This is a genomic window from Bifidobacterium canis (genome assembly GCF_009727065.1).
Lineage (GTDB): Bacteria > Actinomycetota > Actinomycetes > Actinomycetales > Bifidobacteriaceae > Bifidobacterium > Bifidobacterium canis.
Genome location: NZ_WNLP01000007.1, coordinates 57,672 through 115,342 on the forward strand (window position 1 = coordinate 57,672; position 57,671 = coordinate 115,342).

Sequence of the window (57,671 nt, forward strand, 5' to 3'; positions counted from 1 at the left end):
GTGACCGGAATGCCAACCACGCCATACATGGTCTTGACACCGCTCTTCAGAAGCGCTTCAGCAAGATAATGAGGAGAATCGGTGAGATTCTGATTTGCGTTTGTAGCAGTTTCGTCAACCATTGCAAACAATCCTCTCTATTAGCTTTTAGCTTTAACAATCACCTTGATGATAGGACCGTTCACATGGGCTTTTTCGACGGGAACGCGCTCAGCGTATTCCTGACTTCACTTTTTGAGCGTACAGTGAAATTGTTATATACGTCTACAACAAATTTCTTACTTTTGCCTAACGTTGTCGTTTCCGACAGATCCGCTCCTTTTCGACCAATATATAGATCGGTCGAGGGGAGACGGCTAAGCGAACTGTATATACATGGGTCACTTGGAGTCGTGCTTGGACCTGGGAGTGTGCTTGGAGGCGAGGCTAGCGACCCACGGGTCGACGATCGTGCGGGTGCGACTCGTCGCATTCTTAAACGCATCAGTGGCGTCCATCACGAAGTCGAACAGATCGGGGTCATGATCGGCGGCGTTCGCCATCGCGCGCGCATGCTGCCTGAGCACGAACTTGCGCCAGCCGGAAGTGAGCAGCAAGTCGATGCTTGCGCCATACATGCCGGTCGGGTAGCCGAACATGAACGATACGGCAACGCCAAGCGCCAGGAACGGCGCCATGCCCCAGCCGAAAATCTCACAACCAAGCAAAAATGCGCTCACCGGGCAACGATTGAACGCCGCGAGGAAGCACAGCGCCCCCACTGCGACGCCAACGTTGGCGCCCATGCCGGTCATCGCGAAGCATGCTCCGCCGAGCAATCCGCCGATGCACAGCGACGGCATGATCTCGCCGCCTTTGAACCAGAATCCCAAGCAGATGAATGTGAGCAATCCTTTGATCGCGAAATCCCAGGAAACGGAAGGTGTCACCAAAATCTCGTTGAGCAAGTCGCCGCCCGAGCCGGTCATCTTCCACCAGCCGAACACACTCACCAAAGTGGCCATCAATAATCCGCCAGCAACCACCCACACGTAGTAATTGTGGAGCAATTGCATGGTGGCGTTCTGCACCAAACGAATGCAGAGCGCGAATATGCTTCCACCGACCGCGCAAACGATGCCGATGATCAAGCATGCGCCCACAGCGCGCCAGTTGAACTCGGGAACGGGAACGGTCACGATCACGTCGCCGATGCCGAAATGGTGGGCTATCGCGAACGCGGTGAAGCAGCCGACGAGCATCGAGAACGAATAGCGCAATCCTTTGAAGCGCATCAGCTCCAGCACGAGCATGCATGAGCCGAGTGGTGCGAAGAACAACGCGGAGAACGTGGCAGCCATGCCGACCGACGCCGCATACGAGTGCATCGTGCGCTCTTCTGCGTCGTGCGAATCGACGCGCAGAATATCGTGCAGCTTAAACGGTTTGGCAATCGTGGATCCCAAACTCGCGCCCATCTGCAAAGCACCGGCCTCTTTACCCACGGAGCCGCCCATCAGCATCGACATGCCGGTGGTCAGGAAGATGCCGGGCGCGAGCAGTGCGCGAATGGCGTGCCCGTGGCGCATTTGCGCGATAACCGACTCGGTGGTCTCCCCCAGCGGAATCTTCCACATCTTGTAAATGAGCAATTCGAGCAATCCGGCGACTGGCAGCAGCCAGATCAGCCATGTGTGTGCGAGAAAAATCTTGCGCATCGCACCAACGAACAGGCACAGCAGAATGGAAGCCGCCGCACCGACCACGCCGCAGACCAGCGCAAACAGCAAATGTTTGAAAATCTCCGGCCAGTCGAAACGGTGGGCTTTTGCCGGCTGCTCAGCGGGGTCGCTATGCGCAGCGAGCGCAGTGGGCTCAGCGTGCACGCCGTGCGTGGCGGATGTAGCGGGCGTGGTGTGAGCGTTAGACGTAGTGCGTTCAGCGCGATCAACGTGTTCGGTGGGTTCGGTGCGCTTGCGTTGCCTCTGCGCCTGCGAATCCGGCGATGTTGTGCTACTCATGCCTGCGCTCACTTCTTCCCACAACCAATCTTCGTCTGCATCTACCGGCATTCTACGCACGTTGACTTGCGTGGAAGAACGCTGCCAGCAAATTCAGCCCGCTGCGAGTGCGCAAGACTCACTTGGTGGAGTGGCGCGCGTGACGCGGACGACGCATCACCACCACGTAGGCTCCCGCCAGCAAACCTGCGGCGAGCAATGCCCAGATGATGTATGAGCCCGTTTCCGGCATACCCGGCGCATTCCACACGTAGTTGGTGAACACCGGAGGCTTCGCTGCATCAGCAGAGCCGCTGGCATCACCGTAGGTCACCGCGGACTTCAGCACACCAGTGCCGTCGTCAGTCACCGCAACCGTGACCGTCGCCAGATGCGAATCGTACGAGATTCCCGTCTTCTTGGTCTGCGCTTCCTTGATCTTGTAGGTGTGCGTGCCCGTCTTCGTGTAGTTGAGCTGTGGGAAGGTGATCGAACCGTCTGCCAAGTTGGACGCGGTTCCGACGCTGTTCCAATTGGTTCCGCTGCAATCGCCGTCAGCCGTCACTTCGCACATCGAGAACTCATACTCGCCCTTCTTCAACGTGGAGGGATCGGTGGTTCCCGCATGGAACAGCTGCTTCGTCGCTTGCACCATAGCGGTCGTTGGCGATGGCGCATACGTGTTCGTCGCCGTCACGTTCACCGTGTCGTTCGCGTTCAACGTGCCTTCCGATGGCGTGATTCCTTGCAAACTATAGCCCTGCGGAAGATTCTGCTCTTCGATGTGGTAGGTGGTTCCTGCATCGAGATTCTCGAAGGTCGCCGTCTGGTTTGCGTTCAACGACAGCGTTGCCACGTTGTTCGTGAAGGTAACGCTTTTCGCCGTACCGTTGATGAGCACTGTGTGGCTGCCGCTTATAGGCGTGCCGTCAGGAGATCCCAACGTCACCGCAAATGTGAACGCCGTGTTGCTCTTCGGATGCAGCCCGCTGTCGGTGCTCGACGCCGGCACTACCTTCTTCAGCGTCAGCGTCGCCGGCTTACTGGTGTTGCGGAACACCGTGCTGCCCGACAGCTGGCTGGTGGCATACAGTTTGCCGTCCGACGTTTCCTGCACATTGACGGTGACCGTACGCTCCGCTGTGTCGTATTTGACAGTCGTATTATTAGAATCTTCCACTTCCTTGATCAGATACGTGTGCGTGCCTTTATCTGCTTCGGCATAGTTGAGTTTGAATTCAATCGCCGCAGCGGTGTTCTTCACCGTCTGCACAATATTGCCCGTAGACGAGTCGACTAGATTGAATGTGAACTGTTGGCTCGGCACATTTCCGTCCATCAGTTTGGTGAGATGGAATACGATGCTCGTTTTCTTTGCACTCGGCTCGTATTGGTTCAAGAATGTGGTCGTTTGGACTTCACTTGGACTGATGCTGCCGTTTTCACCACTTTCGCTCACCTGAGTCCAACCTGGCAGAGTACCTGATCCCGGCGTGACGCTCGGGTCGCTCGACGAACCGACTGCTTCCCACTGCGCATACAGTGTGTATTTTATAGTATCGTCAGACTGCTGAGACGTTGGACGAGTGTACTGAGATCCCGCTGTCATCAAAGGATTACTCGTCGCGTTAACAGCGCCCGGCTGCGTCGTCCAGCCCGTGAACTTGTAGCCGAAATGAAAGAACATGCTGTAAGGCAGGGTGATGGTATTGGGGTCTGACGCGATTGCCGTCACCGGGTCTTGACTGCCCGAACCGCCGTTAGCGTTAAAGTTCACAGTGAATGGAACGATGTACGGCACATAGACCATACCCTGACTGTTATTCACAGCAAGCTTCGCCCAACTCGTCTGCTTCGTTGGCAGGGTTTTAGGCGTATCGATGAACGGTGACATCACACGCTGGAAGAAGCTGGCATTGGCTGTGACAAAAGCTGCGCCGCCCTTACTCCCAGCAGGTACACCGATTTTGTTCATCTTCAAGTTCGAAGAGCCCCAGAACATAAACTGGAAGCTTGTTACCTTACTGACATCCCAGTGAGCCATTGCAGACGTATCGGTGAGTTTCGTGCAGTTGTAAAACATTTCGGACATATTCGTCACCGAGGCGGTGTTCCAGTTTTGCAAACCCGAAATATTAGTGAGCTGTGAATCAACCTTGTACATCTCGAACATGTATGACATATCAGTCACTTTAGAGGTGTCCCAGTTACTCAAAGCATCTACATTGGTGATTTTCGGGCAAGAGTAGAACATCATGTGAATAGAAGTCACCTTTGATGTGTCCCACCTCTTCAATGGAGTCAAATCAGCAAGCGAAGCACAGCTACTGAACATACCCTCCATATTCGTAACATTGGCAGTATTCCAATTACTCAATGGAGTCAAATCAGTGATCGATGTGCCTGCAAATAAGCTCTCCATGTTCATGACTGCAGATGTGTCCCATTTCCCCAATCCTGAAATATCTGAAAGCTTACTGTTTGCGAAGGCGTTCGTCATATCAGTCACCGTGTGTGTGTCCCAGTTTGCCAAGGAATTCGCATTGGTGAGACCGCATTTTTGGAATGCCCAATACATGTTCTGCACCTTGCTAGTGTTCCAACTCCTTATGGGAGATAAGTCGCTCAATGATGTGCAACCTGAGAATATGCTTTGCATGCTGGTTAACTCAGAAGTATCCCAATGTGATAGACCACTGATATCCGTCAGATTCGAACAACCTGAAAATAGAGATTGCTGAGAACCCATAAGCTTAATGGTTCCTTGCGTCACTACTTTTTGATCTTGACATCGTTGCCATTCTTTAGCCACGGTGGAGTGTAATCCACAGCATCACCTATCGTGCCAACACTGCCGTTAAGCGGTTCAACATGCAAAGTGCCGTCTGCATCAATCTTCCACTCGACGCTCGTGCCAGTCTTAGTAGTCCAGGAAGTATAGCCAGCATCAAGCACTGCCACTGTGGTGGCTGTAGTGCTCGGCGTCTCCACGGCGGAGTGCACCTGCGGCGTGGTGTTCTCCACCACTTGACTCGTCTGCGGCTCGCCCGCATTTCCTGTGTTCACACTCGTGTAACGGGTCAACCATTGACTGGCAGACATTGGAATGCCTGGCATCATCACAGTCAAGCCCAAGAGCACGCTTACAATCGCTCTCAACATGATGATTCACCCTTTCTTTACTCGGAGACTTCGCTGACCATGTATGTGGTGCCGCCCGGCAGACCATCTATTTGCAGGTAGCCCATAGCCGGAACTGCGAATTTGACGATGCCGCCCTTCGAGTCCACCTTCGCTGTCTGAGTGCTTTCGGTGTAGCCGTTGGAGTGCAGATCTGTGGCAGTGGCGCTCGTCCACTTTGGCGTATAGACTTTGGCCGTTATCGTCGTAGGCAACGTGCCGCCTTGCGGAGGCATGAGCGCGATCTCCACAGGGAAGATCTGGTTGCGTTGCTTCACCGTGGCTGGGTCGTCTATGATCGTCTTTTCGATCTTCAGGCTGCCATTGCCAGCGACGTTCTTCCACACCATCGGCGTATCAAACGGGCTGGTGCCGGAGGCCACGCTGAAGTCTTGCTTGACGTTGAGCGTGCCATCGCCGTTGTCGGTTATCGTCGCCGTCACCTTCTGCACATGGCCGTCCCACACGACCTTCGTATCGCCATCATCCTTCTTTTCCGAGATGTAGTAGGTGTAGGTGGTAGGAGTGCTGGTGGCAGACACATCTTGTTCGGTGAACTTCACCGGTTTGAACACGGCTTCGGTTGCCGTCACGCTCTTGCTGGCGGTCTTGGCTGTGGTTGCCTCCATGCAATTCTTGGCATTGGCATCACCATATGGTGCATCCTTGCACAGTTCGAACGTGAACTGGCGCTGGCTCAGGTCTCCGCCGACGAACACCTTCGTGGCCTTGAGACTCATCTCGCCCTTCGCATGGTATTCGTTGTTGAACTGTGGAACCAGCGTGGTGCTGCCATCGACCTTCGCCGCGGAAGCCTTCGTTGCCGTTTCATCGGCGTCGGTCAGTGCAGCTCCCTGGGTGCCGTCCGCGTTCGCGTGATAGTAGGTAGGGGTTGCCGTGATCGTGCCGTCGCCCATATCTTTGACATCGACGTTGACGTAGAACACCGTCTTGTCGTAGGTATAGCCGCCGACGTGCAGATCGCGCTCGACAATCTTGTAGGTGTGGGGCTTGCCTACATCGACGTTCGTGTAGCCGATCTTCGAGAACTTCACACTGCCATCGGCATCGTTGTATGCGGCACGAACCACGTTGCCCGCGGTGTCTTGCACCTCGAACTGGAACTGGTTCATTCGCATCGCGTGCCCAGTCAAAGTCTTCTTGGCTTCCAACTGCACGGAGCCGACGGTCTTGTAGACGTTATCTACCGATGCGGCAGCCGTCTGCGTCTTGCTGGAGCGCACTGTGCCGGTCATGTTGGTAGAGGTGCCAACGGTGAAGCCGTCACTGCCGTCTTCAGTCCATTCGTAGTCGTACGACGATGCAACCTTGTGCACGGTGATCGTCTCGCCTTCATAGAGCGAGACCTTGCCGCCGTTGGCGATCGTGCCGGTGTCGGCCAGATCGGTGTCGAGATCGTTCTTGTTCGTTCTCGTCCAGCTGTAGGTTCCGGCGTCATATTGCCAGATCGCCGCGCCGTTGGAGTCTGTACCGACCTTCTTGCGCAGGGTCAGCATGAACGTGAACTTCTTGTTCTTCGACTCCTTGGTGGCGGTTGTGTCGGTGATGCTCTTCGTCAACGAAATGTCGCCATACGGGTAATACTCGTTCGTCACATTGATGGTGCTGGTGTCGTTGCCGTTCGCATCCGTGACCACTGCCGGGTCGCTTGTAGAAGGCACGTACCCTTCGGTGTAGTCCTCTTCAACCGTGTAGGTGTAGTCCTTGGTTTCATTGCCGTCCCTGTAGTGCTTCGGCAGTCCAGTGAACGAATACTTCCAGTTGCCGGAGGTGTCGGAGGTGACCAGTTGGCTTTGAATGCGCTTGCCATTCTGCTTCAGCCACAACTTGACCACGCTTGGGCGCTGTTGCGGGTTGTCGCCGCTCCACGTCTTCGAACCAGCTACATCAACCGTTGCAGGCGTGTGCTTGTTGATGGCCGCCACGTCCATTGTCCCGCCGTTCATCGTGATCGAAGGCGTGTAGGTGTAGCCGTTCGGCGTGTTGGTTTCAGCAACCGTGTACGTGTATGGAGCACCCTGGGCATCAGTGCGAGGCAGATACGAGAACGTGTGCGTCCAGTCGTTGCTGGCACTCAGTTCGACGGGATCACCATACGCCTTGCCGTTCTGCATCAACTGCACGGTAACGCTGCCGGTGCGCAGACCATCGCGGTTATTGTCGTCGTCCCACTGCTTCTTCACCACCACGTTATAAGGTTCAAGACCAACCTTCGTGTAGTCCTGATGAATGTAGTGGTTGACCGGATCGCCGGTAGACGCTTGCTCGGTGGACGACATGTAGACGTTGTTGTATGCGTGTGCCTTCTGGTCGATGGCGGTTTTCGCCGTATCTCCCTCCGGTGCCTTCATGCGCAGCGTGACCTGCAAGCCGTCGTTCGCCGCGAGCACGTAGTCGCTGCCATCCGCCTTCTTCGAGCAGTCGATGGCGATTGCCTTGACAGTGGATGGGTCAGCAGGCAACGTTGTGGTCCACACCGACGTATCGTGCAGATTCGGGATGCTGTTCGTTGAACCGTCAACCTTGTATTGGGTCAGGTCGACGTGCTTCAGCGCGTAATACACCACAGGCGCAATGCCCTTTGCCTGCAATGCGGCGGTGTCAACGCCGAGGAACGATCCATACCACTGCGCATCGCCGTGATCGGCTTTGTCGGCAGTGGGCTGGTACGCCTCGATGTCGTCGTAGAACACGATGTTCTTCGTCTCGCTGTCGTTGCCGTTCTCCATGCGCAAGCGGTACTTGTATGCGCCACCTGTCGGCACAGTGATGCTATTGGCATCAAGACCAGTGCCCCACTTGCCATCGGTATCGCTCGACACGTCCTTCTGCAAACCGGCGAGCGCATACGTGCGCGCATGCGTCACAGTGCTTGCCGCCGCATACACGGTCGGCTTCGCCGCATCCGCGTTGTCATCGAGATTCGTCATCAGGTCTTCAACGCCGGAAACCGCATCTGGCGTGTATTGGTTCTTGTATTTGCGGGCGCTCTGATCCGTGGAGTTGTAGGGCTTGTAGTCCTTACCTACGGCATCGGGCTCTGCGATCAACCCTGGCACTGTGCCCCACACCTTCGAATTCGAGGCATAGGCGATGTTGTTCGTGAGCGTGAGCGAAATGTCTTTGATCTCGTTCCACGTGTAAATGCCCTTGAAGGTGATGGAATGCTTGGTGCCGTATTTGCCCGTATACACACCCGAACCAACGCTTGAGCCGAACTTGACCGGCGTCGTGTTGTTGTTGACGCGCACGATCAGCATGGTTCTGCCAGAGCCACGCCAATTGTCGACAGTCGTGTAAGACGCCATGCCATCGGCGGTGATGCTCGACGGATCCACGCGGAAGCCGAGCGGCAGCAGGTCGTAATATGTGCCTGACACATCTTTGCCCAGCGTGCCGTTGTTCACCACCGTGTTGTAGTCGTCAGCGCTGATCTGGTTGCTGACCGAATACACGTTCGCCGTGTATTTGATCTGCACCTGGCGTGCAGCCTTGTCTGCATCCGTTTGTGCAAGCTGTTCGCCGTCCTTGGTCATCCACACGCTTTGTGCGGCGGAAGACAGGCGGTCGACGCCCGCGGAATCAGGGTCGCCGTTGGCATCGGTCACCGTCGATTTGCCGTTAATATCTTCACTGCCTTTGGCGTCTTGGTGATACACCTGTGCGGTCACCGGCTTGCCATCGGCATCCTTCTCCTGCTGGGTGACGTCTTCTGTGGCAGTGTTGCGCACATCAGTGTATTCAGACGTATCTGAATTACTCATCAGCTTCTTCACCGCAGACTGTATAGTGCTCGACGAGCCGTGCAATGCCAGCGTTGGAATCACACCGACGGTGATGCCCGCGGCTGCGGTGGAATAGGTCACCTTCCAATGCGTTATGTTCTGCGAAGTCGGGAATGTAATAATGTCACCATTCACAGTGGCATCATTGGCAGCGGTGATCGTCGGCGTACTCGAAAGGCCCTTGCCGTTCCACGTCACCTTGGCATATTCCACCCAGTTTCCGGTGTCAGTCTTGCCATAGAACGTTTCGTCAGGCTCCGCGATCGACGAGTCATACGCATATCCCCAATATGTGCCGTGCACATTGTTCACCTGCTGGTACGACTGCATATATGGAACCAGCACGCGCAGCTGCGTGAACTTGTAGTCGGCGCCGGTCAGTGCTGTGCCGCCCGCCGAACTCTGCTCGTTGAAATACACGCCGTCGTCGGTGTTCGTGAAGTCGAGCGCGCTCTTGCCGAACACGCTGGCATCATTGGTCGGGCAGGCGCCAGGAAGCCACTTCTTGCCGCTCTTCACCGCGGGATTGTGCGAACTGCACGTCCACGGATATGGGTAGTTCTCAGCGTTCACGCTGTAGGTCAGATTGACATCGTCGCCTTGCGCAAGCGTGTTCAGCGCGTACGGGTACAAGCCCACATGCTTGCTATCGTACGGATCCGTCATCTGCACCTTGGCTTCTTTGACCGGATCGTAGTCGTTGTAGACGCGCTTGCCGTTGTCGTAGTGGTAATCCGTGCGCCACAGCGACGCACCGGCGCCGGTGGAGTCAACGCCCCACTTGTGCACCCTGAAGTGCCCGACCGGCACATACCACGGGTAGGCACGGTACGTGTCTGTCGCACTGGCACTCACTGGGCTGCTCGTCGTAGCGCTGTCTGCCTGCGTCAGTGTGTAGCTGACGGTGTTCTTCAACTGCTTGGTGAGCAGCTGATTCTTATCAGATATTTGCCCTTCCTGTGGTTGGAATTCAGACTTTGGGTATGCCACATACACGTGATAATAAAAATTATTACCATCATTCACATAGGTGTATTTCGCACTGTCTTTTGTGTATGGCGTGCCGTCAGAGATCACACCGGTCGCGGTCATCGTGCCGTCTGAGTTGAACGTGGCGTTCGGCACATCAGTGCCAACCACAATGCCGTTCACATATTTCTCAGTACTGCCCGGCACTGTCTCGTCTTTCGAAGGAGTGTCGGTGATGCTGAGATTGAAGTATTGATTACCGGAAACGTAGGCATAGATGTACCAATCGACGTAGTAGTAGTCAGCTGCGCTCTTTCCGCTCGGGAAACGAGTAGTGAGCTTCTTCAGCCCCTCAGGCTCGCTCGTGTAGATGCCAGCGCTGCGCTTGGTGACTGACTTCACCGTCTCGCTCGTGTTCACCTTCGCGTTGATGGTATTACTCGTTTTCCTGAGCGTATTGCCCTTGCTCGTGGTCACGTTGAGAATCGCGCCGAAATCTGCCGACGTTTGCCCGGAAACCAGCTCGGAGGGAACCACGTTGTCGAAATACACGTCAAAATAACCCTGATAACCAGCGGGAAGCGTCTGCGTGTTCGACACTATGATCTTGTTATCCACACGCTTGTAGGTCATCACTGCATCTTGAGACGGATCCTCTGGCACCGACATGTCGATATTGCCTTCGTCTTTGCCGAAACGATCCTTAAAAATATTGAGTGGAATGGTGATCTGCAGATCGCCGGGATTGTAGCTGTTCTGACCAGACACGCTGAAACTCACGCGCGCGCCGAACGACATGGCAGTATTGCTTGTTGGCGTTTGCTCATTCGTCTGCTGATCGGTGTCGAGCCACTTCACCGTAAGCTTTTCAATGGTCGTGCCGTCGAGCGTCGACGCGGAATCAGAAGATCCACTCAAGTCGAGCTTGCCTACGTTCTTGTCGGTGCTGAGCACCGTGTTGAGCAGATTGCCGATAACTGGCACGCTGCTGTAACGCTGATTCGCCAGCTCCTTCGACTGCGTTGGCGTGTAGCTAGACACGACGCCGCTTTTCGACGTTGCCGCTTGCGTGAGCGCCTTCGCCTGCGCGCTTAGCTGGTCTTCCGTCACAACGTTGTTCTTCTGCGACGTGCTTGCGGAGGTCGTTGCAGAAGATGCAGTGGACTTCGCTTGCGCAGAGGTGGCTGTCAACGTTGAATCAGCCGCCTTCAACGGAGAGTCGACCGTCATCGGCAGCGTTGCGGCGAACGCGGTGGTTGGCAACAGCATCGCCAACGCCGCGATGACCGCAACAATGACTGCAAGAACTCGATTGAGCTTATGCATGGTGGACTTCTTTCTTCTCAACGTTCTCTGCGCGCTGCGCATGCTGTGGCTGCTGTGCCCGCTGCGCATGTTGTGCATGCTGTGCTGCTTGCGCTGCCTGCGCGCGACGGCGGCGCTTGACTACGTGAATAATGACGGCGAGAATGACTGCCAAGATCAACACGATGATCATGGCGATCAACGCGATGAGCTTCACATCGCGAACCTGGCTGATAGGAGGAGCCGGATGCGGGGTTGACACGCGCTGCGCGGTGACGATCAGGCGACGCGTGTTCACGCCGATCGGCGTGCAGGTCATCAAACTGATGCGCGCCGAACCCGCTTTGTTCGGAGCCGGAATATCGCTGCGCGTGTCTGCGCTCGCCACTTTGCGTTGCGCTTCAAACACCGACGCCGCTTGCTCCGGCTTCACCGTGACGATATTCACCACTTGGTAGGCTTGGGTGGAGCCGAACACGTTAACGTAAATAAAGCCCCCGTTTTTGAGTTCCGAGAGCCTGGAGAACAACAACCCTTGCACACCGCCCGAATGTGCTGCGATGGCAGACAACGTACCATTCTGGCCAACAGGTAACGCCGTGCCATACACATGGCCGGCACCCCTGTCGAGCGCGTCATCGAGCGTGGTGTGATACACGGGAACTGTCACCGATATAGACGGAATCGATATCGTGGCCATCACCGTGCCGCCCGTGCTCAAATACGTGCTGTCAAGCGACTCCAACGGCTGGTTCTCGTCGTTGCGCATATCAGCCGGAATCGCTCCCCCAAAGCGACTCGGCAACGAATTGTTGTATTGCACCGCTTCATCAAACATCTTCTTGCGATCAGGGCTCGGCCACTGCTGCGTTTGCGCTTGCGCATGAGCCGCGGATTCACGGACTGCGTGATCGTTGACGATGATGAAATAGACGGATGTGGCGAGCAGGAGGGAACCGATCACATAGAGCACCCAACTCACGATGGTGATCGCACGTGCGACCTTCAACCGTGACGTCAACGCTGCACGATGCTGGGCTGCCGTCACAGAGACTGCGGCACTCATGCTGATTCCCTCCTCTCTGCCAAATAGGTATTGATAGTGATTAATAGTGATTGTGATCTGATCTGCATGCCGAGCTACAGCGCTTCGGCATGCAGATCAGATCATCGGGTTAGCGCCGATGCGCTATCAGGCGGTAGCGCCCTTGCGCATCTTGCGACCAACATAACCGAGAGCCACAGCCAGTGCGATGACCGCTGCGCCACCCAGCAGAATCCATGTGATCTGACCACCGGTCTTAGGCAGGTCAGACACGTTCTTCGTATTCAAAACGGTGATCGTGCCGTTGTCGAACGTGTTATCGGCAGCAGCAGAGGTTGCACTCAACGTAGCGGTTTTATCGACAAACTTATTGAACTCGCCAGCATCTACTGCGATATTGACACCGCTCTTGTCTTTCACCACATTGCCGTTTTCATCCTTTGTGATTTGCGGAGTCAGCGTCACAGTGAACGTCACAGGATTGGAACCAAGCACGTATCCCTTAGGGGCTTCGGTTTCCTTGAAGGTGTATGTAATTGCTTTATCGTTATCTGCGGCCAAGCCAGCGATGGTCACAGGCTGGGCCCCATCAGCGGTCTTATAGTCCAGAGTGATCGTGTCAAGAGCCTTATCATAGCCCGCTGCACCCGCCTTGACCACCGAATATGTCGAACCATCAGCAGACTTAGCGAACTTGATCTTGGTGGGTTCTGCACTCGCGTCGGCACCAGGAACAGTGACTTGGAACTTTGCGCCACTCAGCAACGTCTTTGGAGCATTGAGATCAGCCTTCTGCATGTCGAGCTTGACGCTGTAGAGCTTGACCTTATCGGTCACCGTGCCCTTGTCTTCTTCAACATTCGGGTTGTTCGAGAAGTCGAGCTGAACATCGTTCTCGGTGTTCTTCAACGAGTCCTTAGCATCAGGAGTCAGTGCTGTGATCACGCCGTCATAGGTGAGCTTGATCCTCTGACCTTGATACTTGAGGATGGCATTCTCCGTCTTGTTGTTGCCATCAGCATCTTTCACTGGCTGACCGCTGTCGTCAAGCACAGTTGCCGATGGGTTCAACGACACAATGAAGTCGTTAGTATCATCCGCTGTATCAGTGTTCTCGGAGAACGCGTAATCATATGCCGGAACTTTGGTATAGGTAGAACCATCCGTCGAAGCTTCCAAACTGAAATTATTCAGTCCCGTCACCTTGCCACTTGTGTCCTTGGTGAACGGTTCAATGTTGTCAGTTGGATTATCAGTGATTTTGAATTCCTTTGGAATCCACGTCTTATCGTCCGTTGTCGTGTGATCCGCTTGATAGTTTTGATAGTTCGGCACATTCGTGTTGATGGTGAATGTACGCTTCGTGCCGATCTGAATCAGCTGCTCAGGGTGCGAAACGGTCTTCTGAATTTCGACTTTCTCAGCCTTGAGGTTCAACTTTCCAAGGTCATATGTGACGGCACTATCACCAGTGCCGCTCTTGATCTGCGTGCACATCGTGCCATCAACGCTGACTGGAGTGCCAACGATCATGGCGTGCGAAATCGTTTCACTGGACTTGCCGTCAGCAGACTGTTTTACAGGATCCTTGGTCTCATCGTTATCATTCTCGACGATAAGATACAGACCTTCAGAGCCATCTGGAATATCCAGCGTGACTTCACTGTCTTCGGCAGTGGCGGTAGCGGTTGGGGTGGCAGAGCTCAACTGCGTCTTCATTGACTCAGCGAACTTACGGAGTTCGTTGGAATTGACTTGCGTGTTGCCATACACGTCAGTTCCACTGCCGTACATGTAATGGCAGATGAACTGCAGCCTGTTCATGTTTGCCGCAGCACCAGTGAAAGTTACCTTGTCGCCGGATACCGTCATCAAGTCTTTGAGCCCGGTCGGATACGCTGCGATCAATGCCTTGTCGAGCATGGCATCAGTTATGCCATTTACTTTTCTCCGTAATCCAGATCGTAACTGGTGATAACACCGTCTTTCCCTTCGACGTCCTTGTACTTACCCAGTTGGTAAGCCTTGAACGTACGACCCTTGACGGTTGGTGCGATCAGATTTTGGCTACCCCCCCCCGGAGCACTAATTGTTATATCGTTCGTCGTGGGAGTCGTAGCGTCCGTGCCGCTGGCTTCATCAGCGAAAGCGACGGTCGCGCCAATCATCGACATTGATGCTAAGAACGCTATGCCAGCCGCTCCAACGGCCTTTATTTTCGATTGCATAATCTTCTCTTTTCATTGATCGGTGATTCACCAGTGAGGTATGCGCACACCGGCAAACCAGAGAAGGCGCATCGGCGCGGATGGCGTTGTGCACGCCGGAGCGGTTATTTTTCCGTCGAACAGTTCTGTTTTTGCACGGTAACTGTTTCCGTGATTCCCCAATTCCTTCTCACATTTTTCAGCCTAGTCTTTTTAAAAATAAAAAATCTAGAAAATGTTTTGAAATTTTTCAATGCGACAAAGCTGGGTCTTTTGACCATCTCAGGATTGCCATCGTTCAATCTTCTGCGATCGATAATTTCTTTCTTAAAATTTTTGGCAATATGCGCTAGCGAACAACGCCGACGCCGCGCCGATGCGCGGGAAGGCTAGTCCGGCAACCGCTCCAGCAATCGAGCCAGCTGCAACGAGAACAGCAACAATAACCGTTTGTCACTCGGTTTTCAGGTCTCCATGCCATGCAATACGCATGTTGTTCTCTCAGCTCAAATATTCGAAAATCATATTTTTTGACTTATCTGACAGCTCAATTATATTGACGGCAAACTTGACAACCACTAAATTCGAGACTCACTCAATAACGAATTTCGTTGAGCCCACAGAACTTTTCAGCGGTTATGCTTTACCATTAGCAAGCTTGCCAATGAGTGCTGCACCAGCAGCGGCACAACCATATTTCTACCGCTCACACGCCACTGTCTACACACCCTTGAACGCACGGTCTAGTTCACACTAACCCCAAGCCCACTCTGCCTAGACATCTACATATCAGCAGACCAGACAGCACCAGCCATCCTATTTACCTCTAGTTTGCTGGCGGGGATATAAAACTCGATTGCATGCATATATATGGGTTTCAAAAACCGCTATTTTCCAACGAAAAAGAGTTGGCAATACTGTGCACTTAGGAAGTTTTATATCCCCGCCAGCAAACTAGCGGCGTGAGTGCGGCGGAGAGGAGGCATTGGGAGCGCGATGCTTGACATGCAACGCGGCTTCTTGCCGTGCGGCTCTGAATGGTGGCGCGAAACGATAGATCAGCAGACCCAGTAGCGCTGTGAGCGCCATGAGGATGAACGCCCACTGCCGGATTTTCGTCAAATCTTTATCGGATTGGCCGGGATTTGGGGCTGGCGGCATCGGCACTCGCACGCCGGAAACGAGCAGGCGCTGCGTGTTGACGCCAAAAGGTGTGCATGTCATCAGCGTCAAACGATCCTCGCCTTTTTCTATGCGCAACTTGCTGGTGTCGGTCGGTTCAATCACCGTGATGCGATCGATGCGATATGCCAGTGTGCGCCCAAACACCTTCTCATACATGTAGTCGCCGATGCGCAGCTCGTCCAAGCGCGTGAACATCTCAGCTTGGGCAAGACCTCGATGGCCGGTCAGCACTGTGTGCGCAGAACCTCCGGCTGCCCTCCCGCGCCTACCGGCAACGAGGTGCCATACAGATGCCCTGCGCCGCGACTCAGCGAGATTTTCGATGTGCCGTGCAGAATCGGCATATCCACGGATATCTTCGGGATCACCACCGACCCCATCAGCCCCTCGCCAGCATTGAGCAAGCCCATGTATTCCTCATCTTGGTCAGAGCGCACATCTTCGCCAGCATTCACTGGCGTATCTGTGAACGGGTCATAGGATTCACCGAGCGTGGGCTGCCCTTGCTGCGCGAGTTTGGCGTTGTATTCTTCGGCGGCTTGCAATGCCTTCCGCGATTTTTCCTCTGGCCATGCCGCCACGATGTCTTCCACCGCTTGCGCTTGCCGAGCTGAATCATATGCTGCCTTGAGTTGCATCGCCCACGGCACGGCCAGCAAACTCAACGCGACCAGGCACAGTATCACGCCAAACGCGATCGTCAACCGTGCTTGCAGTTTTTCATCGACCGTGCCATATGCGTTCCTCATGCTCTATTCAATAAGCTGTCTGCACGCGAACTCGCGCAAAATGGGGTCTTCACAAATACCAGCGTATTCGAGAAGACCCCATATGCAGATCAATGTTTGGTCAGACGCTATTTGTTCATGCGACGCCCGCGCACAACGAACACGGCGCCAACTGCGGCAATCACAACGGCGAGAATCGCAAGAATGCGCATTGTCGTCGCACCGGTGAGCGGCAGCTGCGTGTAGGTCTTCGCATTCGCCACCGTAGCGATGCTGATGTCGCTGGTTGTATCGGTACCCAGCGTCACTTGGTCACCGTGCGAGCCGTCGGTAAGTTTCGCAGCGGTACCCTGTGAATTGCCACTGGAATCCTTGCCGAACGCTGGCAACGTGTTGTCGCCCCAATGCCCGTCAGGGTACGGATACAGTGCTTGGCTGACACTGCTCTGCGTTTTATCACGCACATAATCGGCGCTAATGAATACCGAGAAGTTGATTTTCTGCAGATCAGCATCAAGGTAGTCCTTCGGGGCCTTGACTTCGCTGACGTGGTACGTTCCGGCTTTCAGGCCAGACACTGCGACATTACCATCGGCATCGGTGACAAAGAAACCAACCCCATTCGTGGAATCACTGATGGTGAGCGTATTGCCATCGGCACTGAGCTTGTTCGCGGCACCCTGAGCGATCTCGTGGTTGGTTGTGCCGGTGTCGCTGATGATGTTGTTCTCATCGGTTTTCACAATGAACTTGCCATCGGAGTTCTTGGCAATGCTGTAGCTCTTGGCTTGCGCTTCGGTGCCATACAGCCATGCACCGCTTGCATCTTTGCAGATGAGGTATTTGCCGGCATGCGCATTTGTGCCCGATCCAACATGGTCGCCAGTGAGCCCACCATCAGCTTGCACGGTGAACATAGCGCCTTGCAGAGTCTTGGACGAGTCTTTGGTATCGACCTTGTGCAAGTTGAACTGGAATGTGTACACTTCGGTTTCGCCACCCGGGATCTTCGTGGCAAGACTGTTGTCGGAAGGATCGTTCGAGAACGTCAGTGAAGACTTGTTCTTGTTTCCCTGAGGGCGCGCCGAAGTGGAGATCAGCGCGTTCTGGTTCAAACGGCATTGCACAATCACGACGACCTTCTGATTCGCCGGAATCTCATCAGTGGAGGTAGCACGCGTGGAACCTACAGCCTTATTCACGTAGCGCTTCAGATCGACGGTCACGGTCTTGCCGCCTGCGTAATCGCCAGCGACATCTACATTGTTCGACACATTCACGTCGTAATCACTGGAAGCGTTCAGCGTCTTGTCAAGCGTCCACGAAACAACGCCTTCCGGACTCGAATGTCTCGTATACAGCTGCACGGATTTGACCGCAACAAAGTCTAATCCCCTGCTCATTGTGTCGGAGATCGCGTATTGACGAGTCTTTTTGGCATTCAGCATGGTCGGGTCGAACTGATACCCCGTGAAGTCCGGCGTTTGCGAGAGCAACTCATAGTCGACGAGATCGCCAACAGCGTATGACGAATTGTCGTTCGGCGCGTATGCACCATCGTCGGCGTTATTTGGCGTCGGCTTGTCAACCTGCCCCACGACCTGCTTTCCAATAGGAAGCACATTGTTCTTCAATGTCACTTGACCAAGCGGGGATGCAGCCGTCTCACCTACTGCCTGCAACTGGCTGAGCACCGTCCCATCGCTTGTGGTCACTGTCGATGGCACGAGAATCGGCGTGGACAGCGACTCGCGACCGGCGATGGTCGATTCATCGGTTTTATCGAGCAACAGCCAGTAACCCGGAGCGACTGTGTTATTACCGTTTTCATGACTTTGAAGTTGTCGCCTGCGCTCTCCAGCTGCGTCACCGTGAGGTTACCGAGCTGCTTGGAAACCTCTTCAGCGAACGTGCGCAAAAGACTCGGGTGGCCGGTGAAATATTCAGCCACATAGCCCATTGGGTTATTGCGCCTCAACGGATCTGTTGTGGATAGCTCGTTACCATACAGCGACAACGAATATTGTGGTATCTGCTTGCTCAGGTCGGTAATGCCGGTATTCTCACTGCTCACAGCATTCTTCACCGTGTCGCTGTTCAACGCACCGGCAATGGCGTCTTGATAGCTCGGGTTGAGCGTGGTCGTTTGCGTGGTTTTCAACCGGTAGCCGGTCATCGTTATGCCGCTTGCCGTCACCTGATCGAAGCTGGCGAGGCGATAGCCCCATAATGTGTGCTTGACATCGCTGCCCGATGACGTGGATATCGTGATCGAGCCGGAGGTATTATCTGTTTTCAACGTTACGGTAGCAGCACTGGCAGGTATCGCACCCACTGCTATGCAGCTGAGTGCGAGCGCAATGCCGCCCCCTGCTGCGATTACTTTATTTTTAAACTCATCTTCGACGCTCCTTTTGAGTGTGTGCCAGCGTTGTACCGGCACTACATCAGCCGAACACGTATTCAACGAACTCAGCCTTATGCGAGGGTTGCTTATCTGTATATTTTCACCCCAACACTTATTTAGTCTAATGGAAATTTTTGTATTATATTGCTACTCTGTTGGAATAAAACGATGCAGTATTTACAGATCTATGCATATTTACCTATACACACATCAGCATTTTTCAAACACTCAAATATCTGTGAACCAGCTGCTTACAAAATTTTCTTAAATTGCATAGCACAGATATTCAAAAGATTTCATGAACTATCAGCAACTATACGAAACGACGCCATAGAAAAATCGAGATGTGTGCTTCGAACACCGGTATCGGAAACACACATCTCGATTCATACCGCCAGCCTGTGCAATTGTCAGCCTGTGCGGTTGAGTTACTCGCACACTATCGTTTGCAACGAGAGCGGCGCGACGCGACGAGCACGATGACGAGCCCAACGCCAATGCACACAGCAGCCAGCAGTGCAGCTACGCCTATCTGCGAGCCGGTGGCAGCGGTTTCATGTGGATCAGTTGCGGCAGGCTCGTCTATTCGCACTGTCTGGCTTTCGGAGTTCAGATCTTCGTGCTGCGCAACCAGCGTGCCGTCTTCACTGCTCAGATATTCGAATGCCACAATCGTTGACTTGCCGTCAAGCTCGGCGGCGTTGACGGTGAATTCGACGGTCACCGAACCTTCGGATTGTTCGGCGACAAATTCCGTCGAACCGCCGGAACTGTTCACCGGATTCCCGTCGCCGTCGACGAGTTTGCCGGTTAGACTGTAGTGCTCCCCTACCGTCAGCCCGCTGTATGCAACGGCGTCTATGAGCGTTGTCTGCTCGCCGCGTTTGATCGTTTTCTCACCCTGCTCACCGGCGAGTGTGGTGCCGATCGCCGGATAGCTGACCGTCTGCCCGTCATCGTGAATGTCGGCATGCACGGCGACCAGCTGCGACTCGGCGTAGAGCCGTTCGAACGCCACCGTCTGCACATTCTCAAGTTCGCGGCTGAGTTCCGCACTGAACTCGAGTTTGATCTGCCCAGACTCCTCTTCGGCAACGAACTGAGCAGTGGTTGTCACCGCGTTGCCGCGCTTATCTGTGAGCGCCCCGCCGTCACTGCCGTCGGCGTTCCTGATATGCAGTTCGCCGCGCACTTCGTAGTTCGTCCCTGGCTGCACGCCGGTGTAGGCGACGACATCGGTTTGTTTGAGCGCGATGGAATGTGCGCCGGTGTGCGTGTGTGTGCTGGCATCGCTTGCTTGCGTGGCGATGCCGACGATGCGCACGCTTTGCCCGTCGTCGTCGATGTCGGCGTGTGCGGCGAACACGGCGCTGTTTTTATGGAGTTCTTCGAATGCAACCACTGTTGCTCCGGCGAGGGATTCGCTGGGTTCAAAGAGGAACGTCATTGTGACCGTTCCGTTCGGCTGCGTCGGCGTGAACGTGAGAGAGGCGCGCACTTCGTCGCCGTTGACGTCGTGGATTATTCCCCCGTCTTCCGATTCCCCGCTTTCCGCTGTGGTTCTGTGGTGCAGCTCGCCATTCATCGTGTATTCCTTGCCCGGCTGCAGATTCTCATATGCCACTTCGTCGCTGACGCTCACCACTCCCTTAGCAGCTTCTGCTTCGTCGCTGACGCTGGAGCTGGCTTGGGTGTGGATTTGTGGGAAACTCACTTGTTGTGCACCGTCTGAGGCGTCGTTGTGAACAACCATGACGTTGCCGTTCTCATCGGTTATCGTGCGGAATGCGACGACTGTTTTGCCGGCGAGCGCCTCGGCGTTCGCGATGGTGAACGTGAGTTTGGCTGTGCCGCCGTTCGGGTTCTTCACCGTCAGGGGTTTCGACACCGTGACGAGAGGCGCTCCCACTGTTTCCCCGTTGTTCACGACGTAGAGCGCTCCCATGTCGGAGTAGTCGCCGGGCGTAAGACCCCAGTAGTCGGCTGTGTCGGTGAGTTCGACCGTGCCGGTGGCGGGAGCGGTTTTGCCACCGCTGTTGCCGTCGCCATCGAATGCGTCGGCTCCTGCGCCGTGGTATGCCAAGCGAGTGGTTATACCGATGGTTTCGTTGTCGAGCGTGCCATAGTCGAGGTCGATGCCGGTGCCGTCGTGGTTGATCGACCCATCGGCGTTCTTCGAGTATTCCTTGGCGCTAACCGTCACTGAAATCATGCGATGATCGTCGTTGGCTCCGGGCGTGGGCAGTTCGGTGAGCTGGTAGTCATCGTATGGCAGGGCACGCAATGCGTCGTTCACGCTGGCATTGCGCGCTTGACCGTCTCGCGTCACTCGGTAGGTGTTCGCACCCGTCCATTCCACGCTCTGGCTTGCACTGTTCGGCCCGATGCCAGTGAACCAGATCCCCGCCTGCGGGTCGAGTTTCGACGCATCTCGCACGGTGTAGCTGCCGTCTGCGTTTTTGACCACTGCACCGTTGGTATTCGGGCTGTCTGGGTCATTCGCATTCGTGTTGTGCGTGTGGGGTCGGCAGCCGGTGGTGTCGGAGTTCCCATTGAACGGGGTTTCACATGATTTCGTGTGCAACGAACCGTTGGTGTCGGAGACGATGACATGGGTTTCGCCGGTGGTTTTTGAGGTCAGTTGCCATGCGATCACGCCCATGCGTTGCATCGTGTTCGCGTCTTTTTCGTGAAATGCAGGTCGGAGCGCTGCACTTGGTTCATGGCCGCATCATCGCCGGCTATCGTCATGAACTGGTCATCCTCCGCCGAACCTATCGTGATGGTTTGCGACCAGTGGCGTGATTCGGTGTCGCGCAGATAGCCGTCGGGTGCCACCGTTTCACGCACCTCGTAGCTGCCGGGAGGCAGTTCGCTGATGCCGGTTCGTGCCACGATTGCCTTGCTGCCATTCGGGTTTCCCTGCGCGTCAACCACGTTGCCGTAGTGCGCCGAAAGCGTTTTCACCACTTGACCCGGCTCATAGGAAGCATCGTTGACCACGACCGCGCCGGTGGAACGGTTCACGATCTCGAAGCCCGTTCCGTTCAGGCTCGCCGCGCCCAGAGGCGTGCCCAACGTTGTTTCTCGATCGGTTTTGACCACCTGCACGCCACCGCGCGTGGCTTTCGGCACCGACCGTGCAAACAGCATTCGCTGCAGACCGCCGCCGCCAGCCTGCGTGTAGAACACCGCTTCGTATTCATCGCGGTCGGAGGCCCGTTGCGCTTTGTTCGCCAGATCCCATGCCAACCCGATCATCGTGTAGGGTGCGAAATTCGTTTGGCCGCCACTTGAATAGACGCCTCCGGCGACCTTATGCCCGTCGCTCACCGAGACGGCGCTCGTGGCGCTCGTCGTACCGTTGCCGCCTTGCACGCGCACTTGCCCCGCCGCAATCCAGATGGCCAGCTGGGTCACGGCACGGGCATCCGGGTCATCCAAGCTTTTCGCATACGGCTGTTGGCTTCCCGCGCGCTGTGATTGCGGGTATCCGTTCGCCGCGATCCATGCCACAGCGCCCTTTTGCGCAACATCGGATTTGCGGTATTCCACGGTGTTGGGATTCGTCGCATACTTGAACGGATGCGCCCCTGTGCCATCGTGCACCACCTGTATGTTCGTGGATTCCGACCATTCGCCGGGTGCATCTTTGTCAACATCCATGCAATATGCCGCCGTGTCTCGGAAATATTCGTTCGCCTGGTTCAATTGTGCGTTGCTGAACGTTGGAATGGTCGGGTTGGCGGTGTCGAAACCGCCGAAACCGCCACGGAACGCCTGTGCATCCGTGCTGTCGAGATTGCCGTTGCTCACTGTAACGCCGAAATACATGCGGTCAGGAAAATTTCGTTCCACCGCCTGCGCACTCGGCACAGCGGCCGGTGCATTCAGCGCGGTTACGGCGGTCAATGCGCCCAGTCCAATCGCAACACACGCAGCGACTGTGGTTCTGCCTACGCGCGCAGCACGAGCAATATGCCCGCGTATCGTCGAAGAGAAGGTCGAATGTGAGTCAGTTGTGCCAGTCATCATAAGCCTTTCACATATGGGGATTATCGGTGAAATCCGTTGTATTGACATGCGTTTCAGAGGTATTCGGCGCAGAAAGTTCAGTCACATATTGCGCAGCGCGGCACCGGCGACCCAGCAATGCGACGCCGAGCGCAAAGATCACAGTGCACGCCAGCGCAGCGGCTGCGATGCCGACGCCCGTGCGGGCGAGCGAGTGTGCGCGCGGCGGTGACACGACTACCGCGGCAGCGTTGCCCTCATCGTCGTGAGAGTCTGGAGACGGTGTAATTTCAGCAGTATCCTCAGTGCCTATCTCGTCATCTTCCGCAGTGTCTTCGTCAGTGTTTTCGTCAGTGGGCTGCTCGGGTTCTTCGTCGAGCTCCGGCAGGCGTACCGTATGCGTTTCCGTGGGCTCGAGAAAATCACTCACCCAGTCGCCCAGCATCAGCTGTTGCACAGAAGGCGATTGGTCGCTCCGCTCCACCGCCCACACCCATGTACCGAGTTCGCGACCTTCGGCAGTCGTTTCCGGCACTCGGTACGGCGTGCCGTCCGCGTTCCTCGCCTGCACCCGTTGCTGTTGGCCGCTGTGCGAGAACGTGGCTGTGGCGAATGCGTGCGGGGTGAATCCCCAGCGTTGCAATCTCGCGATGAAATCGCGCGCCAGCTCGCCGGTTTCAGCAGTGATGCGCGAGTCGAGCATCGCGTTCGGTATGTCGGCGAAATACCAGCCGGTTGCGTGAACATTGGCGTTGTTCGGCCAATAATTGTTCTCCCCTTCGGTGAGCACCGTCACGTCGTCGGTCACGGTGTCTCCAATATTCACTATTTCCGGCACTGTTTGCGTCACCAGCGACGGTGAGAACAGCGTATGCACGTCGAACTGCTCGAGCTCGCTTTCCACGGTGATCGGTTCAGACAAGCGTATGAAATCCTGCGCACTGGTCACGTGATCCAACCCTTGCACCTGCATCGCGGCGCGCACGCGCACATTGCCCTCGTCTGTCGCGCGCCAGCCGAATTCGAGCGCCGTGCCATCGGTGACGCCGGTTTTGCGTTGCGTACCGTCGGTGAATACGGCGTCGCCTTCGAGTTCGAGTTCGTATTCGGTGCCGCTCGTCGGAGCGCCGTCGATGTTCGTGATGTCGAGGTGCACGATTCCGGCGCGCTTGCCATCCGTGTATGTGATGCGCGTCGCGATATCGGTGGGAACGGCTGCGCGTGCAAGGGTGTAGAGTTCTTCTGCCTTGGTGATCGCCGCCGGGTAGAACCTCTGCACGGAGTCGCGCACCGACGACCAGCCGTATTCGCCGTCGCTCGTGTCGAGCGCCTCGTGCACGATGTATGCGAGCGCCGGCTGCATATATTCGAGATTGCTCGTGTATTGGTATTGGCGCAGCAGTTCTCCGAGCGTGCGCGTCAGCACGCTGTCGGGCATCGCTTCGACCGACCGAATGCTGTAGTCCGTAGCGATATTCTGCTCGATGCAGTAATATCTTCGCCCCTGACTGTCGTAGCCCACCGGCCCGAACTCCATAAATTTATCGATGTGCAAAAATGAACTACGTCTATGCCCGGCGGCTCAGTGATATACGCGTCTTCTGCAGCCATCGCCGGCGCGGGCGCGCATATCAGCGCGAGCGCGGCGAACATGCTGAGTATTATGCGCGCGATGCGACGCGCTAGTATGCGGCATGTTTGTGTGCGTTGCAGTATTGCGCGCACTGATGTTTTGCGTGCGGTTTTCTCAGTGCTGGTTTTCCGAGTGGTTCTCTTCATATATTGCCCTTTCTGCCGGGTGCTTCGCAGTGATGCTCACCGCGAAGCGACGACCGCCCCTGTGCGGTTTGGTCAGCTTCGCATATCGGCAGCGTGCGAGCCAGCGAAATCGGGCACTGTGGTCGGAGGACGAATGAAAAACGCGTCACTGTGGAAAACTTGGGTCGTTTTGTGTTGAATAATTCAGCAACAGATCCACGATGTGGACGAATATGCGAACATTTTTGGCCTATGCGCGATGCCGTAACGTGAGCGACGAAAAATTCCATACAATGAACAGGTATGGAAGCACAACAGAAAGAAAATACCGCAAAAAGGCGACGCGTACGCGCAAGCCTCGCACCGCCAGGCAAACCTCCAAGCTCCCCACGTTCGTGGGTGAAGCCCCCGCAACGCCGATTCCGGTGAAGGAAGCCGGTCAATTCGGACGCATCAATATTCTGAATTTCAAGCCGACCGCCGAAGACGGCGTGTATGCGGCGCGCGTGGAAATCGGCGAGCAGTTCACCGTCTCCGCGCAGGTGTTCATGGAAGGGCGCGCGAAGGTCGGGGCGACCGCCGTTCTCAAGAATCCACGCGGACGCATCATGGCACGCGTGCCGATGCAGGTGGAGAACGCCGGACTCGACCTTTACACGGTGAACCTGCAGGCCGGCGAGCATTCCACACTGGCTCCGTGGGATGAGGGCTTCGACGACGTGAAGAAGCAGCTCGGCAACTGGAAGGTGGCCATTGAGGGCTGGGAAGATTCCTACGGCGCATGGCTGCACGACGCACGCATCAAGGTCGATGTGGATTCCGACGTGGAGAACACGCTGACCAGCGGCGCGGAGATGCTCGGGCGTTGGGCCGGCACTCGCGACTCGAATCTGGACGCCGCCCAGCGCAAGACGCTGCGCGATGCCGCGAAGCAGATGATGGACACCACGCTCGACGCCAAGACGCGCTTGGGCTTTGCCGACAACGCCGAGATCGAGGCGCTGCATGAATCGAACCCGCTGCGCGATGGCCTCACGCAGAGCGCCGACCACGTGTTCCACGTGGAGCGCCCGAAGTCGAGCTTCGCTGCATGGTATCAGTTCTTCCCACGCTCCGAAGGCGCATACATCGACGAGAACGGCAAAAAGGTGCAGGGCAACTTCCACACCGCCGTCAGCGGCTTGGAGCGCGCGAAGGCCGAAGGCTTCAACATCGTGTACCTGCCACCGATCTTCCCGATCGGCGTGACGAACCGCAAGGGCCCTGACGGTGCGTTGCACGCAGGCCCTGACGACCCGGGTTCGCCGTTCGGCATCGGCAGCGAGCTTGGCGGCCACGACACCGTTGATCCGCTGCTCGGCACGATGGACGATTTCAAGGCGTTCTGCCAGCGCGCACATGAGCTTGGGCTTGAAGTGGCGCTCGACTTCGCGTTGCAGTGCTCCCCCGACCACCCGTGGGTCAAGGAGCATCCGAACTGGTTCCGCACGAAGCCCGACGGGTCGATCGCCTATGCCGAGAACCCGCCGAAGAAGTATCAAGACATCTACCCGATCGACTTCGACAACGATCTCGAAGGCATCGAGCATGAAGTCGAACGCATCATGAACCTGTGGATCGATGCGGGCGTCACGATCTTCCGCGTCGACAACCCGCACACCAAGCCGGTTCGCTTCTGGCAAGACGTGCTCGCCGCCGTCACGAAGAAGCACCCGGAAGTGCTCTTCCTCGCCGAGGCGTTCACGCGCCCAGCCATGGTGCGCGCCCTGAGCTATGCCGGTTTCACGCAGTCGCACTGCTACTTCCCGTGGCGCAACACGAGGGAGGAGCTCGAGCAGTTCCTGCAGGAGACGAACGGCGAAGGCGGCTTCTACCAGCACAACACGTTCTGGCCAACCACGCCGGATATTCTGACGGCCTATGTGCGTGACGGCGGCGTTGCCGCGCACGCCATTCGCGCTGTGCTCGCCGCACTCGGCTCCCCGAGCTGGGGCATCTACAACGGCTACGAGCTCATCGAGAACAGCCAGCGCAGCGACGCCGAAGAGCAGTCGCAGAACGAGAAGTTCGAGATCAAGGTGCGTGATTGGAGCGCTGCCGACAAGATCGGCATCTCCGAACTGCTCACCTCGCTCAACGACATCCGTTCGAAGCATGTGGCGACCACCAGCTATCACAATCTGACCATCCTGCCGAGCGCCAACGGCAACGTGCTCGCGTTCGCCCGTCAGACCGATGCGCAGTTCACCCCTGATGGGAAGACCGACACGCTCATCGTCGTCGTCAACCTCGATCCGTTCAATCAGCAGCAGTCGTCGATTCACGTCGATGCGGAAGCACTTGGTCTGCCGACCGACCACCCGTACCACGTCAAGGATCAGCTGACCGGCCGCGAATACGATTGGAGCTGGGACAACTTCGTGTCGCTCGCACCATGGGCCGATGTCGCACACGTGTTCCACGTGGAACTCGATGACGATGCCGACGCTGACAGCGACGAGGCGAACGAGTAATACCTCACGTCAATACCGCATATGTTCCGTGCATGTGGGCGGTGAAGCCGGCAAGTCCACACAGCGAGTTGCGCCGCTCACATGCATGGAAAGCGGTATGGTGTATTCGATAGATATTCATATATTTTCAACAAAAGGAGAATAACCATGGCAGAAACCTTCAACGTCGTCGTGGAAATCCCGCGCGGTTCCAAGAACAAGTATGAAGTGGATCAGGAGACCGGCCGCGTCTTCCTCGACCGCACGCTGTTCACCGCAATGGGTTACCCGGATGACTACGGCTACATCGATGGCACGCTCGGCGAAGACGGCGATCCGCTTGACGCGCTCGTGATGCTGACCGACTCCGTGTTCCCGGGCTGCGTCGTCAAGTGCCGCGCAGTCGGCCTGTATCACATGGTCGACGAAGAGGGCGGCGACGACAAGGTGCTGTGCGTGCCGGACGACGTTCGCTATGACGACATCAAGGATATCGATGACGTCTCCAAGTACCACAAGGCGGAAATCAAGCACTTCTTCGAGCAATACAAGGCTCTGGAGCCGGGCAAGGAAGTCATGCCAGGTGACTTCTTCGCCGATGCCGCGACCGCCGAAAAGGAGATCAAGGAATCCGTCGAGCGTCTCGCCAACTCCAAGTGATGCGACGTTGGGAAATCCGCTAGAGGATTTCCCAACATATAGCCGTTAGGGTGTTGGGCGCCTGAACCACAGGCACCCAACACCCTTTCTTTTGCTCTGTTATTTTGCTGGTGGGGATATGAAACCCTTCCAGCCTCGAATAGTCACAACCCATTTTCGTTGAAAAATAGCGGTTTTCCAAAACGGCATACAAGCGGGTACACGAGTTTTATATCCCCACCAGCAAAATAAGAACGACGAAGGAGAGACCACACAAACGGCTGGATAACGGAAACAGTAGGCGGCGGAAAACCGTCGAGCGGGAAGCTTCAGACGGTGAGGGTCATCTGCACGATCAGCGTGGCGAGCGCCACAAGCCCGCCGGTGATCATAACCGGCATCATCGCAAAACCGAACCATGGAGCCTGCGCACCCTCGAGCGGCTGCGCATCGCGGTACCACAGGCGATCCATGAAGCCCAGCACCACGGCGAACGCAACCACGGCGATCACGCACAGCAGCCACACCCACAGCTGCCCGTTCGCGTTCTCGGTCTTGCTCACATTGAAGCCTTGAAGCAGCATCGGCAGGAAGCACCAGCCGCTGCACAGCACCGTGCAAGCGCCATCCATAATCATGTGTGAAAGTTGCACAATCAGGTTGCTTCTATCGAGGCGAGCCATCTGGCGTCCGAACGACACAACCACAAGAGTCACCAGCAGCGCACCCGCGCCGGCGAACCAAGCGCTCACGGCAAGCGTGCCCGGTGAGGCGACGATCGCCTCTTTCGGCGGAGCCATGCCGAACACCAGCTCGCCCAACAGCGGAGTCGATGCGAAGATCATGCCCAGAAGTCCCAGAATCACGCCAATCACGCGCCCTGGAATCCCGTCGCGAAGCGGTGTGAAGAACGCGAACAGCATCACGAGCAGCCCGACGGCGAAGCTCATCAGCGAAGACGTCGCCGATGATGCGGCGTTGCTGCCGGGGATGCAGGCGAGCGCCACCAGAATCGCATACATGCCGACCTGCGCCCAGCCCGCGCGCGAGAACGGGATGACCGGTGCCACACGCCTGTAGTCCAAACCCTGCGTGACCACTTCAGTCTGCGTAGTTTGCGCGGACTGTGCGCCCTGCACACTCTGCGCGCCTGCGCGGGAGCGTTCATCGAGCCGCCTGCGTCATGCTGCATCGTGTCACCCATACTCTCATCCTTCACTCGTCGATCCGCGCGATCATCGCACACGCCTCACATCTCGCGCGCACTGTGCGCGAGCGGCAAAGCATCAATAATCCTCGATATCGAGCACTCACCCTGAGCGCTATCTGAGCAATAGCAATACCCGCATAATATAGTAATCGCAGCATCTGCCACCGATCAAATCTGCCGCGCTTTCCGCGCACGATCTTTGCGCGAGTTCCATAATCGGTTTCTCATCGCGGAACGCGGGTCTCGTTTCTTCTCTCGTTCGGCTACACTGACAGCTAAACCGTGTTTGTTTGCCTTGTGTCTCGGTCGCGATCTCGGTTGAACAGCGCCGACGGAGGCAGGCAGTCCATAGGAGAGGAACGGGAACGTGACGGATCTGACTTTGATGACATTCTCCACTGACCCGACCACTGTGCTGCCTTCGCTCACCCTGCTCTCCCACCGTGTGCGCGTACTGCCGATGGATGCGTCGAGTTTGGTGCGCATGCCCGAAAATACAATACTTCTGCTTGATGCGCGCGATGATCTCGCCTCCGCGAAAACGCTGTGCCGCCTGCTGCATGCGTCGGGACTGTCGACTCCGATCGTGCTGATTCTCACCGAGGGTGGGTTCACCGTGGTCAACGGCGAGTGGGGGGTCAGCGATGTGATCGTCAACACCGCCTCCCCTGCCGAGGTTGAGGGGCGTTTGAAACTGGTCACCGAGCGAGTGATCACATATAACGCGGCGCCGAACTCCGCACCGAGCCAAGGTGCCGAAGATGAGGACGGGCTCATTCGTTCCGGCGATCTCGTGGTTGATACGAACGGGTATACGGCGAGTTTGCGTGGCGTGCCGATCGACTTGGCATACAAGGAGTTCGAACTGCTCAAATACCTGGTGCAGCATCCTGGCCGCGTGTTCACGCGCGCGCAGCTGCTGCAAGAGGTGTGGGGATACGACTATTACGGCGGCACGCGCACGGTGGACGTGCACGTGCGTCGCCTACGCGCGAAACTCGGCGGAGAATACGAGCATCTGATCGGCACTGTGCGCAACGTCGGCTACCGCTTCGACCCGCCCGAGGAAGACGAGGCAGAGCATTCCGCGCGCGAAGCCGCCGAAGACGACGAGCACAATGCGCGCGGCGCGGCAGAAAAGTAACTGGCGGAAATAGCCGGCAGAGAAATACTTTGCGCTCCCGAGTTCACCGTGTATCGTCGGCATCGGAACGAGGGAGGATCATGACCGCCGAAAGCAACACTGCGCGCGTCAAGCGCATGCATAGGGAATATGCCAAACTGTGCACGTTCATTCCCACCGTGAAGTGTCAGCTCAATTTTTCGACGCCGTTCGAACTGCTGATCGCGACGATCCTGAGCGCGCAGACCACCGATAAACGCGTCAATTCGATCACGCCCGAACTGTTCGACGAATACGGCACGCCTGAAAAGCTCGCAGATGCGCGGCTCGAAGATGTGGAGAGTATTATTCGCCCGCTCGGCTTCTACCATGTGAAAGCCGAGCATATTATCTCTGTGTCGCAGCAGTTGATGGAGCGGTTCGGCGGTACGGTGCCGAATGATATGAAAGATTTGACCTCCCTGCCTGGGGTGGGGCGCAAAACCGCGAACGTGGTGCTCGGCAACGCGTTCGGCGTGCCCGGATTCCCCGTAGACACGCATGTGATTCGCGTGACCGCGCGACTGCACTGGCGCGATGATTGGATGAAACCCGATGCGTCGCCCGAGAAAATCGAGAAAGACATCACCGCCTGCTTCCCGAAAAGCGAGTGGACCGACTTGTCGCACCGACTCATCATTTTCGGGCGCAACGTGTGCCGTGCACGCGACCCCGAGTGCGAGAACTGCCCGCTGAAAGACGACTGCCCGAGCGCCGACTTCTTCTTGCAACGCGCAGCTGACAAGCAGGCGGAGCGTGCGCGCAAACGCAGGACCAGCTCGGCGCGCAAGTGATCCGCGCCTTCTTTGCGACCATTTTGCATTGCAAACGTTGGCGCAAGGCATTTTCGCTTACGAGGCGACATTAAGAGCTAGTCCGGTAAGTACGATCGCCGGAAATCGTTGGAAAACCGTCACCGATATGCACGTATATGTTCAGTAATGTCGCCTCGTAAGCGAAATACCCCACACCACCATTCAGCACGCGATTAGCAAGCTGCTAAGTAGAGCTCAGGATATTGTGGGGAGCATGGCAGAACACAGCACACGGAACAGCGGCGGCTCGCAGAGCAAGCATCCTGCGCGCCCGTGGATCGTCTTTCTCGTCATCGTCGCCGTGCTCGCAACCGCGGCCGGCGCGGGGTGGGCGTTCCTACGCAACGACGGCGGCTTCATCGAGGAACTGCGCGGCGGCAAGAACTATTCCGTCGGACTGCTCAACGAGCCCACGAGCATCGACGTGCGCACCAATTCGGAGCGCGCGGTGGAACAGGCGCTCGTCGGCAACGTCTACCAAACACTCGTCACGTTCAACAGCGAGCGCGCGATCAGCGCGAATATCGCCGCGCGCTGGACTCAATCGACCGATGGCCTGCGCTACACGTTCCAGCTGCGCGACGGCGTGACATTCTCCGATGGCACCGCGCTCACCGCGAACAGCGTGGTCGCGTCGCTGCAGCAGACGATTTCGAACAACTACGTCGGAGCCAGCGATCTGACGAATATTTCGAAAGTCGAAAACGTCGGTGATTCGGCTGTGGCGATCACGTTGTCGGCGCCGAATCCGCGTTTGCTGGAAACACTCGCCGGGCGCGCCGGCATCATTTACAACACGAATGCGGCGAACGCCGATTTCACGAAGCATTCCTATGGTTCCGGCCCGTTTGAAGTCAGCAGTGTCAGCAAAGGCGAGATCAAGCTCACGCGCAACGAGCATTATTGGCAGTCCAAGCCGAGCGCCGCGAGCGTGACACTCAAATATTTCACCGACGAGTCGAAGATGGCGAGCGAGCTGGAGAACGGCGATCTCGACGTGGCGTTGCCGAAGTCGTCGAATATTGCGCAGCAACTGGGCAAATCGCAGTCACTCACCGTAACCGACGGCTACAGCACGCGCAAAACCCTGCTCGCGTTCAACAACAAGCAGGAGAGCCCGTTCTCCGACGAGCAGGTGCGCAAATTCACGCGCTACGCGATCAACGCGGCAGATATTGCGAAGAACACCGCCGACGCGAAGGCTCAGCTGAGCGGGCCGATCTCGCAGTTGCAGCCTGGGTACACGGATCTCAACTCGCTGTTCCCGTTCGACCTGAACAAAGCCACCTATATGCGTAACTATTTCTACGCCGATTATTTCAAGCAGTTCACGCTGCTCACCGACGACGCGCATAAGCAGCTCGGGCAGACGCTCGTCGATCAAATCAGCGCGATCCCGATGCCCATCTCGCTGGAGGTGGTGGATTCCGCCACGCTCGCCAAGCGTGTGGATGCCGGCGATTACACATGCGCGTTGATCGACATGGACGACCCGCACGATTACACGCGGTTCGTGGACGGCAGCGCCATGTTCGGGTATGTGGACGGCGCCGCGCAGGAGCAGTACCGCAAGGCGCTCGCGCAAACCGATTTCAAGAGTTACCAAGAACAGCTGCGTGAGTTCGACCGGATTGTGAGCGAAAACGCGGCGAGCGCGTGGCTCTACACGGGCAAGGATTACGTGGCCGCGCAAAAGTCGGTGCACGTGCCGTCCGCCGATCTGGTGAGCTGGCGTCTGCCTCTCGATCAGATCAAATAATCAGTAATATTGATAATTAATATTTAGTATTAGTAATATTAATTATTAGTATTTGAGAATTATTTATTATTACTATCTGTCACTTGAGCGGCGAGAGAGCGCGTAAATTGTTGTCAGAGTAGCTTTTTAGACTTCTGTGTATGACAGATAGCGAAGATTACTCAATCAACGCCAATCTCACCGCACTCCCCGACCGCGTGGGTGTAGACGGCCTTGAAGCCAAGTGGCGCAAGGTCTGGGATGAGGATGGCACATATACATTCCATGATCCGGGCGAGCGCAAAGCCGTCTACTCCATCGATACGCCGCCGCCGACGGTCTCCGGTCATCTTCACGTTGGTCACGTGTTCTCGTACACGCACACCGACATCATCGCGCGCTACAAGCGCATGAACGGGTACGAGGTGCTCTACCCGATGGGTTGGGACGACAACGGCCTGCCGACCGAGCGCCGCGTGCAGAACTACTACGGCGTGCGCGTCGACACGTCGCTGAAGTACGACCCCGATTTCAAGCCGCCGTTCGAAGGAACGGAAGGCAAGAAGATCCAGGCCAAAGACCAGGTGCCGATTTCGCGCCGCAACTTCGTGGAGCTGTGCGAGAAGCTGACCGCGCAAGACGAGAAGCAGTTCGAGGAACTGTGGCGTCAGCTGGGCCTGTCGATCGACTGGTCGCAGACGTACCACACGATCGGCGAGCATCCGCAGCGCGTGGCACAGAAGGCGTTCCTGCGCAATCTCGCGCGCGGCGAAGCGTACCAGAAGGACGCGCCGGGTCTGTGGGACGTGACGTTCCAAACCGCCGTCGCTCAGGCCGAGCTTGAGTCGCGCGAATACCCCGGCTTCTACCACCGCATCGCGTTCCACTTGGAAGACGGCGGCGAACCGATCTACATCGAGACGACGCGCCCGGAGCTACTGCCGGCGTGCGTGGCGTTGATCGCGAACCCGGACGACGACCGCTACAAGCCGTATTTCGGCAAGATGGTCACCTCCCCGCTGTTCAACGTGAAGGTTCCCGTTCTGGCGCATCCGGCCGCCGAGATGGACAAGGGCGCCGGCATCGCCATGTGCTGCACGTTCGGCGACGTGACCGACGTCGAATGGTGGCGCGACCTGCATCTGCCGACGCGTTCGATCATCCAGCGCAACGGCCGCATCGTCATGGACACGCCGGACTGGATCCAAGACGCCAAGGGACGCGAATACTTCGAGGGCATCGCAGGCAAGACCACGTTCTCCGCCCGCAAGCAGATCGTGGAGGATCTGCAGGCCACCGGCGAGATGGAAGGCGACCCGAAGCCGACCACGCGTATGACGAACTTCTACGAGAAGGGCGACAAGCCGCTCGAAATCGTCACCTCACGCCAGTGGTACCTCGAAAACGGCGGCACGAACAAGGCTCTGAACGCCGAGCTGATCGAGCGCGGCAAGGAGCTCAACTTCCACCCCGACTTCATGCGCGTGCGCTACGAGAACTGGGTGCATGGCCTGAACGGTGACTGGCTGATCTCCCGCCAACGCTTCTTCGGCGTGCCGTTCCCGCTGTGGTACCCGCTCGACGCCGATGGCAATCCGGACTACGACAATCCGCTGACCCCTTCGGAAGACCGCCTGCCGATCGACCCGACGATCGATGTGCCGGAAGGCTACAGCGAGGATCAGCGCGACCAGCCGAACGGCTTCATGGCCGAGCCAGACATCATGGACACCTGGGCCACGTCGTCGCTCACCCCGCAGATCGTGACGAAGTGGGCCGAACCGGGCGAAGAGAACGAGAAGTTCTTCAAGTCCACGTTCCCGATGGACTTGCGCCCGCAGGGTCAAGACATCATTCGCACCTGGCTGTTCAGCACCATCGACCGCGCCGACCTCGAGAACCATTGCCTGCCGTGGGCTAACGCCACGCTGTCGGGCTGGATTCTCGACCCCGACCACAAGAAGATGTCGAAGTCGAAGGGCAACGTGGTCGTGCCGAACAAGCCGATCGAACAGTTCGGCGCGGATGCCGTGCGCTACTGGGCCGCTTCCGCCCGCTTGGGTCTCGATGCCACGTACGACGAAGGTCAGATGAAGATCGGCCGTCGCTTGGCCATCAAGCTGCTCAACGCCACGAAGTTCGCTCTGGCGATCGGCCGTGAAGACGAGAACCATCACGTGGGCGAAGCCGCGACCGCTTCGTGGGATCCGAAAGACGTCACCGAGCCGCTCGACCGTGCCGCAATGGCCAAGATGGCTCGCGTGGTGATGGAGGCCACCGAATCGCTCGAAAACTACGAGCATTCGAAGGCTCTGGAAACCATCGAGGACTTCTTCTGGCAGTTCTGCGACGACTACATCGAACTCGTCAAGAACCGCGCCTACGGCACCGCCGAAGCCACCGGCCACACGCCTACGCCGCAGGCCATCAAGTCTGCGCGCACCACGCTGGGCTTGGGTCTCGACGCATTCGCCCGCCTGCTCGCCCCGTTCCTGCCCTACACCACTGAAGAGGTGTGGAGCTGGATGCATGCCGGCGAGGGCTCGGTGCATCATGCGCCATGGCCGAAGCCGATCACCTATGCTTCGGCAGCGTTCAAGGCCTCCCCTGAGTTGCTGACGCAGGCTGGTTCGGCACTGGCTGCGCTGCGTGGCATCAAGTCGAAGGCGAAAGTCTCGATGAAGACGCCGATTCTTTCGGTGATGCTCAATGTGAATGACGAGATTCGCGATGTGCTCACGCCTGCGTTGAACGACATCGCCGAAGCCGCTCGCGTCACCGGCAAGATCTCCTTGCAGCGCGCCAGCGACCTGATGGCGAAGTACGCGCGTCCGAAGGGCGACGAGTCCGGTGAGGCCTCCGATGCAGCCGCCGACAACGCGAACGTCGAAGAGACGATCGTCGTTGCCGAAAGCGAGCTCGGCGAGCCTCCGGCCAAGAAGCCAAAGAACAAGTAGTTCGCGCTACTACCATTCATATGAAAGTGGTGGGCGGCATCCATTGGATGCCGCCCACCACTTTTTTGATCCTAGCTATTGGTCGAAAGGGCTTGCACAAGCTGAGGATGCACGATGGTGCCGGAGGCGTCGACCAAACCAAAATCCAGCGCCTTATAGTTCCACAACGCGCGCCCAAATCCCATGGAATCGGAGATCTGCCAAAAATCAGCCAGCCATTTGACCGTCTCCTCGGGCGGCGCAGTATCAATAACACCGTATTCACCGCAATACAGCCGTTGCCCTGAATACTCGACGAAATCAGCGGCATCGGCGAGCAGCCGCTCCATCAGCGCGCGATCATTGCGCGTCTCGTCGGCCGTGAGCGAGTGCTTGGAAAGCCACTGCGGGTGCGCGCGCAAATACTCGCCGAACGCCGAAATATCGCCCGGATAGGTGATCGTCTGCCCGAAATCGCGCAGTTCCTCACTGAAATGAGCCTTCTGGTGTGTGAACACCTGCGGGTCATAGTAATGGAACGTATACATGACGTGCGAGTCGTCGAGCAAATCCAACTGATTCAAATAGTTGACGCTGTTCTGATGGTTGGATCCGATGAGAATCATGCGATCATTGTCTACACTGCGTATCACGCGCACAGCCTGCTTGTAAAGCAAGCGCCAGCTGTATGCGGTGGCGTCGCTGATTTCGTTGAACAGTTCAAACATCAGCATCTCGCCCGGGTAATCGCGAAAACGCGTCGCGAACCAGCGCCAGAAGCGTAGGAAACGCCATTGTATGCGCGAATCGGTTAACAGCGGAATAGGTCGCTGCATCTGCCCATATTCGTTGCCTTCGAAATCGTGCAGATCAAATATCACCGCCATGCCGCGGCTCGCGCACCAGTCAAGGCAGCGATCGAGCGCGGCAATGACCTGAGCGGGAAGTGTGGCGTCAGCGGCGAGAAGCGAACGCCCATCTATCGGCACGCGCACGTGGTCGAAACCCCAATCGTGAATGCGCTGAATGTCTTCTTCGCGAATGAACGAGAGGAAGTGTTCGTCGCGCTGCTGTGGTGTGAGCGGGTGCGATCCAGTGAAATCATATTGCGCGAGCCAGCCACCAAGGTTGATGCCGTGGTGGTAGAGCCGTGTTGTGTTGTGAGCCATATGCGTCACCCTTTCACCGCAGAGTCTACGGTGCCTTGAATAAAGTAGCGTTGCAGGAACAGATACATGATGATCATCGGCAGTGTGGCGATGCATGCGGCGGCAGCCGCGCCATTGAGATTGTTCGCGCCGCCTGACGAGAAGTATTGCGAGATCGTCAGTGTGAGTGTGTACATGCTCGGTTTCTGCAGAATGTAGAGCGCGTACCCGTATTCATTCCACATTCCCACGCCGTTGAGAATCACTATTGTGGCGATGGCGGGCTTCATTTGCGGCAAAATGACGTGGAAGAACACTTGGAGGGTGTTGCAGCCGTCGATTTGCGCCGCCTCGTCGAGTGAGCGCGGAATCGTGGTGATGAATTTCGTGAAGAAATAGATCGGCATCGGCAATCCGAATGCCGCCGAGACGATGATCATGCCCCAGAACGTGGATGTGGCGTGCAACGACACGAGCGTGGAGTAGACGCCCACCAGAATGCTCAACGGCGGGATCATCATGACGCCCATCATGACGGCGTTGATCAGCTTGTTGAACCGCGAACGGTGGCGTGCCAGCGGGTATGCGGCCATGCAGCCGAGCACCACTTCGATGAGCACGGTGAACACGGTGATGACCAGCGTGTTGATGAGCGCGCGGACGATGCTGCCCTCCTGGAACAGCTGTGCGAAGTTGCCCCAAAACAGTTCTTTTGGCGGGGAGAGTCTCGAAGAGCTGTCGGTCATGCTTTTGAACGCCATGTTCAGCATGACATACAACGGCATGCAGTAGATGACGACGAGCACGACGCTCAGCACATACTTCCATATATTGCGCGGGTTGAATCGACGGTGCTGCATGCTAGGCCTCCAGTTCCCGTGTGGCGAACAGATGATTGAAGATGCCGGCGACCAGCACGATGAGCAGGAACGTGGCGATGCCCACCGCAGCCGAGTAGCCTGCGCGCTGCGCGTTGAAATACTGGTTCGAGATGTAGGTGGAGAGGGAGTTCGTGGCGAAGCCCGGGCCGCCTCCGGTCAGCGCCATGATCACGTCGAACAATTTGAGCCCACCGATCAGGTTCATCACCACGGCGGTCGCCATCGCAGGCGTGATCAATGGAAGTGTGATGCTCCAGAAGCAGCGCAATGTGCCGGCGCCATCGATGCGTGCCGCTTCGTAATACGTGGTGGGAATGCTTTGCAAGCCGGCCATGTAGATGACCATGCTGATTCCCGCGTATTGCCAGATGTTGATCGCTGTGATGATGAGCACGGCACGCCAGCGTTGCGCCATGAAATCGACCGGAGCGGCGCCGAACCAGCCGAGAATCTCGTTGAAGATGCCGCCGTCGTATTGCACGAAGTAATAGATGATATAGCCCATGATCAAGCCGGAGATCATCACCGGCAGGTAGATGAACGTGCGCACGATGGAATGCCCTCTGAATCTGGAGTTCAGGAACAGTGCGAACAGCAGCCCCAGCACATTCTGGAAGAACGCCGAGCCAAAGCCGTAGATCAATGTGTTGATGAACGCCGTGCGCAGGTTCGGGTCGTGCAGCATCGACACGTAGTTCGCGAATCCGACCGCGTGCATTGTCTGCGAATATCCGTTCCAATTGGTGAACGACAAGTGAATGGCCTGCGCGAATGGGTATGCGACGAACAGCAGCATCAGCACGAGCGCGGGCACGTAGAACAAGTTGATGCGAGACTTACGCAATGTGCGTAGTGTTTTGCTCATTTTTCGGTTCCTTTCGTGATCGGGCGACCGTTTGCCGGTCGCCCGTTATCACTGTCTTGTGCTCGACTCAGCGAGAGAACTTCTGCTGATAGGTGCGGGCGAGCACCTGCACGCTTTCGTCGACGCCCTTCGCGCCAGGTGAAGTGAAGATGTCGGTGAAACTGTTCGTCAGATCGTCCCACATGCCATTGGGCAGATATGCGCGGTCGAACAATGGGATATATTCGAGATCGTCTCCGAACATTTTCTTAGTTTCCGACAGGCATTTCGCGACGTAATCGCTGTCGTTCTTGACATTGCTCAACGCGGGCACGTCGCCTGACACCGTGGCGATACGCGAATCGATCTTCGGTTGAGCGAGATAAGTGAGCAGTGCTTTCGCCTTATCGGACACTTTGGAATCTTTCCAAACGCCAAAGCACATGCCCTCGCCCATACTCAGCGAATTCTTGCCTCCCTGCTGGGCTGCCGGAGCGGAAAGTATGCCCAAATCGGCGTCGGGAGTGTAGGAGCGCGCCTGCGTGATGTTGTTGCTGCCGCCGAACATCATCGCGGCGCTGCCCTGCCCCAGTTTCTTCACACCGGCGTCGTTGTCTGCGGTCAACAGATCGACATTGAAGAAACCGTTCGCGTTCCACTTCGACACCATCTGAGAAATCGGGGTCCAGTATTTCGTGAAATCAAACGTGCCGTCTTTGAGCGCTTTCGCCTGATTGTTCTTCACCGAGGAATTCGTGAGCATGGTCGGCGGAATCGCCTCGGCGAGCTGTGCCACATCGCCGGACTTGTTGCCGATGAAGATGGGCGTGACTCCCTTGCTCTTGATTTTGGCGCACGCGTCTTCGAAATCGTCCCATGTGCGGATCTTCGCCGCGTCGACGCCGGCGTTGCGGAACACCGTGCGGTTGTAGACGATCGTGTTGATCGACATTGTGAGCGGCGCAACATACACGTTGCCCGAATCATCGGTGATGACCGGTTTGATCGCCTCGTCGATGTTGGACGCCCACGACTGGTCGTTCAACGGGGTCAAATATTCCTTGTAGCGTTCCAAGCTCCACCCGTGCGTTTCGAAAACGTCCGGCATATCTCGCGACGCCATGCGCGTTTTCATCACGGTTTCGTATTGGTCTCCCGGCGAGATGACCTGCACCTGCACGCCCGACTCTTTCGTGTATGCGGCCAGTATGTTCTTCAGTTCCGTCAGACGATCACCCGTCCACGTCGTCATCAGCTCCACATGGTCGCCTTCCGAGCTGTTCGAGCCAGAGGAACATGCTGCCATCGTCGAGCCAAGCAATGCCACGCACGCCAGCGAAGCCACGATTTTTGACGTTCTCATATTGAACCTTTCTCCTGAAGTTTTCTCAACATCATTGTTTTCGAAAACGTTTTCGTAAGATATAATAACACTACTGAAAATATTTAACAAAACGTTTTCGTAATAGGCGTGTCAGTAAGGCGGAGACGCACAGCGCGCACGGCGAACGGCGCCCAAGAGGAGCACTTCGTCTATCATCGAGAGTGCAACATCACGGAAGAATCGGGGCCACCACCATGACTTCAATCAAAGACATCGCGCAGGCCTGCGGCATCTCCGTCGCGACAGTGAGCAAAGCACTGCGCGGCTACAGCGACGTCAGCAGCGAAACGCGCGAAAAAGTCAAGGCGATGGCCGACCGACTCGGCTATGTGCCGGATTCGATCGCCCAGACGATGCGCACCAACGCCACGCGCAATCTCGGCGTCGTGTTCATCGACGAGGCGGGCAGCGGCCTGCGGCACGAATACTTCTCATCGTTGTTGGAAAGTTTCAAGCGAACCGTCGAAAAACAGGGGTACGACATCACGCTGATTTCCAGCAACACCGAGGGCGCACCTTGGCATTCGCTGCTCACGCACTGCCAATATCGCCGCTGCGACGGCGTGCTGATCGCGTGCGTAGACTTCACCAATCCGCAGGTCACGGAACTGGCGAACAGCGACATTCCGATCATCACCATCGACTACCAGTTCCCCGATTCGCCGGCGATTTTCAGCGACAATCGGCACGATATGAAAACGCTCACCGACTATGTGATCTCGCGCGGGCACCGCAATATCGCGTTCATCCACGGTGAGCGCACGCAGGTGACCGAGGAACGCATCGCCGGCTTCACCGACGCATGCAGCGAGCACGGCATCGAGGTGCCGCCGAGCAATCTGCTCGAAGCCGAGTTCCACAACCCCGAACAAAGCGAGCGGGCGACGCAGTTGCTGCTCTCGCTCGCGCAACCGCCGACCTGCATCATGTATCCAGACGACTACTCCGCGATCTGCGTGAGTAGTATTCTGCGTCAGCGCGGCGTGCACATCCCCGAACAGCTGAGCATCGTCGGCTATGACGGCATCATGATGTCGCGCATCATCTACCCCACACTCACCACGATGCGGCAGAACGCCTTCGACATCGGGCAGCTGGCGGCGGAGAAACTCATCGGAGAAATCGAGGGGACGGCAAGCGACGAGCAGACGGCGACCATCGTGCGCGGCAGCCTCTACCCCGGCGAAACCGTGCGCAGCCTCTAGCCTGTCAGCTCGCCTTGCTTTCCCACCGACCTATATATGAGTCATTTGGACGCCGTTTCCGACCAATATATATGGCCAAAAAACGGCGCTCTTTTGAACCGTATTTATATCGGTCACGAGAACACAAGAGCACGGAAATTGAAAAAGTCAAGTCAAGCCATAGCTTCACAGCAAACATTCAGAAAATAATTCAACAAATATTTATATTGTGTTTAATAAAGCGAATTATTTTCTACCAGCGATACTGCCGAGCGAGCGAATAAAAAGCACAAAGTGAACGAATTTGTCGAGCTGAAAAACAAAGCAAATGCAACGATGAGTCACTTTTTACTGATAGTTCCGCAAGATCTGCGGGGAAAAATTTCAACTTACAACAATTTTCAATAAAAAGCGTGCAAAAATTCTGTTCGCGGAGAGGCTAAATACCTGTGCATAAAAGATGCCGTAGTTCTATTATCAAACATGAAAATTGTTTCGACCTCTGAGAACAAAGACAAGGAAATAAACACCATGCACGCATCAATTGAGAACCGCCATGTCGAAGGCCGTGCTCTTGATGAAAAAGACAATATCATTCTCGATATTCTTGAGCACAACGGCCGTGCAACCTTGGCGCAACTCGCAGAAGCAGCATCCCTTTCCATTTCTGCCACGCAATCTCGTGTGCAGAAACTCGAACGAAACGGGATCATCGTTGGGTATCGAGCGATCATCCACTACCCAGAGCAGACCGCGGGAGCAATCCACGCGTTCGTCTCGGTGACACCGCTCGAATACAATCCGGAACAAAACATTCCCAAGCAGCTCGAGGAAATCGAAGGCATTGACTCGTGCGACGCCGTGTCGGGCAGCCAGGTATATGTGCTGACGGTCACCGTGCCGTCTGTGCCGCAGCTCGAGGATCTGGTCACGCGCATTCACCGCATCGTCCCATCGAACGTGGAGACGACGATGGTTCTGCACCGCTACTTCCCGAAGTAAACCACTGCCCGAAGTATGCGGTAATTCCGCGCTAGCCCGCGCAACTGTGCATCCGAGGCGTTTCGAGAGTACGCGCTTTGCTCACATGGCGGTAGCATGTTGACGCTACTGTAGAAATATGAGCGAAGAGCGTACTGAACGAAACGCCTCGGAGTCTAATGAGACAGTGATCGACTCCGAAGGCAACTGGCAAGACGAGAACACGAAAACCATCGTCAAGAAAATCACTGTGCTGCGCCAGTCCATCGACAATGTAGACATGGCGATCATCGCGCTACTCGCAGAACGCTTCAAATACACGTCTTCGGTGGGTGTGCTCAAAGCGCAGGCCGGTTTCGCGCCCGCGGATTACCAGCGCGAGAATCAGCAGATGGAACGTTTGCAACGCATCGCCAAAGAAGCCGGGCTCGACCCACAGATCGCCGAGGAATACCGCGAATTCGTGGTCACCGAAGCGAAGAAACGGCACAAGCGCATCGCTGAAACCGGCGAAGACCCGGGCGTGCTCGATATTTTCGCTTGATATTTTCGTTAGATACACGGCAACACCGCACACTGAGCAATTCACCAATTCACATCAAAAATAAAAGAAATCTCTGTATGAAATCGTCACCACTACGCGCCGCCGTCACCGCGGGCATCGCCGCACTTGCCGCTCTCTCACTGGGCGTCAGCGCGGGCACTACCATACGCGCGAATCTTCCGGAGCAAACGAGTGTTGGCGATCTCAGCTCGCAGTATGAGGGAGATAATCTTTTTCTGGTGAAAGACTCCGACGCGCGCTCACGCCGCATGTATGTCGTGCCCGCGTCGAACGCGCAGGCCAAAAGTTCGCATATATTACTCGACGGCGCGCTGCCGTGGTCGTTCACCGCGAGCTACACGCTCGACGGGCCAGATGTGACCGCGGAGAAGATCAATGGAGCCAGCGGGCTCGTGGGCGTGCACGTGAACGCGAAAACAAACGACTGGATCGCGCAGAACGTGCAGCAGTTTGCTAGTAGTATGCGCCTGTTCGTGTTCTTCTCGATGCCGGCGCAAGCGGTCAGCGACGTGTCGGCAGACAGCAATGTGGCTGTTGTGCGCGACGGCAACACGATTTATGCCGGCGCGAGTGCTGCGCCGGGCTCGACGCTCGACTTCCACGTGTATGCCGAAGCGAAGAATTTTTCGATGAGTCCGCTCGTGCTCGTCGCGCTGCCGAAATCTGCGGCGAGCACGTATGCGAATGAGTTGCGCGAGCTGGCGAGCCAGTCGGCGCAACTCATCAACACGGTGACCGGAGAGAATGCCGACGATGCGAACGCGAAACTGATCGCCGAGCTCACGCAGTTGCGTGATCATGAGCGCGAACTTGCCGACGCGCAGATCAAGGAAACGGACGCCGCACATAAGAAGGCATTCCATGACTATATGAGCGCGTATGTGGGCTCATATACGACGCATTTGAGCGGTTCCGTCGGCAATTCCACACAATTGACCGCGTTGATGGGAACGGCGGGCGAATTGAGCGGGGATACGCCGGTCGCCAAGGCGGTGACGAATCTCGCTTCGGCGGTGAACGCGCGCAGTGACGCCTACCAGCACATCGGCGCGGCGAATGAAGTGGATTGGATTATTCGCCGCATTCGTCAGCAGGGCACGCAAGGGTTGACTTCAGAACTTGCGCAGCGCGCCGGCACGAACTCGCGTGAGGGGACGAGCGGTTACTCCGCCGGGCAGAAACAGTTGTCGTCTGCGATGATTCCGTATTCGATGGCATATACCGATGCGTATACGGCCAATCTCAACACGTTGACCGGCGGTGACGTGAGCAAAGCGCAGGGCGCGGCACAAGAGGCCATCGCGAAGACCGACAGTCAATTCGATTCGAATCAGACGCTCAAAGACGATCAGGCGAAGGTCGACGCTGCGATGGAGTCGCTCGCGCTGGCTCGCGAACATACCGGCGCGGCGAGTGCCGACAGGCAGATTTCGTTGCGTTTCGCCACGCAATTCGCTGATTCCGGCGAGAATTCTTCGACGAACTCGTTCGGCGCCACGGCGATGTCGGAGCAGACGTATCGTGACTGGTGCGCGCATTCGATCGGTGGCATGATCGAGCAGAATCGTGACAAGGCGATTGCGAAGGCGCGCACCGATGAGCAGCAGAAGCAGTCCGCTGATGGCGGGTCTCAGGATTCACTGGTTGTGGCTTCGAACAACGATGCCTCTGCCGATGTGAACAAGTTCGCCGGTTCCGCAGCTGCCGGACTTGGCGTAAAAAGCGTTGGTGGCAGTTCGAGCGACAGCTCATCTTCACAGTCAAGCGATACGACGTCTCGCATTCCTGAAAGCGAGCGTTTGGCCACGCAGCTCGGCGTCTCCGACTTGGCGAGCAATCTGATTCTGCACGCGAACCCGTCCGAGATTCTCGGCGAAACGGTGCAGATTGGGCAGGCGCAGGCGTTGCTCGAGCATGGTGCGACGATGTGCACGAATGGTGGCACACTGGCGAAGGAAGTCGACTCGGATGCGGCGAACCATTGGCCCGATCTGCGCATCGTCATCGTCAACCAATAGATCTTATTGTGCTGGTGGGGATATAAAACCTCTTACGCACTCAGATACCTGGTTGGGAAAACCGCTATTTTCCAACGAAAAATGGTTTTCGATATCTGGTGCTGTGAAGGTTTTATATCCCCACCAGCGAAATGGGCAACGAAATAGTTGCTAGTTGTTGCCGTTGTTCAGCGAGTTATTCCCCTGCTGAACGATGGCCTTCAGGAAGTCGTTGTTCGTCATCGTCTTCTTCAAACGCGGAACAAGCGTCTGATATGCCTGCTCCGGTTCCAAACCGCCGAGCAGACGGCGCAGACTGTAGATGACCGGCAGTTCCTGCGGATTCGTGATAAGCTCTTCACGGCGCGTGCCCGAAGCGTTGATGTCGACGGCCGGGAACATGCGCTTGTCGGCAAGCTCACGGCTCAAGCGAAGCTCCATGTTGCCAGTGCCCTTGAACTCTTCGAAGATCACCTCGTCCATCTTCGAACCGGTTTCCACCAGAGCAGACGAGATGATCGTCAGCGAGCCACCGTTCTCGATGTTGCGCGCGGCACCGAAGAACTTCTTCGGCGGGTAGAGCGCCTGCGCATCCACACCACCCGACAGAATGCGGCCGGAAGCCGGAGCTGCGATGTTGTAGGCGCGAGCCAGGCGAGTCATCGAATCGAGCAGCACCACCACATCCTGGCCGAGCTCCACGAGACGCTTGGCGCGCTCGATGGCGAGTTCCGCGACGATCGTGTGGTCGGAGGCCGGACGGTCGAAGGTCGACGAAATGATCTCGCCCTTGACCGTGCGCTCCATGTCGGTCACCTCTTCAGGGCGTTCGTCGACGAGCACGACCATCAGATGCACTTCCGGATTGTTCACGGTGATCGCGTTCGCGATGTTCTGCAACGTGATCGTCTTACCGGCCTTAGGAGGCGACACGATCAGACCACGCTGACCCTTGCCGATAGGCGACACGATGTCGATCAGGCGTCCGATCAGGCGGTTCGGCGTCGTTTCCATGCGCAGACGCTCGTCTGGGTACAGTGGCGTCAGCTTGCTGAAGCTCGGGCGATCCTGAGCCTCTTCAACGCTCAATCCGTTGATCAGGAAGATCGACTGCAGCGGCATGAACTTCTGGCGCTGGTTACGGCGGTCGCCCTCATGCGGGGCACGAGTGTAGCCGCGCACGGCGTCGCCCTTGCGCAGGCCGTACTTCTTGATCTGCCCCATCGACACATAGATGTCGTTCGGTCCAGGCAGGTAGCCGGACGTGCGGATGAACGCATAAGAGTCGAGCACGTCTACGATGCCACCGACTTCGACGAGATCTTCGGTGTTGTCGCGATTGTCACGAGTATTGCGGTCGTCGTTGCGTCCGCGACGTTCGTTGGCATTGTCGTTACGATCATTACGATCATTGCGTTCGTTACGATCATCACGATCCGCACGATTACGGCGATGCGGGCGATCCTCATGCTCGTTGCGATCGTTGCGAGATGCACGTTCATTGCGGTCATTGGAGCGATCGTTATGATCACCGCGCTCGTTGCGATCGTTACGTTCGTTGCGACGCGGACGGCGATGTGTACGCTCCTCGGGCTCCTCGGCATCAGCTTTGAGCGGCAGCGACGAAAGAATATCGTCGAGCTCCTGCTTCGTCTCGTCATCGCCAGCGGTCTTCGCCGCTTCACGGCGACGCAGCGGCAACGGCTCGTTGAGCACACGGCGACGTCCACGCACATGCTCGCCGCGCTCCGGCAGCGGCAGTGAATCCAGCAGTTCCGCAGTATCAGCGGTCTTCTTCTCAGTCTTACCGGCAGTCTCGCGCTCCGGCTCACTCTGACGATGCTTTCCGCGAACACGACGGGTGCGAATCTGCGTCATCTCTTCTTCAGCAGGAAGCGCGGCGTATTCCTTGCTCTCACCATCCGACTTCTCTTCAGCGGTCTGAGCTTGTGCGGTCTTGGTGTGCGCTGCCTTTGCGCGCACGGTTCTCTTCGGTTTGACAGCATTGTCTGCAGCAGTGTCAGTTGCCTGCGTGAGAGGAGCCTGATTGGTGCGCGCAGTCTCAATCGCAGTCACCAATTCGCCTTTGCGCATCCCCGAAACTCCGCGCAGACCCATCTGCTTGGCGAGTTCCTTGAGCTCAGGCAGCTTCATTTCAGTTAGATTTGGGCTATCGGCCACTTTGACTTACCTTCCCTAGGCCACACGCATACTGGCGCTTTGTGGCAGAAAAAGAATATTGAACCGCTCAATGGCGTTCAGATGATTCATATGATTTGAATACAAAACACAAGGTACATCACCATCGCGACGAAATGCGAAGCGCGCGCCCACGATATGAATATCGTAAGCGCGCGCTTCGCATACAATCTGTTTGTTTTTATGCTCTACTTGGTCTCATGATATGCCTTGTCGGTGTTCACTGACCACACATTGTTCTTCGACGTCTTGTGCGTGCGAATATTATCGACCGCCTCGATCGCCGTGGCCATCGAATGATCCATGTTGTTGTAGCGGTGCTGGCCGTTACGACCCACGCAATAGAGGTTGCCAAAGGAGTCGAGGTATTCGATGAGCTCCGGCATCTGATCATAAGTGTCGAAGTAGGCAGGGTATGCCTTCTTCACGCGTTCGCGGTGAGAATCGATCACGTCGTCGGGGCCTGAGATCACGCCCATGCGAGTCATTTCGTGAATGGCGAACTTCGTGGCGTCTTCATCGCTCATGTTCCAGAACGCGTCACCTTCTTCACAGAAGTACTCCAAACCGATCCACACCGTGTTGTCAACGTCTTTGACGAGGTACGGGCTCCAGTTGTTGAAGATCTGCAGGCGACCGACCTTGTAGCCGGGGTCCTGCACGTAGATCCAGCAATCCGGCACGATAGGCGGGTTGCCGAGCGTTGGAATATCGGTGGTGTTCTTGAGCTTCAGGTGCTTGACAAGCAGACCAACGGTCACGAAGTCACGGTATGGCAGTCCCTCGGCGATCTCTTTCATGTCGCTCGGAGCCGGTTGCTTCTCCGTGTCCATTGCCTCAACCAGATCCTTGACCGGCATCGACGAGATGAACTGATCCGCTTCCAGCGTCTCCTCAGTGCCGTCCGAATGCTTGACGAGCACCGATGCGATCTGGCCATCGTCACCGCGATTGACGCCGACCACTTTTGCGCCGGTGACCACCTTGACGCCCTTGGCCTTGCAGTTGTCTTTCACCGTCTCCCACAGCTGCCCTGGGCCGAGCTTCGGGTACCAGAACTCTTCGATCAGCGAAGTCTCCACCTCGCTGTTGTCGCGCTTCTTCGGCAGCATCTTCTGCACGGCGTTCTTCAACACACCCATGATCGAGAGGCCCTTGACGCGCTGCGAACCCCAGTCGGCGGAGATGACCGACGGGTGGCGGCCCCACAGCTTCTCGGTGTAGCCTTCGAAGAACATCGAATAGAGCTTGCGGCCGAAACGGTTGATGTAGAAGTTCTCGAGATTATCTTCCGGCAGCTTGTGCACCATCGACTTGAGGTACGAGAAGCCGGCCTGAATGGTGAGCTTCGGCCCCATCGCCTTCAGCGTGTTCGCCGACAACGAGATCGGGTAGTCGAGGAAGTGCTTGTTCCAGTAGATGCGCGACACACGATGGCGCTTGAGCATCACCTTGTCGGTTTGCTCCGGATCCGGTCCGCCCGGCGTCAGCTCATGGGCGTCCTCGCGGCCAAGCTTCTTGTCATCATACGATGGAGCACCCTGCAACGGCAGCGTGTCTTCCCACCACTGCATGATGCGGTCGTCTTTCGAGAAGAAACGGTGGCCGCCGATATCCATGCGATTACCGTTGTGCTTCACGGTGCGCGCGATGCCGCCGAACTCTTCGGTCTCCTCGAGAACCGTCACATTGTATGCGTTCGATCCGTCTTTGACCAGTTCCCAAGCGGCAGTCAGGCCCGCAGGGCCAGCACCGATAATAACAACTGATTCCGGTTCGTTTGTAGACACGATGAGAATCTCCTTATGTGGAATACCGGGATGCCAGAACGCTTCATGCGCCGGCCAATGCATATACAGTATGCAGTGCTATATCGAATTTTATATGCCACTAGTCTACCGACTGCCGTGACTTATGTTCATCGACGAACAATCGGTAATGGGTGACATTGTTATTGCATATCGTCAGGAATGTCGATGTCTGTTTGCTGCACTTCCTCGACGTTCACATCTTTGAATGTCACAATGCGCACATTCTTGACGAAGCGACTGGAACGGTATACGTCCCACACCCATGCGTCGGAAAGCTGCACGTCGAAATACACGTCCTGCCCTGCCGAACGCACGTTGAAATCGACTTTGTTCGCCAAATAAAAACGGCGTTCGGTCTCAACCACGTACTTGAACAGTTTGATCACATCACGGTATTCGCGATACAGCGACAGCTCGGCATCGGTCTCGTAGTTATCTAGATCTTCTGCGCTCATGCTTGTGCGTTACTCTTCTTTCGAATCGTCGGACGTGTCGCGCGAAGTCATGCGGTCATGCCCGAGACGACGCCACCAAGCCTTCTTCGACTGGTTGCGCTCCTCGTTGTTGTATGGCCACGAATTATTCTCGCTGTCTACGTTGTCTTGTGCGATGCGAGCCGAATCGGAGCGAATCTTGTCTGCCATCGATGCGTCCGCATTGCTGTGTTTGCCGTCATCCTGCTGATGTTCTTTGGCGTCTCCCGTCAACGGCTGCTTGCGGATAGCCACCGAATGCTGATGTAGCAGCAGCGCCTTCTCCATGCCAGGATTCGTGATGATCGCATGCATGCCGAAGGCGTCCATCGCCTGCACCGGGTCATATTCGTCAGCCAACGTGTCAAGCACATTGAGATCTTGGTATTTGTTGTTGTGATTGTCCCACAACGCATCGCGAGACGTGCCCGAGAGCACGAATCCGAGCGACTGATACACCGAGAACGAACGCGTGTTCTTTTCGGGAACGGCGACCCAGATGCGGTGCAAACCGAGGCCTTCTGGCTCGTCGGCGAAACCGTAGGTCATCACGCGAGGCATTGCGTCACGCGAGTACCCGCGTCCGCGGAACTCCTTGCCAAGAATCACTTGGATGCGTGCGGAGCGAGCCCAGCCGTCAACGTCAATCAAGAAGATCATGCCGATGAACTCAGTGGCGTTGTTGCGATTCACCGGCTCGTCATCATGGCCTTCAGGCACAGTGAGCATCGACCAGGCAATGGTACGGCGAGATTCCGGATCCCCCACACCGGAATCGGATGCTTCGATGCCCTCACTCCATGCCTGCGAACGACGCACCCATGCATGCACGGCTGCGCGTTCGGCGACGCGATCCTTGCCGGTGATGCCGGAAGCGTTCACGTAGGCGTCCAGTTGATCCATTGCCGGCAGATCATTTGGCGACGCCGGGCGCAAATACACCATTTCTCCCAAGATCTCGGGAATCGAAATACGCGATGGCAATTCACGTGAGCGTGCGGTTTCGTCCCCCGACTTTCCGTCCACTACAGTTGTCATGTCCATTCCTGTCTGTGATGACGGGGCTCGTCCCCCATCTTTCAACCTATATATGCTACCTTAGCTCGCCTATCTTTTCAACGCACTCGACCGTAAGTATGAGCTTTGTGTATGCATGGCATTCAGCCTGCTCTTTTACTGTCAACCACGCAGGTACTCGTGCGAAAAGATCGGGTGAAGCGCGCAAAGGAGGGCGGCGCAGACATCTGCAACCGCCCTCCTTGAGCCATATAGCGAACTATGCGCCGAGCATCAGCCCTTGATCTTCTCCATGACGATCTTCGTGACCGCCTTGGCATCGGCCTGGCCCTTCGTAGCGCGCATCACAGCACCGATGATTGCACCCATCGGCTTCATGTTGCCGCTCTTGAGCTTCTCCACGACGTCTGGGTTCGCAGCCATTGCCTCGTCAACGGCGGTCTGAAGCATACCGTCATCGGAAACGACCTTGAAGCCGTGCTTCTCGACGATCTCGGCAGGCGTGCCTTCGCCCTTGAGCACGAGCGCGACGGTCTGCTTGGCGAGCTTGTCGTTGAGCTTGCCGTCGGCGATGAGCTTCTCGACGTCAGCGACTTCCTGCGGCGTGACCGGCAGCTCTTCCAGCGAGATGCCTTGGTTGTTCGCTTCACGCGACAGCTCACCGAGCCACCACTTCTTCGCGCCGGCAGGCGTTGCACCGAGCTTGACAGTCTCCTCGATCAGATCGAGGGCGTCGGCGTTGATCACGTCACGCATCTCGACATCGCTGAACTTCCACTCGTCCTTCAGGCGGTTGCGGCGTTCACGTGGCATCTCCGGCATCTCGGCCTTCATCTTCTCGATGCGGTCGTTCGTGATGTGCAGCATCACGAGATCGGGATCCGGGAAGTAGCGGTAGTCATCGGCGTCGGACTTCACACGACCGCCAGCGGTCGCCTGTGCAGCCTCGTCCCAGTGACGGGTCTCCTGCAGAATCTCACCGCCATCATCCAGAATGGCGGCCTGACGACGAATCTCATACTGAATCGTGCGCTCGATGCCACGGAACGAGTTCACGTTCTTCGTCTCAGAACGCGTGCCGAACGGATCGGACGGGTCACGGCGCAGCGACACGTTCACGTCGGCGCGCATATTGCCCTGCTCCATGCGAGCATGCGAAATGTTCAGCGCACGCACGATGTCGCGGATGGCGCGCATGTATGCGCCAGCGATTTCCGGACCGCGATCGCCAACGCCGGTGATCGGCTTCGTGACGATCTCGATCAGCGGAACGCCTGCACGGTTGTAGTCGACGAGCGAGTGGTCGGCGCCTTCGATGCGGCCGTCGGCACCGCCGACGTGCGTGTTCTTGCCGGCGTCATCCTCGATGTGGGCGCGCTCGATCGGCACACGGAAAATCGTGCCGTCTTCGAGCTCGACGTCGAGGTAGCCCTCGCCATTCGTCGGCTTGTCGTACTGCGAGATCTGGTAGTCACGCGGCATATCTGGGTAGAAGTAGTTCTTACGCGCGAACTGGCTCCACTCGTTGATCTGGCAGTGCAACGCCAAACCGAGCTTGATCGCATAATCAACCGCGGTCTCGTTGATCACCGGTAGCGAGCCAGGCAAGCCGAGGCTCACTGGGGTGAGCTCGGTGTTCGGTTCAGCGCCGAACGAGATCGGAGCCGGGCAGAACAGCTTCGTGCGAGTGCTCAGCTCAACATGGGTTTCCAAGCCGATAACGGGATCGAATTCCTTGACGGCTTCGGAATATTTCATCAACTTTTCAGCCATAATATCTGTTTTCCTCCGCTATCAGTTGTTCAGGGAATCGAGCCATGGCGTCTTGAGCGACTGCCAGATCGGGCCGTTCCACTCGTCTTGCAACGCCGCTTCGAGAGCTGCTGCCGGCTTATACATCACTTCGTCACGCTGCTGTGGGGCGATGAACTGGATGCCAGTCGGCAGGCCGTCGTCGGAGAGACCGGACGGGATGCTCATGGCGGGGACGCCGGCGAGGTTCGCCGGGATGGTGGCGATATCGTTCATATACATCGCCAGCGGGTCGTCCATCTTCTCACCGAACTTGAATGCGGTGCTCGGGCTGGTCGGGGAGATCAGCACGTCTGCCTGTTCGAACGCCTTCTTGAAGTCGTCGATGATGAGCGTGCGCACCTTCTGTGCGGAGCCGTACCAAGCATCGTAGTAGCCTGCGGACAGCGCATAAGTGCCGAGAATGATGCGGCGCTTGACTTCGTCGCCGAATCCGGCCTCACGCGTGTAGGCCATCATGTTCGCCGCGGTCTGAGCCACATCTGCCGGCGGCATGACGCGCAAACCGTAGCGCATGCCGTCATAACGAGCCAGATTCGAGCTGACCTCGGACGGCATGATGATGTAGTAAGCGCCGAGTGCGTACTTGAAGTGCGGGCAGGAGACCTTGACGACCTCAGCACCCATCTCCTCGAGCTTCTTGACGGCTTCATTGAAGCGGGCTTCAACGCCGGGCTGGTAGCCTTCGCCACCGAGCTCCTCGACCAAGCCGACCTTCATGCCTTTGAGGTCACGGTTCATGCCTTCGCGAGCAGCCTTGACCATCGGGCGCGGGCCTTCCGGAATCGACGTGGAGTCACGCTTGTCGTGGCCACCGATGATCTCTTGCAGCAGTGCGGAATCGAGCACGGTGCGAGACACAGGGCCGATCTGGTCGAGCGAGGAGGCCATGGCGATCGCGCCGAAACGAGAAACACCGCCATAGGTTGGCTTGACGCCGACCGTGCCGGTCAAGGCACCCGGCTGGCGAATCGAGCCACCGGTATCGGTACCGAGTGCAAGCGGGGCTTCGAAGGAGCCGACCGCAGCTGCGGAACCGCCACCGGAACCACCTGGAACGCGCTCGGCATCCCATGGGTTCGACGTGTGCTGGAATGCGGAGTGCTCGGTGGATGAACCTTGTGCAAATTCGTCGAGATTCGTCTTGCCGAGCAGCGGCATGTGGGCGGCCTTGAGCTTCTCGATCACAGTGGCGTCGTATGGCGGCACCCAGCCTTCGAGAATGCGGGAGGCTGCTGTGGTCTCAATGCCCTTGGTGACGATCATGTCTTTGATAGCAATCGGTACGCCGGCGAGTTCAGGCAGTTCGGCCTTCTCGTCGTCGCTCAGATTGTCGAAAGCATCGGCCTGTTCGAGAGCGGTTTCGCCGGCGACTTTCAGGAATGCCTTGATGGTGGGTTCGGCTGCGTCGATGACTTCGAGCTCGGCGTTCACGAGGTCGCGGCTCGACACTTCTTTCTTGCGCAGCAGTTCGGCCATCTGCACGGCAGACAGCTTGACCAGTTCGTTCGTATCGGTCATATCACTCCTCCCCCAGGATTCGAGGCGCCACGAACATGCCGTCTTCGGCAAGAGGCGCGCCAGACAACGCTTCGGCCTGCGTCAGCGGAGTGGCCGGAACATCCGGGCGCAAATAGGCCTCAAGCGGCACTGGGTTTGCGGTCGGAGGAACGTCTTCGGTGGCGACTTCCTGAACGGAGTTGATAGCGTCGGCAATAACATTGAGCTCACTCTGCATGCGGGTGATTTCCTCATCGGTGAGCGCAATTCGGGCAAGATCGCCCAAATGGATTATTTCTTCGCGTGTGAATGTAGGCATGGCTTCAACTATACGAACCAATTGTGACGAGATGAACTAAGCTAAAATCTGTTGCATGTTACTGAGGGTAGCTCTCTACCCGTGGACTACATATTATGCAAACATGAGGAAACACTGATATGGGTGGGAGAAGATAGTGCTTTCTCCCACCCATATCAGCGGATCAATTATTTATTCATAGCATCGGATCTCAAAATGCGATGATGTTTATCTCCATTAGTGGAATGCAACATAATGTGAACTTTGTCTGACAACACTGGCTCCTCTAAGCGCAGCCAGTAATTTCTCATATAGTTATCCCGTACAGAGACCTCTTTGACTATCTTTTCTTTATCGAAAAATTGCACCGTGAAATCTTTCACCAGTGTGCTTTGCACACGCTTTTCTTGCAAAGCCATACGACTGGTTAACAAACTCGGCATAATTTCACGTGACAGATTCGAATCAAAGCGGATATTCAATTCTCGTATAGAAGCAGCTCGTGAAAGATCCAGATCGATCCATTCTTCGCCATCAGTGGCAGATTCCCAGTAGTTCAATTTATCCGCTACTGTTCGTGCAGTACCATTGATAACAGCAGATGCGGCGGTTCTACTACTTGTCGAGCTTGACGCGCTCACCGTGGCGGAACGAGCAAGATCGAGAGGATCCTCGTTGATGACTCGCGGTATATACAAATCCTCTTTCAAAGCCTCTTGTTGTAGTTCTTGAATCTTGCGTTTTCCCACCTTCCTCGGTGTCAGACTGTATCGTTCAGCGAGCCACGTCGCGAGTCCAATCGCTTGTCCGATCACTGAACATGTACCCATCACTCTCGTGGAACCGAAGGCGATATGGGTGGTGCTAATAAGCCTGCCGCCGAGAAATAGGTTATCGATATTCCTGGAATATAGGCATCGATATGGAATCTGATATACATCTTTGAATTTATAGTATGTCGTTGGATCATCAGATGAAGCAGCTATGCCGCCGACTGCATGGAGATCCATGGGCCAGCCTCCGTAGGCTATTGCATCGCCAAACGAAGTATTCTCGAGAATGTCGTTCGCCGTTAGGGTGTAATCGCCAATGAATCTTCTAGATTCTCGCTTCCCCGGTAGGAAGCCAATCCAGTGCATAGTTACTCGCTCCATGATCTCCATCATTTTGATGTGATCCCAGATTCCGAGTGCCACTTTCAGCAGCTCATCGCGAATATTTTCCGCATCTGAAATGGTATCAAGGCCATCACTTCCACCCAGTTCGATCCACCAATACCCTGCTGTAATATCTGAATGGTCTCTTCCGGCGAGATCACTTTCATGATATGTGTATGCCCAACTTGGCTTAGTGAATGGCACAGGATGACCCATATCTTTTGCCGTGAACTGTATACTGCTACCCATTGTGTGATTGTCAGCTTTTTCGGAGCATATGGCTCATGAAATTCCGATTCAGCCTCTCGACCGCTACGGTATTCGGCACCAACCAATGCTCCTAGCGTTCCATCGCCTGTAGCATCTACAAAGTAATCGCCATAGAACCTATACTGTTTTCATTAGTCAGTTGATCCACATCAACAAACTCGATCCGGTCATTAGTTCTGCTGGCGTTCACCATTTGCGCATTGAGATACAGATCCAGATTGCTCTGATAATGGGCTTTCTCCCATAGAATCAAATCAAACACTTCGAATGAGTTTGCTGGATTCCGATATTTATTCTCCAACAACATCTCTTCTAGGATGCCTGTTTCTCGAGCATTGGGGCGTTGCGCATGATTATCCGCTCCGCAGATGTGCATGCGTATCTCGGAGCTCGCGTTCCCTCCTAGAACCGGGCGGTTCTGTATCAATGCTGTTTTCAGTCCTTTGCGCGCTGCCGTAATAGCCGCAATAGTTCCAGACATGCCACCACCGACAACGACTAATTGATAATGCAATTCTGTAATACGCATTAGATCATCCCTTGACGCTGCCAGCCGTAAGGCCGGAGATGATATAGCGCTGGCATAGACCGTATACCAATAGGAGTGGAACCAGCGATAGCACACTTGCTGCAAGAATCAATTGGTCTTGGGAAACACCTGCATCGTCTACGAAGCTCAACAGGCCCAATGGCAGCGTGAATTTCTCTTTATCGTTCAGGAAGATAAGTGGCTGCTCATATTCATTCCACTTCCAGATAAAAGTCAGAATAGACAGTGTTGCGATTATAGGTTTGGCCAAAGGCATCATAATCTTTGAGAAGATCTGTATCTCGCTGGCGCCATCTACACGTGCGGATTCAATGATTTCGTCGGGAATTTTCGAGAAGTATTGCCGCACGAGGAAGATCCCCAGCGGGGTTGTTAGCTTCGGCAATATCAGCGACCATAGCGTGTTGTAAATGCCTACCGCTTTAAACATCAGGAACTGCGGAACCATAATAATCTGGAATGGAACCATCATGGTGCCCAGCACCAATATGAACAGTATGTTCTTGCCAGGGAATTGATACTTTGCAAATGCATACCCTGCTACTGCCGACGTAAACACTTGGAAAGTACACGATATAGCGGCAACAATCACGGAATTTAACGTATACCGCATGAATGGCGGATCTGTACGGCTGAGCACTGTCTTGTAATTATCTAAAGAAAAATGCCCCGAGAAGAAGTTGACCGATCCTTGATAGATGTCCGACAGACTTTTGAACGATGACGTAATCATCCAGATAAACGGGACGATGAATAATAGAGCCAACGCAAATATCAATATCGTGGCAATAATTTTGCTGAAATGCGAAGATTGTCTCTTCATGGTAAAACACCTCTAAGTTGTACGACGTTGTACGACTGTGACTAATCGAATGTTTTAAATATCTTTAGTAATGCACCCACTTCTTTTGCCCGCGCATTTGGATAATCGTGATGATGAACACAATGAGCATCAGGAACCACAAAATGGCGGAGGCCAATCCCATTTGATTTTGGGCAAAGCCAACTTTATACATGAAGTATGTAAGCACTGACGTAGAGTTGTTAGGTCCTCCTTGAGTCATGATCTGCACATTCGCAAAGACCTCGAAAGATGCAATCACATCAGTTACCACCAGGAAGAATGTCGTTGGAGACACCAACGGCACCGAGATGGAGAAGAACTGCCTCACAGCTGATGCACCATCAACTTTTGCAGCTTCATACAGCGATTGATCAATACCCTGCAACCCTCCAATGAACAACACAATGTTGTAGCCAAGCTGCGTCCATATCGCCATAATCATAAGAGCGATCAAAGCCGTTTTATCGCTGGCCAGCCATAAGGGTGGATTCTCAATGCCGATCTTACGTAGCACATCATTGATGATGCCGTTTTGCGGATTGTACATCATCATCCACACCAGCGACATGGCTGAAGCGCTGCCGATATATGGCAGGAAGAACATAGCACGTGCAAGCCCTCTGGCATACACGGCTCTGTTGATGATCTCCGCCAATATCAAGGAGACAATGATGAGTACAGGAACGGTCACCACTGTATAGATGATGTTGTTTTTGAACGAAATCCAAAATACTGGATCTTTGAACATGTTTATGTAGTTCTTCAAACCAATAAACTTGGATCCCCAGAAGCCCTTGAACAGGTTGAAGTCCATGAATGAGATAATCAGCGAGTAGAGCAATGGCAGATAGATGAAAATCGAATTGATGATCACCACCGGCACTGTGAACAGATACCCGCAAAAACGCTCCTGCGCCTGAATACTCTTTTGTCGTTTACCCCTATGGGGCTTGCGCATAGTTTTTGCAGCACTCATCTTTATGCCTCAGTTCTTTGCGAGTTCATCTTCGAACCGCTTAGTGAGACTAGCGATATATTGATCGAAGTTCTTAGAATTGAGATAGTAGTTTTGCTCTTCCTCGGTCTCAATCGTGGTCAAAGAACCGCGTCCTTTGAATTGGGTGGAGATGATGTAGCGTTGATCCATGCCTAGGACTTCTTTTTAAAGGAATCGACGTCAT

40 protein-coding genes and 2 pseudogenes (1 of these 42 only partly in view) are annotated in these 57,671 nt (G+C 56.0%); 10 read left to right on the forward strand and 32 right to left on the reverse strand.

What is annotated here, in order from left to right:
* From oxc to GSD1FS_RS06930, 16 genes and pseudogenes are all read right to left on the reverse strand, one after another.
* On the reverse strand, positions 1-122 hold the beginning of the coding sequence (gene oxc, locus GSD1FS_RS06865; RefSeq protein WP_155588958.1) for an oxalyl-CoA decarboxylase. 1,645 nt of this gene lie to the left of the window's left edge; only the first 122 of its 1,767 coding nucleotides appear in the window; the start codon lies at positions 120-122; its stop codon lies beyond the left edge, outside the window.
* A 258-nt stretch (positions 123-380) separates the two neighbouring features.
* The gene (locus GSD1FS_RS06870; protein ID WP_246166017.1) at positions 381-2,000 is read right to left on the reverse strand and encodes a chloride channel protein; all 1,620 of its coding nucleotides are present in this window, start codon (positions 1,998-2,000) and stop codon (positions 381-383) included.
* Between the two features lie 118 nt (positions 2,001-2,118).
* Positions 2,119-3,954, reverse strand: a complete 1,836-nt coding sequence (locus GSD1FS_RS06875) for a Spy0128 family protein (RefSeq protein ID WP_246166020.1) — start codon at positions 3,952-3,954, stop codon at positions 2,119-2,121.
* A 12-nt stretch (positions 3,955-3,966) separates the two neighbouring features.
* A pseudogene (locus GSD1FS_RS10435) lies at positions 3,967-4,728 on the reverse strand (BspA family leucine-rich repeat surface protein); the annotation flags it as partial.
* Between the two features lie 23 nt (positions 4,729-4,751).
* Positions 4,752-5,141 (reverse strand): hypothetical protein, encoded by a 390-nt coding sequence (locus GSD1FS_RS06880; protein WP_155588960.1) that lies wholly within the window; start codon positions 5,139-5,141, stop codon positions 4,752-4,754.
* Between the two features lie 17 nt (positions 5,142-5,158).
* Positions 5,159-11,260: a Cna B-type domain-containing protein gene (locus GSD1FS_RS06885; RefSeq protein WP_196425053.1), complete on the reverse strand. Its 6,102-nt coding sequence runs from the start codon at positions 11,258-11,260 to the stop codon at positions 5,159-5,161.
* A complete protein-coding gene (locus GSD1FS_RS06890; RefSeq protein WP_155588962.1) occupies positions 11,253-12,305 on the reverse strand; it encodes a class C sortase in 1,053 nt (350 codons plus the stop codon). Before GSD1FS_RS06890 ends, GSD1FS_RS06885 begins: the two co-directional genes overlap by 8 nt.
* Before the next feature lie 126 nt (positions 12,306-12,431).
* On the reverse strand, positions 12,432-14,207 hold the full coding sequence (locus tag GSD1FS_RS06895; protein ID WP_155588963.1) for a SpaA isopeptide-forming pilin-related protein: 1,776 nt from the start codon (positions 14,205-14,207) through the stop codon (positions 12,432-12,434).
* 17 nt (positions 14,208-14,224) lie between these two features.
* On the reverse strand, positions 14,225-14,512 hold the full coding sequence (locus GSD1FS_RS06900; RefSeq protein ID WP_155588964.1) for a hypothetical protein: 288 nt from the start codon (positions 14,510-14,512) through the stop codon (positions 14,225-14,227).
* Between the two features lie 933 nt (positions 14,513-15,445).
* A complete protein-coding gene (locus tag GSD1FS_RS09915) occupies positions 15,446-15,871 on the reverse strand; it encodes a sortase (RefSeq protein WP_246166026.1) in 426 nt (141 codons plus the stop codon).
* Between the two features lie 29 nt (positions 15,872-15,900).
* On the reverse strand, positions 15,901-16,425 hold the full coding sequence (locus tag GSD1FS_RS09920) for a sortase family protein (RefSeq protein ID WP_246166029.1): 525 nt from the start codon (positions 16,423-16,425) through the stop codon (positions 15,901-15,903).
* 107 nt (positions 16,426-16,532) lie between these two features.
* Positions 16,533-18,194, reverse strand: coding sequence for a SpaA isopeptide-forming pilin-related protein (locus tag GSD1FS_RS06910; RefSeq protein ID WP_155588965.1), 1,662 nt, complete (start codon positions 18,192-18,194; stop codon positions 16,533-16,535).
* Positions 18,116-18,871: a hypothetical protein gene (locus GSD1FS_RS06915; protein WP_196425054.1), complete on the reverse strand. Its 756-nt coding sequence runs from the start codon at positions 18,869-18,871 to the stop codon at positions 18,116-18,118. Before GSD1FS_RS06915 ends, GSD1FS_RS06910 begins: the two co-directional genes overlap by 79 nt.
* 379 nt (positions 18,872-19,250) lie before the next feature.
* Positions 19,251-21,473, reverse strand: a complete 2,223-nt coding sequence (locus tag GSD1FS_RS06920; RefSeq protein WP_196425055.1) for a VaFE repeat-containing surface-anchored protein — start codon at positions 21,471-21,473, stop codon at positions 19,251-19,253.
* The gene (locus GSD1FS_RS06925) at positions 21,464-22,723 is read right to left on the reverse strand and encodes a Cys-Gln thioester bond-forming surface protein (protein ID WP_196425056.1); all 1,260 of its coding nucleotides are present in this window, start codon (positions 22,721-22,723) and stop codon (positions 21,464-21,466) included. The genes GSD1FS_RS06920 and GSD1FS_RS06925 overlap by 10 nt, the downstream gene beginning before the upstream one ends.
* 130 nt (positions 22,724-22,853) lie before the next feature.
* Positions 22,854-24,362, reverse strand: coding sequence for a hypothetical protein (locus GSD1FS_RS06930; protein ID WP_155588969.1), 1,509 nt, complete (start codon positions 24,360-24,362; stop codon positions 22,854-22,856).
* 514 nt (positions 24,363-24,876) lie between these two features.
* On the opposite strand from GSD1FS_RS06930, the gene GSD1FS_RS06935 reads away from it, so the two are divergent.
* Entirely contained in the window at positions 24,877-27,096 is a 2,220-nt protein-coding gene (locus GSD1FS_RS06935) for a maltotransferase domain-containing protein (protein WP_155588970.1), read from the forward strand.
* A 147-nt stretch (positions 27,097-27,243) separates the two neighbouring features.
* Positions 27,244-27,735: an inorganic diphosphatase gene (locus GSD1FS_RS06940; RefSeq protein WP_155588971.1), complete on the forward strand. Its 492-nt coding sequence runs from the start codon at positions 27,244-27,246 to the stop codon at positions 27,733-27,735.
* A gap of 308 nt (positions 27,736-28,043) precedes the next feature.
* Here the strand turns inward: GSD1FS_RS06940 and GSD1FS_RS06945 are convergent, their stop codons facing one another.
* Entirely contained in the window at positions 28,044-28,853 is an 810-nt protein-coding gene (locus GSD1FS_RS06945; RefSeq protein ID WP_343030243.1) for a transporter, read from the reverse strand.
* A 456-nt stretch (positions 28,854-29,309) separates the two neighbouring features.
* On the opposite strand from GSD1FS_RS06945, the gene GSD1FS_RS06950 reads away from it, so the two are divergent.
* From GSD1FS_RS06950 to valS, 4 genes are all read left to right on the forward strand, one after another.
* Complete coding sequence (locus tag GSD1FS_RS06950) at positions 29,310-30,068, forward strand: response regulator transcription factor (RefSeq protein WP_155589008.1); 759 nt, start codon at positions 29,310-29,312, stop codon at positions 30,066-30,068.
* Positions 30,069-30,148: 80 nt separating this feature from the next.
* Positions 30,149-30,880 carry an endonuclease III gene (nth, locus tag GSD1FS_RS06955; protein WP_155588972.1) on the forward strand — a complete coding sequence of 244 codons (732 nt, stop codon included), beginning with the start codon at positions 30,149-30,151 and terminating at the stop codon, positions 30,878-30,880.
* Positions 30,881-31,115: 235 nt separating this feature from the next.
* Positions 31,116-32,660 (forward strand): ABC transporter substrate-binding protein, encoded by a 1,545-nt coding sequence (locus GSD1FS_RS06960; protein WP_155588973.1) that lies wholly within the window; start codon positions 31,116-31,118, stop codon positions 32,658-32,660.
* Between the two features lie 140 nt (positions 32,661-32,800).
* Positions 32,801-35,596: a valine--tRNA ligase gene (gene valS, locus GSD1FS_RS06965; RefSeq protein WP_155588974.1), complete on the forward strand. Its 2,796-nt coding sequence runs from the start codon at positions 32,801-32,803 to the stop codon at positions 35,594-35,596.
* Positions 35,597-35,667: 71 nt separating this feature from the next.
* Here the strand turns inward: valS and GSD1FS_RS06970 are convergent, their stop codons facing one another.
* From GSD1FS_RS06970 to GSD1FS_RS06985, 4 genes are all read right to left on the reverse strand, one after another.
* Positions 35,668-36,744, reverse strand: a complete 1,077-nt coding sequence (locus GSD1FS_RS06970) for a glycoside hydrolase family 5 protein (RefSeq protein WP_196425057.1) — start codon at positions 36,742-36,744, stop codon at positions 35,668-35,670.
* Between the two features lie 5 nt (positions 36,745-36,749).
* The gene (locus GSD1FS_RS06975) at positions 36,750-37,583 is read right to left on the reverse strand and encodes a carbohydrate ABC transporter permease (protein ID WP_155588976.1); all 834 of its coding nucleotides are present in this window, start codon (positions 37,581-37,583) and stop codon (positions 36,750-36,752) included.
* A gap of 1 nt (position 37,584) precedes the next feature.
* The gene (locus GSD1FS_RS06980) at positions 37,585-38,469 is read right to left on the reverse strand and encodes a carbohydrate ABC transporter permease (protein WP_155588977.1); all 885 of its coding nucleotides are present in this window, start codon (positions 38,467-38,469) and stop codon (positions 37,585-37,587) included.
* A gap of 67 nt (positions 38,470-38,536) precedes the next feature.
* The gene (locus tag GSD1FS_RS06985; protein WP_155588978.1) at positions 38,537-39,811 is read right to left on the reverse strand and encodes an ABC transporter substrate-binding protein; all 1,275 of its coding nucleotides are present in this window, start codon (positions 39,809-39,811) and stop codon (positions 38,537-38,539) included.
* Between the two features lie 215 nt (positions 39,812-40,026).
* On the opposite strand from GSD1FS_RS06985, the gene GSD1FS_RS06990 reads away from it, so the two are divergent.
* The 4 genes from GSD1FS_RS06990 (at position 40,027) to GSD1FS_RS07005 (ending at position 44,580) form a co-directional block, all read left to right on the forward strand.
* Positions 40,027-41,037 (forward strand): LacI family DNA-binding transcriptional regulator, encoded by a 1,011-nt coding sequence (locus tag GSD1FS_RS06990; protein ID WP_155588979.1) that lies wholly within the window; start codon positions 40,027-40,029, stop codon positions 41,035-41,037.
* Between the two features lie 510 nt (positions 41,038-41,547).
* Positions 41,548-42,018, forward strand: a complete 471-nt coding sequence (locus tag GSD1FS_RS06995) for an Lrp/AsnC family transcriptional regulator (protein WP_246166033.1) — start codon at positions 41,548-41,550, stop codon at positions 42,016-42,018.
* A 118-nt stretch (positions 42,019-42,136) separates the two neighbouring features.
* Complete coding sequence (locus GSD1FS_RS07000; RefSeq protein WP_155588981.1) at positions 42,137-42,541, forward strand: chorismate mutase; 405 nt, start codon at positions 42,137-42,139, stop codon at positions 42,539-42,541.
* Between the two features lie 77 nt (positions 42,542-42,618).
* Positions 42,619-44,580, forward strand: a complete 1,962-nt coding sequence (locus GSD1FS_RS07005; protein WP_155588982.1) for a tubuliform spidroin — start codon at positions 42,619-42,621, stop codon at positions 44,578-44,580.
* A 150-nt stretch (positions 44,581-44,730) separates the two neighbouring features.
* Here GSD1FS_RS07005 and rho read toward each other — a convergent pair whose 3' ends face one another.
* The 11 genes and pseudogenes from rho to GSD1FS_RS07065 all read right to left on the reverse strand — a co-directional run bounded on the left by rho (position 44,731) and on the right by GSD1FS_RS07065 (position 57,466).
* Positions 44,731-46,713: a transcription termination factor Rho gene (gene rho / locus GSD1FS_RS07010; RefSeq protein WP_155589009.1), complete on the reverse strand. Its 1,983-nt coding sequence runs from the start codon at positions 46,711-46,713 to the stop codon at positions 44,731-44,733.
* A 233-nt stretch (positions 46,714-46,946) separates the two neighbouring features.
* Positions 46,947-48,611: an NAD(P)/FAD-dependent oxidoreductase gene (locus GSD1FS_RS07015; protein WP_155588983.1), complete on the reverse strand. Its 1,665-nt coding sequence runs from the start codon at positions 48,609-48,611 to the stop codon at positions 46,947-46,949.
* Between the two features lie 98 nt (positions 48,612-48,709).
* The gene (locus tag GSD1FS_RS07020) at positions 48,710-49,024 is read right to left on the reverse strand and encodes a DUF2469 domain-containing protein (RefSeq protein ID WP_155588984.1); all 315 of its coding nucleotides are present in this window, start codon (positions 49,022-49,024) and stop codon (positions 48,710-48,712) included.
* A gap of 9 nt (positions 49,025-49,033) precedes the next feature.
* The gene (locus GSD1FS_RS07025; RefSeq protein WP_155588985.1) at positions 49,034-50,080 is read right to left on the reverse strand and encodes a GNAT family N-acetyltransferase; all 1,047 of its coding nucleotides are present in this window, start codon (positions 50,078-50,080) and stop codon (positions 49,034-49,036) included.
* Positions 50,081-50,332: 252 nt separating this feature from the next.
* Positions 50,333-51,832, reverse strand: coding sequence for an Asp-tRNA(Asn)/Glu-tRNA(Gln) amidotransferase subunit GatB (gene gatB, locus GSD1FS_RS07030; RefSeq protein ID WP_155588986.1), 1,500 nt, complete (start codon positions 51,830-51,832; stop codon positions 50,333-50,335).
* A gap of 21 nt (positions 51,833-51,853) precedes the next feature.
* Entirely contained in the window at positions 51,854-53,392 is a 1,539-nt protein-coding gene (gene gatA / locus GSD1FS_RS07035; protein WP_155588987.1) for an Asp-tRNA(Asn)/Glu-tRNA(Gln) amidotransferase subunit GatA, read from the reverse strand.
* A 1-nt stretch (position 53,393) separates the two neighbouring features.
* Complete coding sequence (gene gatC, locus GSD1FS_RS07040; protein WP_155588988.1) at positions 53,394-53,690, reverse strand: Asp-tRNA(Asn)/Glu-tRNA(Gln) amidotransferase subunit GatC; 297 nt, start codon at positions 53,688-53,690, stop codon at positions 53,394-53,396.
* Positions 53,691-53,857: 167 nt separating this feature from the next.
* Positions 53,858-55,161 (reverse strand): annotated as a pseudogene (locus tag GSD1FS_RS07045) (FAD-dependent oxidoreductase).
* Between the two features lie 29 nt (positions 55,162-55,190).
* Positions 55,191-55,625: an FAD-dependent oxidoreductase gene (locus GSD1FS_RS07055; RefSeq protein ID WP_155588990.1), complete on the reverse strand. Its 435-nt coding sequence runs from the start codon at positions 55,623-55,625 to the stop codon at positions 55,191-55,193.
* A gap of 4 nt (positions 55,626-55,629) precedes the next feature.
* Positions 55,630-56,469: a carbohydrate ABC transporter permease gene (locus tag GSD1FS_RS07060; protein ID WP_155588991.1), complete on the reverse strand. Its 840-nt coding sequence runs from the start codon at positions 56,467-56,469 to the stop codon at positions 55,630-55,632.
* Positions 56,470-56,533: 64 nt separating this feature from the next.
* The gene (locus tag GSD1FS_RS07065; protein ID WP_155588992.1) at positions 56,534-57,466 is read right to left on the reverse strand and encodes a carbohydrate ABC transporter permease; all 933 of its coding nucleotides are present in this window, start codon (positions 57,464-57,466) and stop codon (positions 56,534-56,536) included.
* Positions 57,467-57,671 lie beyond the last annotated feature (205 nt).

What these genes read in the sequence shown, in the direction of transcription:
- GSD1FS_RS06870 (WP_246166017.1), bottom strand. Translation starts at nt 2,000, where the DNA reads ATGAGTAGCACAACATCGCCGGATTCGCAGGCGCAGAGGCAACGCAAG.
- GSD1FS_RS06875 (WP_246166020.1), bottom strand. Translation starts at nt 3,954, where the DNA reads ATGAACAAAATCGGTGTACCTGCTGGGAGTAAGGGCGGCGCAGCTTTT.
- GSD1FS_RS06880 (WP_155588960.1), bottom strand. Translation starts at nt 5,141, where the DNA reads ATGTTGAGAGCGATTGTAAGCGTGCTCTTGGGCTTGACTGTGATGATG.
- GSD1FS_RS06885 (WP_196425053.1), bottom strand. Translation starts at nt 11,260, where the DNA reads ATGCATAAGCTCAATCGAGTTCTTGCAGTCATTGTTGCGGTCATCGCG.
- GSD1FS_RS06890 (WP_155588962.1), bottom strand. Translation starts at nt 12,305, where the DNA reads ATGAGTGCCGCAGTCTCTGTGACGGCAGCCCAGCATCGTGCAGCGTTG.
- GSD1FS_RS06895 (WP_155588963.1), bottom strand. Translation starts at nt 14,207, where the DNA reads ATGCTCGACAAGGCATTGATCGCAGCGTATCCGACCGGGCTCAAAGAC.
- GSD1FS_RS06900 (WP_155588964.1), bottom strand. Translation starts at nt 14,512, where the DNA reads ATGCAATCGAAAATAAAGGCCGTTGGAGCGGCTGGCATAGCGTTCTTA.
- GSD1FS_RS09915 (WP_246166026.1), bottom strand. Translation starts at nt 15,871, where the DNA reads ATGTTCACGCGCTTGGACGAGCTGCGCATCGGCGACTACATGTATGAG.
- GSD1FS_RS09920 (WP_246166029.1), bottom strand. Translation starts at nt 16,425, where the DNA reads ATGAGGAACGCATATGGCACGGTCGATGAAAAACTGCAAGCACGGTTG.
- GSD1FS_RS06920 (WP_196425055.1), bottom strand. Translation starts at nt 21,473, where the DNA reads ATGGGCGTGATCGCATGGCAACTGACCTCAAAAACCACCGGCGAAACC.
- GSD1FS_RS06930 (WP_155588969.1), bottom strand. Translation starts at nt 24,362, where the DNA reads ATGGAGTTCGGGCCGGTGGGCTACGACAGTCAGGGGCGAAGATATTAC.
- GSD1FS_RS06935 (WP_155588970.1), top strand. Translation starts at nt 24,877, where the DNA reads ATGAACAGGTATGGAAGCACAACAGAAAGAAAATACCGCAAAAAGGCG.
- GSD1FS_RS06940 (WP_155588971.1), top strand. Translation starts at nt 27,244, where the DNA reads ATGGCAGAAACCTTCAACGTCGTCGTGGAAATCCCGCGCGGTTCCAAG.
- GSD1FS_RS06950 (WP_155589008.1), top strand. Translation starts at nt 29,310, where the DNA reads ATGACATTCTCCACTGACCCGACCACTGTGCTGCCTTCGCTCACCCTG.
- nth (WP_155588972.1), top strand. Translation starts at nt 30,149, where the DNA reads ATGACCGCCGAAAGCAACACTGCGCGCGTCAAGCGCATGCATAGGGAA.
- GSD1FS_RS06960 (WP_155588973.1), top strand. Translation starts at nt 31,116, where the DNA reads ATGGCAGAACACAGCACACGGAACAGCGGCGGCTCGCAGAGCAAGCAT.
- valS (WP_155588974.1), top strand. Translation starts at nt 32,801, where the DNA reads ATGACAGATAGCGAAGATTACTCAATCAACGCCAATCTCACCGCACTC.
- GSD1FS_RS06970 (WP_196425057.1), bottom strand. Translation starts at nt 36,744, where the DNA reads ATGGCTCACAACACAACACGGCTCTACCACCACGGCATCAACCTTGGT.
- GSD1FS_RS06975 (WP_155588976.1), bottom strand. Translation starts at nt 37,583, where the DNA reads ATGCAGCACCGTCGATTCAACCCGCGCAATATATGGAAGTATGTGCTG.
- GSD1FS_RS06980 (WP_155588977.1), bottom strand. Translation starts at nt 38,469, where the DNA reads ATGAGCAAAACACTACGCACATTGCGTAAGTCTCGCATCAACTTGTTC.
- GSD1FS_RS06985 (WP_155588978.1), bottom strand. Translation starts at nt 39,811, where the DNA reads ATGAGAACGTCAAAAATCGTGGCTTCGCTGGCGTGCGTGGCATTGCTT.
- GSD1FS_RS06990 (WP_155588979.1), top strand. Translation starts at nt 40,027, where the DNA reads ATGACTTCAATCAAAGACATCGCGCAGGCCTGCGGCATCTCCGTCGCG.
- GSD1FS_RS06995 (WP_246166033.1), top strand. Translation starts at nt 41,548, where the DNA reads ATGCACGCATCAATTGAGAACCGCCATGTCGAAGGCCGTGCTCTTGAT.
- GSD1FS_RS07000 (WP_155588981.1), top strand. Translation starts at nt 42,137, where the DNA reads ATGAGCGAAGAGCGTACTGAACGAAACGCCTCGGAGTCTAATGAGACA.
- GSD1FS_RS07005 (WP_155588982.1), top strand. Translation starts at nt 42,619, where the DNA reads ATGAAATCGTCACCACTACGCGCCGCCGTCACCGCGGGCATCGCCGCA.
- rho (WP_155589009.1), bottom strand. Translation starts at nt 46,713, where the DNA reads ATGAAGCTGCCTGAGCTCAAGGAACTCGCCAAGCAGATGGGTCTGCGC.
- GSD1FS_RS07015 (WP_155588983.1), bottom strand. Translation starts at nt 48,611, where the DNA reads ATGCATTGGCCGGCGCATGAAGCGTTCTGGCATCCCGGTATTCCACAT.
- GSD1FS_RS07020 (WP_155588984.1), bottom strand. Translation starts at nt 49,024, where the DNA reads ATGAGCGCAGAAGATCTAGATAACTACGAGACCGATGCCGAGCTGTCG.
- GSD1FS_RS07025 (WP_155588985.1), bottom strand. Translation starts at nt 50,080, where the DNA reads ATGACAACTGTAGTGGACGGAAAGTCGGGGGACGAAACCGCACGCTCA.
- gatB (WP_155588986.1), bottom strand. Translation starts at nt 51,832, where the DNA reads ATGGCTGAAAAGTTGATGAAATATTCCGAAGCCGTCAAGGAATTCGAT.
- gatA (WP_155588987.1), bottom strand. Translation starts at nt 53,392, where the DNA reads ATGACCGATACGAACGAACTGGTCAAGCTGTCTGCCGTGCAGATGGCC.
- gatC (WP_155588988.1), bottom strand. Translation starts at nt 53,690, where the DNA reads ATGCCTACATTCACACGCGAAGAAATAATCCATTTGGGCGATCTTGCC.
- GSD1FS_RS07055 (WP_155588990.1), bottom strand. Translation starts at nt 55,625, where the DNA reads ATGCGTATTACAGAATTGCATTATCAATTAGTCGTTGTCGGTGGTGGC.
- GSD1FS_RS07060 (WP_155588991.1), bottom strand. Translation starts at nt 56,469, where the DNA reads ATGAAGAGACAATCTTCGCATTTCAGCAAAATTATTGCCACGATATTG.
- GSD1FS_RS07065 (WP_155588992.1), bottom strand. Translation starts at nt 57,466, where the DNA reads ATGAGTGCTGCAAAAACTATGCGCAAGCCCCATAGGGGTAAACGACAA.